This window comes from Streptomyces sp. NPDC050704 (genome assembly GCF_040654355.1).
In the GTDB taxonomy this organism is placed as follows: domain Bacteria; phylum Actinomycetota; class Actinomycetes; order Streptomycetales; family Streptomycetaceae; genus Streptomyces.
Genome location: NZ_JBFAHW010000063.1, coordinates 1 through 56,440 on the forward strand (window position 1 = coordinate 1; position 56,440 = coordinate 56,440).

General features: G+C 67.8%; 53 protein-coding genes and 7 pseudogenes (1 of these 60 cut by a window edge). 33 read left to right on the top strand and 27 right to left on the bottom strand.

The window, feature by feature from the left end:
* Positions 1-597, top strand: a pseudogene (locus AB0I18_RS31375) (hypothetical protein); the annotation flags it as partial.
* Positions 598-812: 215 nt separating this feature from the next.
* On the opposite strand, the gene AB0I18_RS31380 reads toward AB0I18_RS31375, so the two are convergent.
* The 3 genes from AB0I18_RS31380 to AB0I18_RS31390 all read right to left on the bottom strand — a co-directional run bounded on the left by AB0I18_RS31380 (position 813) and on the right by AB0I18_RS31390 (position 4,540).
* Complete coding sequence (locus AB0I18_RS31380) at positions 813-1,304, bottom strand: DUF4333 domain-containing protein (RefSeq protein WP_363109011.1); 492 nt, start codon at positions 1,302-1,304, stop codon at positions 813-815.
* Between the two features lie 624 nt (positions 1,305-1,928).
* Entirely contained in the window at positions 1,929-3,173 is a 1,245-nt protein-coding gene (locus AB0I18_RS31385) for a PQQ-binding-like beta-propeller repeat protein (protein WP_363109012.1), read from the bottom strand.
* 632 nt (positions 3,174-3,805) lie between these two features.
* Entirely contained in the window at positions 3,806-4,540 is a 735-nt protein-coding gene (locus AB0I18_RS31390) for an SDR family oxidoreductase (RefSeq protein WP_363109013.1), read from the bottom strand.
* Positions 4,541-4,628: 88 nt separating this feature from the next.
* Between AB0I18_RS31390 and AB0I18_RS31395 the strand changes: the two genes are divergently transcribed.
* The 5 genes from AB0I18_RS31395 to AB0I18_RS31415 all read left to right on the top strand — a co-directional run bounded on the left by AB0I18_RS31395 (position 4,629) and on the right by AB0I18_RS31415 (position 8,511).
* Positions 4,629-5,072 (top strand): MarR family transcriptional regulator, encoded by a 444-nt coding sequence (locus AB0I18_RS31395; RefSeq protein ID WP_363109014.1) that lies wholly within the window; start codon positions 4,629-4,631, stop codon positions 5,070-5,072.
* Between the two features lie 29 nt (positions 5,073-5,101).
* Entirely contained in the window at positions 5,102-5,830 is a 729-nt protein-coding gene (locus tag AB0I18_RS31400; RefSeq protein WP_363109064.1) for a DUF3962 domain-containing protein, read from the top strand.
* Between the two features lie 92 nt (positions 5,831-5,922).
* Complete coding sequence (locus AB0I18_RS31405) at positions 5,923-6,471, top strand: DUF4262 domain-containing protein (protein ID WP_363109015.1); 549 nt, start codon at positions 5,923-5,925, stop codon at positions 6,469-6,471.
* 688 nt (positions 6,472-7,159) lie between these two features.
* On the top strand, positions 7,160-7,828 hold the full coding sequence (locus AB0I18_RS31410) for a glycoside hydrolase family 11 protein (RefSeq protein WP_363109016.1): 669 nt from the start codon (positions 7,160-7,162) through the stop codon (positions 7,826-7,828).
* Positions 7,825-8,511 (top strand): polysaccharide deacetylase family protein, encoded by a 687-nt coding sequence (locus AB0I18_RS31415; RefSeq protein WP_363109017.1) that lies wholly within the window; start codon positions 7,825-7,827, stop codon positions 8,509-8,511. Before AB0I18_RS31410 ends, AB0I18_RS31415 begins: the two co-directional genes overlap by 4 nt.
* 266 nt (positions 8,512-8,777) lie before the next feature.
* Here AB0I18_RS31415 and AB0I18_RS31420 read toward each other — a convergent pair whose 3' ends face one another.
* Genes AB0I18_RS31420 through AB0I18_RS31460 form a run of 9 tightly spaced genes read right to left on the bottom strand, consistent with a single transcriptional unit; the run spans position 8,778 to position 16,376 of the window.
* Positions 8,778-9,437 carry an HAD-IA family hydrolase gene (locus AB0I18_RS31420; protein WP_363109018.1) on the bottom strand — a complete coding sequence of 220 codons (660 nt, stop codon included), beginning with the start codon at positions 9,435-9,437 and terminating at the stop codon, positions 8,778-8,780.
* Between the two features lie 45 nt (positions 9,438-9,482).
* A complete protein-coding gene (locus AB0I18_RS31425) occupies positions 9,483-10,259 on the bottom strand; it encodes a glucose 1-dehydrogenase (RefSeq protein ID WP_363109019.1) in 777 nt (258 codons plus the stop codon).
* Between the two features lie 27 nt (positions 10,260-10,286).
* Positions 10,287-11,171, bottom strand: coding sequence for a TIGR03619 family F420-dependent LLM class oxidoreductase (locus AB0I18_RS31430; protein ID WP_363109020.1), 885 nt, complete (start codon positions 11,169-11,171; stop codon positions 10,287-10,289).
* 17 nt (positions 11,172-11,188) lie between these two features.
* Complete coding sequence (locus AB0I18_RS31435) at positions 11,189-11,800, bottom strand: VOC family protein (RefSeq protein ID WP_363109021.1); 612 nt, start codon at positions 11,798-11,800, stop codon at positions 11,189-11,191.
* A gap of 20 nt (positions 11,801-11,820) precedes the next feature.
* Positions 11,821-12,243, bottom strand: coding sequence for a hypothetical protein (locus AB0I18_RS31440; protein ID WP_363109022.1), 423 nt, complete (start codon positions 12,241-12,243; stop codon positions 11,821-11,823).
* Between the two features lie 2 nt (positions 12,244-12,245).
* Positions 12,246-12,995 carry a cupin domain-containing protein gene (locus AB0I18_RS31445; protein WP_363109023.1) on the bottom strand — a complete coding sequence of 250 codons (750 nt, stop codon included), beginning with the start codon at positions 12,993-12,995 and terminating at the stop codon, positions 12,246-12,248.
* Positions 12,985-14,196, bottom strand: a complete 1,212-nt coding sequence (locus AB0I18_RS31450) for a sedoheptulose 7-phosphate cyclase (RefSeq protein ID WP_363109024.1) — start codon at positions 14,194-14,196, stop codon at positions 12,985-12,987. Before AB0I18_RS31450 ends, AB0I18_RS31445 begins: the two co-directional genes overlap by 11 nt.
* 56 nt (positions 14,197-14,252) lie before the next feature.
* Positions 14,253-14,957 carry an SDR family oxidoreductase gene (locus AB0I18_RS31455; RefSeq protein WP_363109025.1) on the bottom strand — a complete coding sequence of 235 codons (705 nt, stop codon included), beginning with the start codon at positions 14,955-14,957 and terminating at the stop codon, positions 14,253-14,255.
* 48 nt (positions 14,958-15,005) lie between these two features.
* Entirely contained in the window at positions 15,006-16,376 is a 1,371-nt protein-coding gene (locus AB0I18_RS31460; protein WP_363109026.1) for a glycosyltransferase, read from the bottom strand.
* Positions 16,377-16,878: 502 nt separating this feature from the next.
* On the opposite strand from AB0I18_RS31460, the gene AB0I18_RS31465 reads away from it, so the two are divergent.
* Positions 16,879-17,877, top strand: a complete 999-nt coding sequence (locus AB0I18_RS31465) for an NAD-dependent epimerase/dehydratase family protein (RefSeq protein ID WP_363109027.1) — start codon at positions 16,879-16,881, stop codon at positions 17,875-17,877.
* Between the two features lie 17 nt (positions 17,878-17,894).
* On the top strand, positions 17,895-19,610 hold the full coding sequence (locus AB0I18_RS31470; RefSeq protein WP_363109028.1) for an alpha-amylase family glycosyl hydrolase: 1,716 nt from the start codon (positions 17,895-17,897) through the stop codon (positions 19,608-19,610).
* Here AB0I18_RS31470 and AB0I18_RS31475 read toward each other — a convergent pair.
* Positions 19,560-20,402 (bottom strand): hypothetical protein, encoded by an 843-nt coding sequence (locus AB0I18_RS31475; protein WP_363109029.1) that lies wholly within the window; start codon positions 20,400-20,402, stop codon positions 19,560-19,562. The genes AB0I18_RS31470 and AB0I18_RS31475 overlap by 51 nt on opposite strands.
* Before the next feature lie 24 nt (positions 20,403-20,426).
* A complete protein-coding gene (locus AB0I18_RS31480) occupies positions 20,427-21,173 on the bottom strand; it encodes a GntR family transcriptional regulator (protein ID WP_363109030.1) in 747 nt (248 codons plus the stop codon).
* Positions 21,174-21,590: 417 nt separating this feature from the next.
* Between AB0I18_RS31480 and AB0I18_RS31485 the strand changes: the two genes are divergently transcribed.
* The 10 genes from AB0I18_RS31485 (at position 21,591) to AB0I18_RS31530 (ending at position 30,394) form a co-directional block, all read left to right on the top strand.
* Positions 21,591-22,754, top strand: a complete 1,164-nt coding sequence (locus tag AB0I18_RS31485) for a medium chain dehydrogenase/reductase family protein (RefSeq protein ID WP_363109065.1) — start codon at positions 21,591-21,593, stop codon at positions 22,752-22,754.
* Between the two features lie 108 nt (positions 22,755-22,862).
* Positions 22,863-23,984: a glycosyltransferase family 4 protein gene (locus AB0I18_RS31490; RefSeq protein ID WP_363109031.1), complete on the top strand. Its 1,122-nt coding sequence runs from the start codon at positions 22,863-22,865 to the stop codon at positions 23,982-23,984.
* Complete coding sequence (galE, locus tag AB0I18_RS31495) at positions 23,984-24,940, top strand: UDP-glucose 4-epimerase GalE (RefSeq protein WP_363109032.1); 957 nt, start codon at positions 23,984-23,986, stop codon at positions 24,938-24,940. The genes AB0I18_RS31490 and galE overlap by 1 nt, the downstream gene beginning before the upstream one ends.
* Positions 24,941-25,013: 73 nt before the next feature.
* Positions 25,014-26,309 (top strand): trehalase family glycosidase, encoded by a 1,296-nt coding sequence (locus AB0I18_RS31500; RefSeq protein WP_363109033.1) that lies wholly within the window; start codon positions 25,014-25,016, stop codon positions 26,307-26,309.
* Positions 26,306-27,325, top strand: a complete 1,020-nt coding sequence (locus AB0I18_RS31505) for a Gfo/Idh/MocA family oxidoreductase (protein WP_363109034.1) — start codon at positions 26,306-26,308, stop codon at positions 27,323-27,325. Before AB0I18_RS31500 ends, AB0I18_RS31505 begins: the two co-directional genes overlap by 4 nt.
* A gap of 2 nt (positions 27,326-27,327) precedes the next feature.
* Positions 27,328-28,221, top strand: a complete 894-nt coding sequence (locus AB0I18_RS31510; protein ID WP_363109035.1) for a UTP--glucose-1-phosphate uridylyltransferase — start codon at positions 27,328-27,330, stop codon at positions 28,219-28,221.
* 84 nt (positions 28,222-28,305) lie between these two features.
* Positions 28,306-28,677: a SemiSWEET family transporter gene (locus tag AB0I18_RS31515; protein WP_363109036.1), complete on the top strand. Its 372-nt coding sequence runs from the start codon at positions 28,306-28,308 to the stop codon at positions 28,675-28,677.
* A 70-nt stretch (positions 28,678-28,747) separates the two neighbouring features.
* Positions 28,748-29,776, top strand: a complete 1,029-nt coding sequence (locus tag AB0I18_RS31520; RefSeq protein WP_363109037.1) for an ROK family protein — start codon at positions 28,748-28,750, stop codon at positions 29,774-29,776.
* Positions 29,777-29,888: 112 nt separating this feature from the next.
* Positions 29,889-30,062 (top strand): hypothetical protein, encoded by a 174-nt coding sequence (locus AB0I18_RS31525; RefSeq protein WP_363109038.1) that lies wholly within the window; start codon positions 29,889-29,891, stop codon positions 30,060-30,062.
* An 86-nt stretch (positions 30,063-30,148) separates the two neighbouring features.
* A complete protein-coding gene (locus tag AB0I18_RS31530; RefSeq protein ID WP_363109039.1) occupies positions 30,149-30,394 on the top strand; it encodes a hypothetical protein in 246 nt (81 codons plus the stop codon).
* Between the two features lie 370 nt (positions 30,395-30,764).
* On the opposite strand, the gene AB0I18_RS31535 is transcribed toward AB0I18_RS31530, so the two are convergent.
* Positions 30,765-31,403 carry a helix-turn-helix domain-containing protein gene (locus tag AB0I18_RS31535; protein ID WP_363109040.1) on the bottom strand — a complete coding sequence of 213 codons (639 nt, stop codon included), beginning with the start codon at positions 31,401-31,403 and terminating at the stop codon, positions 30,765-30,767.
* 68 nt (positions 31,404-31,471) lie between these two features.
* Here AB0I18_RS31535 and AB0I18_RS31540 point away from each other — a divergent pair, with 68 nt between their 5' ends.
* Positions 31,472-32,407 carry a zinc-binding dehydrogenase gene (locus AB0I18_RS31540; RefSeq protein WP_363109041.1) on the top strand — a complete coding sequence of 312 codons (936 nt, stop codon included), beginning with the start codon at positions 31,472-31,474 and terminating at the stop codon, positions 32,405-32,407.
* Between the two features lie 305 nt (positions 32,408-32,712).
* On the opposite strand, the gene AB0I18_RS31545 is transcribed toward AB0I18_RS31540, so the two are convergent.
* A complete protein-coding gene (locus AB0I18_RS31545; protein ID WP_363109042.1) occupies positions 32,713-33,159 on the bottom strand; it encodes an EVE domain-containing protein in 447 nt (148 codons plus the stop codon).
* 74 nt (positions 33,160-33,233) lie between these two features.
* On the bottom strand, positions 33,234-35,036 hold the full coding sequence (locus AB0I18_RS31550) for a xanthine dehydrogenase family protein molybdopterin-binding subunit (RefSeq protein WP_363109043.1): 1,803 nt from the start codon (positions 35,034-35,036) through the stop codon (positions 33,234-33,236).
* Between the two features lie 368 nt (positions 35,037-35,404).
* Between AB0I18_RS31550 and AB0I18_RS31555 the strand changes: the two genes are divergently transcribed.
* Positions 35,405-36,097, top strand: a complete 693-nt coding sequence (locus AB0I18_RS31555; protein ID WP_363109044.1) for a DsbA family oxidoreductase — start codon at positions 35,405-35,407, stop codon at positions 36,095-36,097.
* A 229-nt stretch (positions 36,098-36,326) separates the two neighbouring features.
* Complete coding sequence (locus tag AB0I18_RS31560; RefSeq protein WP_363109045.1) at positions 36,327-36,974, top strand: TetR family transcriptional regulator; 648 nt, start codon at positions 36,327-36,329, stop codon at positions 36,972-36,974.
* A 130-nt stretch (positions 36,975-37,104) separates the two neighbouring features.
* Here the strand turns inward: AB0I18_RS31560 and AB0I18_RS31565 are convergent, their stop codons facing one another.
* A complete protein-coding gene (locus AB0I18_RS31565; RefSeq protein ID WP_363109046.1) occupies positions 37,105-38,319 on the bottom strand; it encodes a transposase in 1,215 nt (404 codons plus the stop codon).
* 49 nt (positions 38,320-38,368) lie between these two features.
* On the opposite strand from AB0I18_RS31565, the gene tnpA reads away from it, so the two are divergent.
* From tnpA to AB0I18_RS31585, 4 genes and pseudogenes are all read left to right on the top strand, one after another.
* Entirely contained in the window at positions 38,369-38,797 is a 429-nt protein-coding gene (gene tnpA, locus AB0I18_RS31570) for an IS200/IS605 family transposase (protein WP_363109047.1), read from the top strand.
* A gap of 96 nt (positions 38,798-38,893) precedes the next feature.
* Positions 38,894-40,067, top strand: a pseudogene (locus AB0I18_RS31575) (XdhC/CoxI family protein).
* Between the two features lie 3 nt (positions 40,068-40,070).
* Positions 40,071-41,093 (top strand): annotated as a pseudogene (locus AB0I18_RS31580) (MFS transporter); the annotation flags it as partial.
* Positions 41,094-41,115: 22 nt separating this feature from the next.
* Positions 41,116-41,331 carry a hypothetical protein gene (locus tag AB0I18_RS31585; RefSeq protein WP_363109048.1) on the top strand — a complete coding sequence of 72 codons (216 nt, stop codon included), beginning with the start codon at positions 41,116-41,118 and terminating at the stop codon, positions 41,329-41,331.
* A 33-nt stretch (positions 41,332-41,364) separates the two neighbouring features.
* On the opposite strand, the gene AB0I18_RS31590 is transcribed toward AB0I18_RS31585, so the two are convergent.
* The gene (locus AB0I18_RS31590) at positions 41,365-42,291 is read right to left on the bottom strand and encodes an AraC family transcriptional regulator (RefSeq protein WP_363109049.1); all 927 of its coding nucleotides are present in this window, start codon (positions 42,289-42,291) and stop codon (positions 41,365-41,367) included.
* A gap of 101 nt (positions 42,292-42,392) precedes the next feature.
* Here AB0I18_RS31590 and AB0I18_RS31595 point away from each other — a divergent pair, with 101 nt between their 5' ends.
* The 3 genes from AB0I18_RS31595 to AB0I18_RS31605 all read left to right on the top strand — a co-directional run bounded on the left by AB0I18_RS31595 (position 42,393) and on the right by AB0I18_RS31605 (position 44,880).
* Positions 42,393-43,391 (top strand): zinc-dependent alcohol dehydrogenase family protein, encoded by a 999-nt coding sequence (locus AB0I18_RS31595; RefSeq protein WP_363109050.1) that lies wholly within the window; start codon positions 42,393-42,395, stop codon positions 43,389-43,391.
* Positions 43,392-43,547: 156 nt separating this feature from the next.
* The gene (locus tag AB0I18_RS31600) at positions 43,548-43,895 is read left to right on the top strand and encodes a hypothetical protein (RefSeq protein ID WP_363109051.1); all 348 of its coding nucleotides are present in this window, start codon (positions 43,548-43,550) and stop codon (positions 43,893-43,895) included.
* A gap of 190 nt (positions 43,896-44,085) precedes the next feature.
* Positions 44,086-44,880, top strand: coding sequence for a hypothetical protein (locus tag AB0I18_RS31605; protein WP_363109052.1), 795 nt, complete (start codon positions 44,086-44,088; stop codon positions 44,878-44,880).
* A gap of 481 nt (positions 44,881-45,361) precedes the next feature.
* Here the strand turns inward: AB0I18_RS31605 and AB0I18_RS31610 are convergent, their stop codons facing one another.
* The 4 genes and pseudogenes from AB0I18_RS31610 to AB0I18_RS31625 all read right to left on the bottom strand — a co-directional run.
* Entirely contained in the window at positions 45,362-45,772 is a 411-nt protein-coding gene (locus tag AB0I18_RS31610; RefSeq protein WP_363109053.1) for an SUKH-3 domain-containing protein, read from the bottom strand.
* A gap of 163 nt (positions 45,773-45,935) precedes the next feature.
* A complete protein-coding gene (locus tag AB0I18_RS31615; RefSeq protein ID WP_363109054.1) occupies positions 45,936-46,430 on the bottom strand; it encodes an NUDIX domain-containing protein in 495 nt (164 codons plus the stop codon).
* 215 nt (positions 46,431-46,645) lie between these two features.
* Entirely contained in the window at positions 46,646-47,074 is a 429-nt protein-coding gene (locus tag AB0I18_RS31620; RefSeq protein ID WP_363109055.1) for a DUF1963 domain-containing protein, read from the bottom strand.
* 95 nt (positions 47,075-47,169) lie between these two features.
* Positions 47,170-47,397: pseudogene (locus tag AB0I18_RS31625) on the bottom strand (DUF1963 domain-containing protein); the annotation flags it as partial.
* On the opposite strand from AB0I18_RS31625, the gene AB0I18_RS31630 reads away from it, so the two are divergent.
* Together AB0I18_RS31630 and AB0I18_RS31635 are read left to right on the top strand one after the other, a co-directional pair.
* Complete coding sequence (locus tag AB0I18_RS31630) at positions 47,314-47,529, top strand: hypothetical protein (protein ID WP_363109056.1); 216 nt, start codon at positions 47,314-47,316, stop codon at positions 47,527-47,529. The pseudogene AB0I18_RS31625 and the gene AB0I18_RS31630 overlap by 84 nt on opposite strands.
* Before the next feature lie 83 nt (positions 47,530-47,612).
* Positions 47,613-48,950, top strand: a pseudogene (locus tag AB0I18_RS31635) (IS1380 family transposase); the annotation flags it as partial.
* Positions 48,951-49,104: 154 nt separating this feature from the next.
* Here AB0I18_RS31635 and AB0I18_RS31640 read toward each other — a convergent pair.
* A complete protein-coding gene (locus tag AB0I18_RS31640; RefSeq protein WP_363109057.1) occupies positions 49,105-50,268 on the bottom strand; it encodes an MFS transporter in 1,164 nt (387 codons plus the stop codon).
* Between the two features lie 898 nt (positions 50,269-51,166).
* Here AB0I18_RS31640 and AB0I18_RS31645 point away from each other — a divergent pair.
* The gene (locus tag AB0I18_RS31645) at positions 51,167-51,874 is read left to right on the top strand and encodes an SDR family NAD(P)-dependent oxidoreductase (RefSeq protein WP_363109058.1); all 708 of its coding nucleotides are present in this window, start codon (positions 51,167-51,169) and stop codon (positions 51,872-51,874) included.
* Positions 51,875-52,227: 353 nt separating this feature from the next.
* Positions 52,228-52,641 carry an SDR family oxidoreductase gene (locus AB0I18_RS31650; RefSeq protein ID WP_363109059.1) on the top strand — a complete coding sequence of 138 codons (414 nt, stop codon included), beginning with the start codon at positions 52,228-52,230 and terminating at the stop codon, positions 52,639-52,641.
* A 15-nt stretch (positions 52,642-52,656) separates the two neighbouring features.
* Here AB0I18_RS31650 and AB0I18_RS31655 read toward each other — a convergent pair.
* The 3 genes and pseudogenes from AB0I18_RS31655 to AB0I18_RS31665 all read right to left on the bottom strand — a co-directional run bounded on the left by AB0I18_RS31655 (position 52,657) and on the right by AB0I18_RS31665 (position 55,255).
* A pseudogene (locus tag AB0I18_RS31655) lies at positions 52,657-53,588 on the bottom strand (IS5 family transposase).
* Positions 53,589-53,644: 56 nt separating this feature from the next.
* Positions 53,645-54,118, bottom strand: coding sequence for a hypothetical protein (locus AB0I18_RS31660; RefSeq protein WP_363109060.1), 474 nt, complete (start codon positions 54,116-54,118; stop codon positions 53,645-53,647).
* A gap of 444 nt (positions 54,119-54,562) precedes the next feature.
* Positions 54,563-55,255: a TetR/AcrR family transcriptional regulator gene (locus tag AB0I18_RS31665; protein ID WP_363109061.1), complete on the bottom strand. Its 693-nt coding sequence runs from the start codon at positions 55,253-55,255 to the stop codon at positions 54,563-54,565.
* Positions 55,256-55,389: 134 nt separating this feature from the next.
* Here AB0I18_RS31665 and AB0I18_RS31670 point away from each other — a divergent pair.
* Positions 55,390-56,440, top strand: a pseudogene (locus AB0I18_RS31670) (integrase) (its annotated part continues 117 nt past the right edge of the window); the annotation flags it as partial.

The window sequence follows — 56,440 nt, forward strand, 5'->3', positions numbered from 1 at the left end:
ATCGAGGACCTCGACTTCACTGAGGGCACCAGCCGGGAGCGGCACGGCCGCAACAAACGCTTCCGCCGCCTGCTGTCCCGCTTCCCGACCGCGAAGCTCCGTGCCCGGCTGGTGTCGATGGCCGCCGAACAGAACATCGCCATCGTCGCAGTCGACCCGGCCCACACCCGCCGGTGGGGTGCCCAGCACTGACAGAAACCGCTGACCACCCTGGCCCGCAAGATTTCCCGGCACGATGCGGCGAGCTCCCCCACTCTCGGCTGCGCTCAAGCGGGGGCACCCCCATCGATCGGGCGACGCGCCCTCGGGCATCCGATCCGGCGACGGACGACACCGCCCCACCACGACCAGAGTGATCATCGTGGGCATCGGACCGTCCAGGCCCCACCGGAGACCCGCAGGCGTGAGGGACCCCGACCCCACCTGCCCGGACCGCGCACGCGAGGCGCGCCGCCCGGTGGTGGAGCGAACGCGGGGAACCAGGGCGCCCAACACCGTTCGGGGCACCCGACTGAGCAGCAGTCCTGGCAACAGGACGCACTCCCACTCAGTCTTCAGGAACGGTTCGGTATGGACACCCGCCGACGACCAGCATGAGTATCCCACCCACCCCTCACACCAGACCCGTGACCTGCGAACTCACGTTGCACAGTGCTCAGTCCTGCCCTTTCTCGCAGTTGGTCGCGGGCTCAACCAGGAGGGGGCCGTCTGATGGGGGCGCCAGTAAGAACTGTGGCACCAGCCCATAAACGACGTCCAACCTCTGATCTGCATCAAACCGCTCTGGCGCCCCCGTGCGTCCGCAGGAGCATTTACTCGACGCTGTCGTCGACCTTGAAGTTGTAATTGACCTGTTTACCGTTGACCGCGGTGGCAGTGACGATGACACCGAGGGTGTCGCTGCCGGCAGTGAGTTCGCAGCGGATCGTGGCGCCGACCCGGGCCGGGAGGTGCTCAGGACAGGTGACCCTGTCGGGACGCTTGCCGGTGTCCGCGGCGAGCTTGTCGGAGATCGTCAGCGCGACTCGGGCCTTGTGGACGGCCCCGCCCTCGTTGACGCCCGTGTTCTCGGGCTCTGCGGAGCCGTCGCCGACCGGCTTCTCCTCGGCCGTCGGCTGCTCCTCCGCCGTCGGCTGCTCCTCGACCGGGGCCTCCTCAACGGCGGCTGCGTCCTCGCTGGCCGTCGCCTCATTCTTCTTCTCCGCGTCGCCAATGCTGAAAGAGCATCCGGTGGCGAGAAGCACCGTCAGTGCGCCCATCGCCGCCGCGGCCGCAATCCTCTTGTTGCGCCCAGTGTGCTGCATTCTTTCCCCCGTTTATGGATGATGAGACAAAGATCAGGAGTGCAGATCGGCTGAACCGATTCTGCGTATAAGCGCTTTGAGTTGGACTGTTACATGATCAGCACCTTCTGCTCCGCCGAGCGGCCCCCTGCCGGCGCCACGCGAACACTCAGCGCAGCAGGGGCTGCTGCCGCGGGCGCGATGGGGTCAGCAGGACACCGAACGCGGAATCGCAGTCAGCTGCACTTCAAGGGCGGCAGGGCTCTCCGCATCGAAGGTCTGATCTTGTTGTTCAACGGGAAGGTCTGGCCCTCAGATGCGGGCGCTGCGGCAGCGGACGGCGCATGTTTCCTCCACGTCCTGCTCCACTAAATCTCCTAATTTTTCTGAGAGGGAGGCGGCAGGATTGCTCGCCTCGAATCTGATGCGCGCCCGCCACGGCCGGTGTCAGCCCTGTACGACGGGCACAGTAGCCCGGCCCGGTCGCTGAGTGTGCCGGTCGTTTGCCCCACAAGGAACGGCTGCCGCGCGCCACGGCACGTCAGGCGCAGGACAGGCCCGGCCTATGACGCCCTGTCCTGTCCTGCGGCCGACGCCGGGCGTGGTCAGACTCCCCCACCGCGCTACCCGCCCGCCTCCGTCGGCTCAGACGGCCGGCAGCGCGTACAGCCGCTTGGCGTGCATCGCGGCCAGCCGCTTGCCCGCCGGGACCACGTACCACTTCTGGTTCGCACCGGTGTTGTCGTTGTACGTCCAGCGCAGCTTCCCGGTCGCCGCATCGAAGGCGTGCACGCCACCGTTTTTGTCGTGCTCGGTCGCGCCGTACAGCGTGCCGCCCACCTTGGCGAACTGCCACGCCTCCGCAGCCGAGCCAACCAGGTCCTTGTTGTGCCAGATCTGCTTGCCCGTAGCGGGGTTCACCGCCCACATGCCGTACGCGCTGTCGGAGGCGTAGAGCACCCCGTCCAGGACCTGCGGATCGTTGAACCAGGTGAACTTCTCATTCGCCAGCGACCAGCGTTCCGTGCCCGCGGCCAGCGCGAACGCCCGCAGCCGCTGCCCGTCCGGCACGATCAACAGGTCCTCGTGCACGGCGAAGCGGTAGTAGTTGGACCTGCCGATCTTCTTCGTCCAGAGCTGCCGGCCCGTCGTCGTGTCGCGGACGGTCACGTTCTTCCGGAAATCGGTGTACGCGAGGCGCCCGCCGACGACCGCGGCGGTGATGCCGAACTCCTCGGTCCCCCTGTCGCGCTGCTCACGCCAGGCGATCTTGCCGGAGGTGGTGTCGATCGCGGCGATCACGTTGGTCGGCGACGAGGAGTCCTCCTCCAGGATCCCGGCGAGGACGTAGACGTGGCGGTCGTCGGCCGCGATGGGGCGCGGCTGCTCGTACTCCTTGCCCAGGCGGCTGCGCCAGGTCTCCTTGCCCGTGGCCGGATCGAGGCCCACCACGTCGCCGTCGTACTCGGCGCTGGCGAGAAAGAGCGTCCCGCCGCCGGTGATCAGCTTGGCGCCGGGAATGGTGACGCCCGGCCGTGACCACTTCTCCTTGCCGCTGACGGCGTCACGCCCCACCAGCGGGTCACCCGACACCACGACCGTGTTCCCGATGGCCGCGAGCGCGTGGATCCCGGCCAGGTCGTCGTTGGCTGTCTTCTGTTGCCACAGCGGCTTGGGCGCGGTGCCCGGGGGCGGGGTGGTGAAGGTGTCACCGCCCTTGTCGGTGTCACCGCCCTTGCCGCCGGGAGTTGTGCCGCCGCCCGACGCGCCCGTTTCCTCCTCGGGGGTGCACCCCCATGCGCCTGCCCCCAGCACGGCCAGGCCGAGGCCCGTCCCGGCCAGCCTGAGCGCCTGCCTGCGTGACACCGCGTGCCCGTCACGTCCACCCATGTCGGTTCCCCGTCCCCGTTTTCGCCCGGATGTTGCCGACGCCCCTCGGACGTCTTGATCGCGGTAAGGCTAGCCGTCAGATTTCGGCCAGTCGTCGGGCGGTACGCAACCGGGACGCGTCCGTGAAACTCCTGTCACACAAGATCAGCGACTCCTGATCGCCGAGCGGGTCCTGAACCGGCTGGCCGAGCAGGACCGGGCCACGGAGGAGGCCGCCGCGGCCGTTGCCCCGGCTCCTGCCCGGGTGGCGGGACGGGCGGTGCTGCTGATCCCGCACCGCGGCGAGAATCCCGACGAGGCCGCTCTGCCCGCTGACTATCGCACGATCCTGGCGATCGTGCGGGGGCCGCCGACGGCCCGGTGCAGGTCAGGGGTGTCGGCGAGGAACTGGGCCTGGAAGTGGCGGTGCGCGGCAAACTGGAGCCGCTGCGCGCGAAGATCGACTTCTGGTCCACCTGATGTTCCCTGAGCCGGATCGCCGGCATTTCCCTGCGTCTCCTGACGCCTGTCCGGCAGCGCTGCCGGCCGTTGTGTGCGGATGAGCGTATGCGGCCCGGAGACTGGCCGGCCGGTCCACGCCCGCCGAGTTCCTTATCGCGGGAAAGCCCGAACGGACACGGTTCTCCGACGGCTCAGCTGAGACCGCCGTCGACGGTGATGCTCTGGCCGGTGACCCACCGCGCGTCGTCGGAGGCCAGGAAGGCGACGACGTTTGCGATGTCCTCGGGCTCGCCGATCCGGCCGAGCGGCGTCCGTGCCACGAGCTGGTCCACGGGGGCGGACGACGTGGCGAAGGTCCGTGTATTGGTAGGGCCGGGCAACACGCTGTTGGCGGTGATCCCGCGCGCGCCGACCTCACGCGCGAACGTACGGACCAACTGCTCGCCGGCCGCCTTGGCCGCCGCGTACAGAGCCTGTCCGGCCGGGCTCACGCGGGTGGCCGCCGAGGAGATGTAGATGACGCGGCCGTGCTCGCGTACGTCTCGCGCGGCCGCGCGGAAGGCGGTGAAGGCGGCTCGGGCGTTGACGGCGAAAGCGCGTTCGTAGTCCTCGTCGGTGGCCTCGGCGAGGGTGCCCCCGACGTAGCCGCCCGCGTTGTGGACGAACGCGTCGACGCCGCCGTAGTGACGGTGGGCGGCGTCGAAGAGCGTGCGCAGCTGGGCGGGGTCGGCGGCGTCGGCCCGGACGGCGGTGGCCCGCCCGCCCGCGGCCTCCGCCGCGCGGACGACGTCGGACGCCGCCTGCGCGTCGGTGCGGTAGTTGACGACGACACCGAAACCGTCGGCGGCCAGGCGCAGCGCGACGGCCCGCCCGATGCCTCGCGAGCTCCCGGTGACGACTGCGGCTCTGCCCGGCGTGTACGGCATGACACTCCAAAAAAGTTGAGCATCTCTATAATCGACGCTCTCGACTAAATAGTAGAGACCATCAACTGTCAAGGTAGGATTCCGCCCCATGAGCCCCACACCAGAAGACCGAGAGCTCACAGACACGCTGGCCGGATTGAGCACCCAGCTCGAAGGCATCAAAGCGACCGAGAGCCGACGGCTCGGACTGACACCGCAACAAGCCCAGCTCCTCTGCGTCATCGAACCCGGCGAACGCACGCACGGCGAACTCGCGGCCCTCCTGCACTGCGACAAGACCAACATCACAGGCCTGGTCGGCCGCCTCGAACGCCGCGGGCTCGTACGACGCCAAACCGCCCCGAAAGACCGCCGCGCCACCCACGTCATACTCACCGACGAGGGCGCGGCCCTGATGACACGCTTCCGCGACGCGGTGACGACAACCGTCACAGAGCTGTTCACCACCTGGCCCCCGGCCGACCGCGCCGCGCTCACCCGCCTGGCACACACAGCCACCCATCTGCTCACCCACACACCGACAACCACCTGAGACCGCATTGACGACGAAACCCCGAGCCGCTGCCCTTCCTCCTCGACAGCGACGGCGACCTCCTTGCCTGGCAGTTCCCGCTCGCCCACGAGAAGACGTGGACGGACGAAGACAGCGGAAAGCGGCTATGGATCGTCGGCTACGCGATGGAACGCATCCACATCGAAGTCGAACCGGCACCCGGCGGGCGCACTCTCGTCGCCCACCTGTCGGCGCGCATCCCACGCGTCGCCAACCACTGGAACGGGATCCGCAACGCTCTTGTGCGGCATTCCGTCAATCCTGATGTGATCCTCAAGGCCCCGGTCCGGACCCGATGGGAGAAGGGACCGGACGGCTTCATGCACCCGAAGTCGGTCGACTACCACGGAGCCACCGCACAGATCGTCGAGGCATGCGACGTCGCCGGCCTACCGGAGCCACCCACCGATCTCGATGAGCTGAGCGAGGTACGGGGCGTGCACCGCACCGGCAAACACCCGATCGAGAAAGGTGCCAGCGCGATGTTCCTCGCCAAGCTCGAGGAACATGCAACCAGAGTGTGTGACCAAGCACCCGTCACCTACCAGGCCACCAGCGTCAGGAGCAGCAAACCCACCACGGACTTCCGGCCCTACGTACCGGCCGACAACATCGTTCCCGCCCCTGGCCGCACGGTAGAGACCACCGCACCCCACCCACACCCAAATCAGCAAAACCCCAGCTCAGCTACCCCCGGGAAGGAGCCGCACCCATCTCGGTTCTGGCACCGATCTTGAGGAGCGGTCGCAGGGGGCGACATGTCGTTCGGTGAAAGGGTGGATGCGAGCCCGGCTGCCCAACTCAAACGCCCGCCTCGTAGCCTCCGCACATGACTGATGATCCGTTCCAGTGTCGCTGCGTTCTCTGTCATGAGTACGGCGACCGAGACGAAGCGGACCGCATGGATCTGACGATCATCGAGAATGTGCAGCAGCACGGATGGCACGTCGTGATGGTTCCTGAGGACGAGATCGGTCCTGGATTCGCCTACACGATCGGCCTCCTGCACGCTCACGGCGCACCTGAACTCGCCATGTTCGGGCTCGATGTCCACGCCATGCACCGCATGCTCAACAGGCTCGGAGCAAAGTCCGCCGCGGGCGCTGCACTGGCTGACGGCCAGAAGCACCCCGACGTTGCCGACGGACACCAACTCGCGCTCAGACAGGTGGATCTCCGCTGGTACCGGACCTTCTTCGGACGGGCCGTCGGGTTCTACCGGCGGCCTCCTTTCCCCGTGCTGCAAGTTGCGTGGCCCGACGTGGATGGCCGATTCCACTGGGAAGAACAGGGCGAGGAGAGGCATCGGGAGTCACAACCTCAGTTGTGGCTGCCGCCGGGTGAGCACCCTGTCGGGATCTGGACGACCGAACTCTGACCGCGAAGGCACCGGCCACCGACAGACCACCGCCGTCGCGAGGAGCTACTGAAGCGAGATCATTTTGCGGAGCAGTTCGAATCCGGCTCGACCGTAGAGCTGTCTCTTTATCTTCTTGATGCGGTTCACGGCGCCCTCGATACTGCCCGAGCTCCAGCCCGGGGTGAGCCCTACCGCACCGTCGGAGGCCGGGGCAATGCCGCGGACGGAGTCCCGCGAACCATGGCGATGTGGGCGCGGACCATGGCCTACGCGACGGGAGCGTGCTCGGCAACCAGCTCGCTGTGCGGTCGGGTGACGCTCGTGCATCCCGCGGCGAATCGCCGCTCCAGGTAGGGCTTGCAGGGATCCAGCCTGCTGGGACGGGGCCGGTTCTCGCGGAAGCCGTCCTGCCAGCGTGCGGTGGTCGCGTTGCGTGAACGGCCATCGAGTCCTGTCCATATTCCGGAAATTCTTCGAAACATTCGAAGCTATAGCCTCGCCAATTTGATCTTAAATGCGTGAACATCACTTTCATGGCAGCACCCGCAAACCCAAATATGGCTACAGCCAGGCCTTATGGCACTCGCGGACATCGCATCCCCAAGCGAATGTTTCGCAATCAAGGACGAAACTCTTGACGCTTGACGGATGCAGGTCAACACTGTTCGACCAAACCCCGCCCATGGAAGACGGAGGAAACCCGCACATGAACCTCACACCTGCACAGCCAAGCCGCAGGCAGGCCTGCGCCGTACTGCTGGGCGCCGCGACCGCACTGGCCCTGCCCAGCACGGCCCGTGCCGACACCGTCATCACCACGAACCAGACCGGCACCAACAACGGCTACTACTACTCGTTCTGGACCGACGCACAGGGCACGGTCTCCATGAACCTGGGCTCCGGTGGCAACTACGGCACCACCTGGCGGAACACCGGGAATTTCGTCGCCGGCAAGGGCTGGAGCAACGGCAGCCGCAGGACCGTGTCCTACTCGGGCTCCTTCAGCCCGTCCGGCAACGCCTACCTGTGCCTCTACGGGTGGACGTCCAACCCGTTGGTCGAGTATTACGTCGTCGACAACTGGGGCACCTACCGGCCCACGGGAACGTACAAGGGCACCGTCACCAGTGACGGCGGCACGTACGACCTCTACCAGACGACGCGGTACAACGCCCCGTCCGTCGAAGGCACGAAGACCTTCAACCAGTACTGGAGTGTCCGGCAGTCGAAGAGGACCGGCGGCACCATCACCACCGGCAACCACTTCGACGCCTGGGCACGAGCCGGAATGCGCCTCGGCAACTTCAGCTACTACATGATCCTCGCGACCGAGGGCTACCAGAGCAGCGGCAGCTCCAACATCAGGCTGTCATGAGCACCCGAAGGCGTCTCGCGTTACGTCCCCTGACGACGACGCTCGCCGCCGTCGCACTGGTCGCCGCGGGCACTCTCACCGTCCACGCCGCCCCAGCGCAGGCCGCCGCCTGCAACGGATACGTCGGGCTCACCTTCGACGACGGCCCGTCCGGCAGCACACCGGCCCTGCTCAACGCCCTCACCCAGAACGGACTGCGGGCCACGATGTTCAACCAGGGCCAGTACGCCGCCACCAACCCGTCCCAGGTACAGGCGCAGGTCAACGCCGGCATGTGGGTCGGCAACCACAGTTACACCCACCCGCATCTGACCCAGCTCGGCCAGTCACAGATCGACTCGGAGATCTCCCGGACCCAGCAGGCGATCGCGGCCGCCGGCGGCGGTACGCCGAAGCTGTTCCGGCCGCCGTACGGCGAGACCAACTCGACGGTCAAGGCAGTCGAGGCCAAGTACGGTCTGACCGAGATCATCTGGGACGTGGACTCACAGGACTGGAACGGCGCCAGCGCGGATGCCATCGTGCAGGCCGCCGGGCGGCTCGGCAACGGCCAGATCATCCTCATGCACGACTGGTCGGCCAACTCGCGGGCCGCGATCCCCCGTATCGCACAGCAGTTGACAACCCGCGGCTTGTGCGCCGGCCGGATCTCTCCGCAGACCGGCCGCGCCGTGGCCCCCTGACACATCGGCCCGGCATCCCCTGCACGACCTCTGCGCACGATCCAAGAGGCGTCGCCTCGGCGACATGCCCGCAGCGACGGCCGGCCTCGCGTCGGCCGTCGCCTTTATGTCTGCTTCGCATCTCCTTAGGCGTTTGATCCTTTGATTCGTTTCTATGCCCGCCGGGTCAGGTCGCGCCGGTTGAGAGTGGCTTGGCCGGTGAGGCGGGCGGGGGCGGCCTCGGCCAGTTCCTCCACCAGGAGCGGCTGGACTTCACCGACCGACCTTCAGCGGCGCCCCGTAAGGAGACGTGCGGCAAGGTCTTCCGGTGCCTTCAGCACGAAGTCTGCATGCGCCGATGGGTCATAGAGGTGTCCCCACCCCGCGGCGGCCGCATGGGCGCCCGCACGCCGGGCCGCCTCCAGGTCCGTGGGCGCGTCCCCCACGTACACACACGCGTGCGCGGGCACGCGGAGGAGAGCGCAGGCCCTGAGGATCCCCTCGGGATCAGGTTTGGGCCGCTCGATCTCGTCGCCTCCGACGACGACCGAGAAATGGTCCCGCAGTCCGACGGCGGCCAGCAGGATGTCGGCGGCGCGTCGGCTGGCCCCGGTGAAGACCGCCATGGGCACCAGGTGTCGGAGCTGGTCGAGCGTAGCCCGCACTCCCGCGCAGGGAGTCACCCGCGCAGCGCACTGGGTGAGTGCCTCGTGGTAGAGATCGACCTCCTGGCCGCTGCACGGACGCTCCAACATGCGACTCAGCATGGCGTGCGGCGGCCCGAGCGAGTAGAGGGCGACAACCTCCGCGCGGCTGTGGACAGTCCCTCCGAGTGCCGTGACCGTCTCGATGAAGGCGTCCGGCACCGCCGACGAGGAGTCGATCAGCGTGCCGTCCATGTCCCACACGACGGCGGACGGATTCCTGGCATCCAATGGTCCTCGCACTCGGCAGCGTCCTTTCAGCGACAGTGAGCGTTGTCTGCGTCGACGTTAGGAGGTGGTCATCCCGCCGTTGACGTGGACGACCTGACCTGTGATCTCCCTGGCCTCGTTCGAGGCTAGGAAGGCCACCGCGTCGGCCACCGCCCCCGCGTCCTGGAAGCGCCCGAGAGGGATCCTGGCAAGGGTCCGTTGCCGGACATCGGCTGCTGTGACTCCCAACAGACCTGCCTGCCGGGAGAAGTCACGTTCGATCATCTCCGTCTCGATGATGCCCGGGCAGACCGCGTTCACGCGGACGTTCGGAGCGAGCTCAAGAGCCATGCACTTGGTGAGTCCGATGAGCGCTGCCTTGGACGTGGCGTAGTGGGAGACCAGCGCCTGCCCCTGGTGGCCGGCCTGGCTGGAGATGTTGATGACGGCACCGCCACGGCTGGTCATACTCCTGGCGATGTGCTGGGACAACAGGAACGGGCCACGGACGTTGACCGCCAGGACGTCGTCGAGGTCCGACACGGGCACGTCGAGGAAACGGTGGAGCGTTGCGATCCCCGCGTTGTTCACCAGTACGTCCACCTCGCCGAGCAACTCCTCCATGCGCGATGCGGCGGCGTTCACCTCCTCGACGGACCCCATGTCGCACCCCAGGCCGTAGGCTTTTCCCGGCCCCTCCTCGGAGAGTGCTTGTGCCGTGGTGTGCGCGGACTCGTCGATCTTCCCCGTCAGGACGACCATGGCCCCCTCGGAGACCAGCCGACGGCAGATCGCCTCGCCGATGCCCCGGGTCCCCCCGGTGACCACACATTTCATGCCAGAGAGACGATGCATGTCTCCTCCTCGTCTGATTGAGCGAACTCAAGAAACGACCTTCACGGTGTGCCGCAGACATCGCAGTGCATCCTCGGGAACCGACCAGGGAAGGTCGAGTACGGCCTCGTCGAACCCCGCCTGTCGCGCGGCGACTACGGCGGCCACCACCTCGTCGTCCGAGGCACGCGAACAGTTGATCTTCAGGATTCCGGTGAACGGACCCGACCGGGAGTGAGCCTCCCGCAGCTCTGCGATCTCCGCCAGGCGGGATCGGAAGGCGTTCACCGAGAGGCCGTCGGCGTCGGTGACCGCCAGCCAACCATCACCCACCCGTGCGGCCCGCCTCCGCGCCGCAACGCTCATCCCGCCCACGAGGATTGGTGGGCCACACTCCTGCAGGGGCCGGGGCTCCATGACCACACCGGGCGGTACGGTGAAATGTGTGCCGTCAAACGCGTTGACCTTGCCCCTCCAGCAGGCTCGCAGAAGACGGACGCACTCCTCCAACCGTGCCCCCCGGTCCTGGAAGCTGTAGCCGAGTGCGTGCATCTCCTCGGCAAACCAGCCGGCACCGACCCCGAGCGTCAGCCGCCCTTCTGACAGAACGTCGATGGTCGCCACGGTCTTGGCCACTTCGACGGGGTGACGCTGCGGCAGCACCAGCACCGCCGTGCCCAGCCGCGCGGTGGTGGTGATGGCAGCGACGTGGGCGAGGGAGGCCAAGGCCTCCAGCTGAGGCTCGCCGACGTCCCAGGTGATGTGCCCGTCGGCACTGTACGGATACGTCGACCGGGCGTCAGCCACCATAGCCAGGTGGTCGTTGACCCACAGGGACGCGGCGCCGTCGTCCTCCGCCTGCCGGGCCAGGGACGCCAGCCCCGGACTGAACGCCCTGCGTGATGCCGTCGGCAGGGAGATGCCGATCTTCATGCCGATAACTCCTTCCGTCATCGCTCCGGGGCCCACGCCGCACAGGGCCCGAATCGGCGGTTCGCTGTCGTGGCCTCGTAAGGGAGCTGGGAGGGTAGGCTGATCAGTTCCATCTGCATGCCCCACGGCGTGAGGAAGTACAGCCAGCGGTCGCCCGCGATGGGCCCGTCCAGGACCGTCCGGGGCGCTCCGAGCAGCCGCACACCGGGCTGCCGGCGCAGGTAGTCGGCGGCGGCGTCGATGTCCCGCACGTAGAAGGCGATGTGATGCCCGCCGTAGTCGCTGTTGCGAGGCACACGACGGTTCTGGTCGGGGGCCGAGTATTGGAACAGCTCGATGTTCGTGACCGGCCCGAGCCGGAGCATCGCGATGTCGGCGGTCGCCCGGGGGTGCACGTTGAGCGCCTCCAGCATCCACTCGTCGTCCGACCGGATGGTCTCCTCCCGGTAGAGCAGGTCCGCTCCGAGGACATCGACGAAGAAGCGCACCGCTTCGTCCAAGTCGGGCACGGTGTACGCGACATGGTCGACGTTGGTCGCGGTGGGGATGCCACGGGCGGGCGCCGCCTGCTGTGTGAGATCCCCGGCGGAGTAGATCGGTGAGGCAGCGGAAGCGTGCGAATCCTGCACGTGGATTCTCCTCATCAAACTCAGCGGGACCGGTACGCGTTGGCGCCCGGCACATCGGCCGTGGGAGCGTCCAGCGACGGGGCACGTTGCGGCAGACGACGCGCCACTGAGTCCGGCACACACGTCATGACGATGACCTCGCAGGTCCCGGTCGACGACAAAAGGCCCGGAACACCGGCCGGCACGAGGACGGCGTGCTCCTCGGACACCGGATGCGCGGTGCCGCCCGGGCCGCCCTGGAAACGCGCCTGACCGCTGACGACGTACCAGAGGGCTTCGGTGCTGTCCTCCGGGTCAGCGCTCAGCGTCCCGCCGTCCTTCAAGACGACGTGGTCGATCGACTCGCACTCGCTGAACAGCATTCCGCGTCGGGCGACGGACCGCCATTGCCGCACGGCTCCGTCGTGACTGATCACAGTGGTGGCGGCCCCCCGCTCGGTCACGATCATCGCATTCCACCGCCTTCCAGGGGCGGAAGGGAGATCGCGAAGCTGGCGCAGACGACGCGCAGCCCTTCCGCGTCCGCGACGAGTCGCAGATCCTCCCCACCGGAGGTAGTGACCGCCGTGCCCTGCCGAACAGGTACGGTCACGGACTGGGAGAGGGCCGACCCCCGGCCGTCCAACACGAAGACGGTGTGTTCGAAATCTCGGCCGGTCAGATCCAATGAGGTACCGGGCGCCACCTGCAGCATGCGGATGCGGCGCAGGGGGCCTTGAAGGACGGGCCTTGGATCCACGTCGAGCTCGTGGCCGAGGTCGACGACCTTCGCCATGCCGTCGGGCACCTGCATGGACATACTCTCCTTTCGCTGGGAACGGGTGAGGGCGACGATCCTGGGCGCGGGAATCTCCAGCGTCAGCCAGCTCAAGGGCTCGCTTCCGACGTTGCGCAGGCCGTGTGTGGCACCCAGCCCGGTCAGAATCAGCTCGCCCGCCCGCACAGGCTGCGGCCTGCCGTTGAGGATGGCCTCCCCCTCGCCGGCGAGTAGGACGTAGACCTCCTCCGTCCTGCTGTGCAGATGCTCACCGCTCAGCCCGCCAGGAGGGATGCAGGCCCACTCGACCGCCTCATACGGGCCGCGCAGCCCTTTGCCGCCGGCGAGAGACCTCCAGCGGGTCAGGCCGGCAGCGCCGTGCACGCCGTAGACGCTGGAGGGCATGTCGAGGTCCGCGACCAGCAGTTCACCCGGCATCGAGACCGCCTGCGGCCAGGGTGTCCACGGCGTGAGTGATCTCCTCCGGCGTCACGTCGTTGACGAAGCGGGCGTCGCCGATGCCGACCGGCAGCGGCAGCCGCTGGTAGCCGTCACGGTGGCGAACGGTGTCTTCCAAGGCCGTCACCAGGCTCGTTGCGTCACACACCGGGTGGTGGCGAGGCAGGCACAGCCGATGCATGACACGGCCGATCCGGGACCTGTCCTCGTCGGTCACCAGACCGCGGCCGTGAGCGATGACCGTCGTCAACGCCATGTCCACGTTGACCGCCTCCCCGTGGAGCAGGTCGGGAAGGGCCCGCATTTCGATGCTCGGGCTGAAGGTGTGGCCGTAGTCGACCAGGCGCTGCAACTCGTGCTCCCAGAGGTTGGGCTGCAGTTCCTGCAGCATGCCGTGGATCGCCCGTTCCAGCACCTGCTGCCCCGCGTCGCCGGAGGCCGACGTCGGTTGTAGCCGCGATTCCACCAACTCGGTGCCGTGCGCCTCGAGCAGCTTGAACAACTCCTCGTCCTTGATGAGCGCGATCTTCAGGATTTCGGCGAGCCCGTTGCAGACATGACGCTCGTCCAACGTCCCTAGGAACGTCTTGTCCAGGAGGGCCAGGGTGGGAGCGAAGTAGGTGCCCAACCGGTTCTTGTGACTCTCGAAGTTGACGCCCGTCTTGACGCCCACTCCGGCATCCACGATGCCGATGAGAGTCGTGGGCACGCGTACATAGGGCGTGCTGCGCCGGTAGAGGCTGGCCGCGAAGCCGACGACGTCCAGCAGCACGCCGCCGCCGATGGCGATGATGGGATCGTGCCGGCGTGATATCCCGAACTTGTCGAGCTCCTTGACGACCTGGGTGACACTGTCCATGGTCTTGCTCCGCTCCTCGACGGCGAGGGTGCAGAACCACGGCTCCAGACGGTGCGCCTTCATGTAGGCCCGTAAGCGGTGGCCGTAGTGGGCCTCGACCCGTGCGTCGATCACGACGAACCTGCGGTTGTCGGTGCGTTTCGTGGCGCCCGCTTCGGCCAGGTCGTCGCGGGAGGGGTCCAGCAGATCGTTGGCCATGCGGATCTCGTAGTGGACGGGTTTCTCCGCCTGGACGAGCCACTTCGGTTCGTGCTCGCCCTGGCGGACGAGTCCGGTGGTGCTTTGCTGAGGTACCCGCAGGGCACGGGGGACCGGGCGCACGGCACTTTCCATGTTGCTGTGTCCAATCTGGTGTCGGCGGTGACTTACTCGTGCGGTCACGTCCATGCGGGTGGACGAGCGTCCAGCACCTGTCCGGAGACGTGCCGGGACTCGGGGCTGAGGAGGAAGCGGGCAAAGGGAGTGTTGTCGCGGACGTCGGGCAGCGGAGGATAGCTGGCGTCCCGCCCCAGGGCCTTCTGCTTTCGCAGCAGATGTTCCCGTGCGAGCGGTGTCTCGGCGGCGATGCCCAGAGCATTCACCCGGACACCGCTGTCGGCGAGTTCCTCCGCCAGGCATCGCACGTGTTGTTCGAGCGCGGCCTTCGCCGCGCAGTAGGCGGCGAGCATCTCCACGGGGACCCGGGCGCCGCGCGATCCGATGGCGAGTACGCTGCCGCGGCCCGATTCGACCATGGCAGGGATCACCTGGCGGACGCACCGTACGAACCCGAGGAAACTGACGTCCACAACCCGTTCCACCTCGCTGACCGGGACTTCCCAGCCATACCCGACTGCTGACGTGTCGGAAGGGCAGTACACGAGTCCGTAAGGGGCCGGGTAGTCGCTCCTCAGACAGGCGAAGAACTCGGCCACGCTGTCGTCCGAGGTGACGTCGATCTGGCGGTACTCCACCTCTCCCCCGAAATCCGTGGGCGTGCGGGCGCCGGCCAGCACGGGGATGCCGTCGGCGGCCAGGTCCTGGGCGAGCGCGGCGCCGAAGCCACTGCTCGCGCCGATGACGACGATGGGCGGTGTGCTCACGGTCAGTCCTCGAAGTGAGTGGTGTGGGTGGTGTCGTGCCGGATGGGGTCAAGGGCGCTGTAGCAACTCGGCGTACAGCGAGCAGTAGCCCCGAAACTCGTGCCCGGCGAGGAAGCGCTCGGCGCAACGGTCGTGGGCGGCGGTTCCGAGTCGTCGGCGCAGGTCGGCGTCGAGCAGCAGCCGGACCACCGCGTCGCCGAACTTTTCGAGGTCCCGTGGATCACTGACCAGCAGACCCTCGCGGCCGTCCCGGATCTGGGTGGGAATGCCACCGACGGCGCTGGCCACGATGGCCTTGCCCTTCCACATGGCTTCGGTGACGGTGAGGCCGAACCCCTCCTTCAGGCTCTTCTGAATGACGACGTCGGCACGTGTCTGAAGGGCGTTCACGACGTGCGCGTTGGCTTCGGCATCCTTCAAGGACAGGTTCACCAGATGGACTCGCCCGCGCACCTGCGGGGGCAGTGTCCGCCAGGTGTCGGCCACGGAGCCGTGGATGGCGGCTCCCTCCGGGTCGTCGGGAATGTCCGCGGGTTCCGGTCCGGCGAGCACGAGATGGGCATCGGGGCGGGCCGGCGCCACGTGGTGGACGAAAGTGCGCAGGACACCGTTCATGTCCTTGAGCGGATCCCACCGGGACACCTGCAGGACCACCGGGGCTTCGGGGGGCAGCTGCCGGTCCTGCAGGACGTGTGCCGAGCGGGCGACCCGATCGTCCCCGCCGCTCGTGGGCCCGGCCTGCAGGCTGATGGCGCTCAAGAAGCTCTGCACGGTGGCGTCCGTCAGTCGGCGGTTCTTCGGGGCCGAGGGGTCGATCGACGGAGGGAGGATGACGACCGTGTCGCGCTCCATCCAGGGCGGGGCGTAACCGTCCACAGAGAATCCGCAGCGTACGGGTGCGCGCAGGTACGGCTCCAGGAACCGCCAGGTGTCCCGGGTGGTTTCGGCATGCGCGGTGGTCCCGATGTGGCACCGCCATGCCACTCGCAGCCCGGCGTCGGCGAGATAGGGGGCGAGGCCGAGGGTCTGCGGATCGTGGAGTACGCACAGGTCGCCGGGCGCCAGCCGGCCGAGAACCTGCTCGGCTTGGCTCCGTGCTGTCGTCTCGTAGGTCTTCCGTTCAGCCGGACCGAGCTCGCCGACCGGGTCCGGGCTGCCGTGGAGCCGATGGTGCAGACGTTTCGTCACCGCGAAGAAGTCCGGCTCGCCCGTGAGCACAAGCCATCTGGTGCGCAGTCCATGGCGGTTGTGAAATCTGACGGACCGGTGCAGCAGCTCTGCCACACCGCCGCCGGTGGCGGTGCTGTTCAGGTGCCAGACCGTACGGTCCCCGACGAGGCCGGCCAACTCCGGGGGAAGGGCCTCGGTCGCTGTGCGAATATCCCCAGAAAGGGCCGAGTCGACTTCGTCGACCAACATGTGCAAAACCATCACCTTTTCGGTGGGGTGGTCAATGGAGGCCGACCGGAAAGGTCTGCGCCAAAGGAGACATGTTCCTGATTCGATAGCGAGTGCATGTAGCTAGAAAACATGCATCCAGGAACGCTCGTTTCGACGATAGATGGCAATTTCTTCGAGTGTCAAGCACCTCTTATCGGTCAGAACTCGGTCGGGCGTTGTGTGGCATTTTGGCGAATGCTTCGAAAATTGTTCGCGATCTCGAACAATGCTCTCTTCGCCTTCCTCACCTGCGATGATAACGCTTTGTGGTTGCTCTTTAAGGGTGGTCTATTTGATTAAAGCGGACAGATGGCGGCGGGTTTCAGTTGATGAGACGGTCCACTCTGGCGAGCGATACAAGCCAAAGCCGGGCGCTCGCCCTGATTTCCCGTCTGGTTACCTCCGGCAGCGGGGAGCTAGCCTTGCCAGGTGCCGTTCCGTATCCAATTCCGAAAGATAGTCCACAGTTAGGGGAGTCTCCATGGTTGACCTCTCTGTAGGCCGGGTAATAGCTGTCACTGGCGGCCTAGGGTTCGTGGGAAAGAATCTCGTGCAAAAACTTGCCGCCGCCGGCCACCAGGTCCGCGTGCTCGACATCGAGAACGAGGACCGGGTGGGCGAGCTGCCTGCCCGGGTGCTCTACCGGCAGGCCGACCTCCGTGACGGACCGCAGACCCGGGAGGCGCTGGCAGACGTCGATCTCGTCTTCCACCTCGCCGGAAACTCCAGCGGTACCGTCTCGGTGGAGAACCCCCGGCTGGACTTTGAGACCAACGCCCTTGGGACCTTCAACGTCTGCGATGCCCTGCGCGAGAAGGCGGACAGCCGCCTCGTCTACCTGTCGTCGGCCATGGCCTACGGGCAGCCTCAGCGCTTTCCCATTGCCGAGGACCACCCCGTCGCCCCTTACTACCCGTACGGAGCCTCGAAGCTCTCGGGCGAGTTCACCGTGAAGGCCTTCGTCGAGACCTACGAGCTCTCGGCGGTGATCGGGCGTGCCTTCGTCATCTACGGACCGGGAGAGGACCCCCGACGGGCCGGCGCAGAGGTGGGCCAGTACCTGCGCTGGCATCTGAACGGCCTGCCCATTGAGGTCACCGGTGACCCCGACCGCAAGACAAGGGACTTCGTCCACGTCAGCGACATCATTGCCGGACTGACACTGATCGCCGCCGCTGGAGAGTCCGGCGAGGTCTACAACCTCGGCTCCGGGGAGGAGACCTCGCTGCGTGAACTCGTGGCGGCCATCGGACGCGTATCCGGGAGCGTGCCCGAAACGGTCATCAACGACGTCATCGCCGATGACACCTACCGACTCGTCGCCGACGTTTCCAAACTTCGCGGGTTGGGCTACGCACCGTCCGTTCCACTCGACAAGGGGCTGACGGACCTGATCCAGCATCTCGGGGATCATCCCGCGCCACCCATGCTCGACACCATCTTCCGGCCCTCGCAGCGCGGTGCCGCGGGCTCGTTGTGAAAGGTGAGGACCATACGGTGCATACCGACTGGTGGCGGACAGCCGTCATCTACCAGATCTATCCGCGTAGCTTCGCTGATTCCGATGGAGACGGCGTCGGCGACATCCCCGGCATCACCGGGCACCTGGACCATCTCGTCCGACTCGGGGTCGACGCTGTGTGGATCTCGCCGTTCTATCGATCGCCGATGCGGGACTTCGGCTATGACATCAGCGACCACCGTGCGGTCGACCCGCTCTTCGGCGACCTGGACGACGTCCGGCGGCTGCTGGAGGAGGCCCACCGACGCAACCTCCGCGTCCTGGTGGACTACGTGCCCAACCACACGTCCAGCGACCACCCGTGGTTCCGGGAGTCCGCCGAGGGCAGGGACAGCGCGCGCCGCGACTGGTACGTATGGCGCGATCCGGCCCCGGGCGGTGGCCCTCCCAACAACTGGCTCAGCGTCTTCGGCGGTGGCCCGGCCTGGACCTTCGACGAACGTTCGGGCCAGTACTACCTGCATTCCTTCCTGCCCAGCATGCCGGACCTCAACTGGCGCCACCCCCAAGTCGAACAGGCCATGTTCGACGTGGTCCGGTTCTGGCTCGACACGGGCGTGGACGGGTTCCGCGTCGACTGCGCCCATTTCCTCATGAAGGACCCGCAGCTGCGCGACAATCCGCCCGCGGTGCCGGGCGCCCTCGCGATGCACCGGCCCTACGGCGCGTATGACGAGCAGGACCACCTGCACGACAAGGGCCACGAGGACGTGCACGGGATCTACCGTCGGCTCCGCGTCCTGCTCGACTCGTACGCCGGCACGGACAGTCGCATAGCCATCGGGGAGGTCCATGTCTTCGACTGGGACGAGTGGGCCGGCTATTACGGTCCGGAGCTCGACGAACTGCACATGCCCTTCAACTTCGGCCTCCTCCAGACGAAATGGGACGCCGCGAACGTGACCGAGCTCGTCCGCGCGGTCGAACTCGCCCTGCCACCGGGTGCCTGGCCGAACTGGGTCCTGGGCAACCACGACGAACCCCGTATCACCTCCCGGCTCGGAGCGGACCAGGCACGTGTCGCGATGCTCTTGGCATTCACCCTGCGCGGCACACCCACCCTGTACTACGGCGACGAACTCGGTCTGCCGGACGCCCATGTCCCACCGCACCTCGCCCAGGACCCCTGGGCGAGGACGGGGGCCGGCCTCGGACTGGGACGCGATCCGCAGCGCTCGCCCATGCTCTGGCAGGACGCACCGAACGCCGGCTTCACAGCGAGCGATACGACCCCCTGGTTGCCCCTCGCCGCCGACCCTGCGACGCACAGCGCCGCGGCGCAGTGGGACCACCCGGACTCCACGCTGCGCCTCACCCAGTCGGTACTGCGCCTGCGTCGTTCTCTGCCCGCACTGCACAGCGGGGGCCAGCGACTGCTGGGCGGCCTCCCGGATGGAGTGATCGGCTACGTGAGGTACGCCGGTCAGGAAGGGGCGGTGGTTCTGCTGAATCTCATGGAAACCGAGGTGAGCGTCTCCCGGAAGGTGCTTGACGGCCTTCTCGGAAGCCAGAAACTGCACGAGCACGAGATGCACACCGTCCTCTCGACTGTCGGCCGACCGGCAACCCACGTCGAGTGGCCCCTGCTTCTCCACGGGAACGAGGGCTTGGTGCTGATACCGACCACGGCTGCAGGCGGTTCAAAGACCGGCGGATTCGGGGCTGTCGAGGCGGCAGAAGACGGCGGTTGAGTCGTCACAGGCCTTGTACCGAGGCCAGCGCTCGCCGCTCGGATCGGTCAACTCCGCTCGCCGGACACGGGAGATGAGCTCGTCCGGACCCTCTGTCTCAAGGATGTCCAGTAGGCCCGCCCAGTCGGTGAGTCCGTAGTCCTCGGCGAGACAGGAGGCCCCGTCGCTCAGGACAGCCGCGCGGCTGACCTCCGCACGTGGTACGGAGCCCGTCACGGCGTTGTAGGCCGCGGTGGGGTTCGCCGCAGCCACCCAGTAGCCGTCGGGGACGTTCCGGTGCGGGCGCTGCGCCGCGACCAGTCGGCTGACGGCCTGCTGATGCTCGGCGGTTCCGATTCGATGGCGGGTGGTCTCCTTGTGTTCCTGCTGGGCGTAACCGTCCACGCGCAGGTCCGAGAGAGCATGCAGACCCTGGGGGCCGTCGAGCAGGATCACCGAGTCGAAGATCGACAGATGGTCGATGGTGTGTGCCCCTTCGCGTACCAGGGCCACCGAACATGAGGGAGTTCCGAGGTGGGACAGGTCGCAGGTGTCGCGGTGGAGGTCGGCGACTTGACTGATGGCCTCGGCCACGCAGTCGGCCAGCTGAACCTCCGGTCGGCAGGTCGCCTCGCGCAGCAGATGCGTACCCAGCTGACCGACGAACCAGGGAGTGCCATGGACACAGCCGGATCCCAGCTCGGGCGGCGAGGTCAGTCCGTCCAGGACAAGAGCGACCCTGGGGCTGACGGCGACGAAGTCCTCGTTGGGCTTGTGTTCGGAACCCGCGGCGGAGGCGAACGATACACGCATGATCGGTTTCCCTTCTGGTCGGCTTCAGGACTGAGCCGGCCCTTCGCTGTGCTGTACGTCGAACGTCACGTCAAGTGCGTATCGGTTGCCGATGTACCGCGACTCCGTGCACTCGAGTGGGTTTCCGTGCTGGTCGAGGATGAGGCGCTGTTCGACGAGGAGTGCCACGCCCGGGTCGAGCCCGAGCAACTCGGCTTCCAGCGCACTGGCGTTGTCGGCGGACAGCGAGGCGTGGCCGATGGTGGGGATGTAGCCCAGGTCCTGCAACGCCTCGTGGAGCGACTCGTTGACCAGGTCGCGGTCCAGCAGGCCCGCGACGGACGGGGGGAAGGCGGAGCGTTCAAGGGCGATAGGCACCGTGTCCGCCAGCCGCACCCGCGTGATGGCCACGATTTGAGAGCCCTCTTTGAGCCTGAGTCTGGAAAGCTCGGTGTCCCGGCCCGCTCGTTTCTGGCCGGTCACGACCCTGGAGGAGGGGCGCTTGCCCTGTGCCCGCATCTCCTGGCTGAACCTGATCAGGCTGTCGGCGCGGCGGCGGGTGGGCGGCGTGGCCACGAAGGTGCCTCGTCCGGACTCGCGGTAGACGAGGCCGTCGGCGACCAGTCGCATGACGGCCGCTCGAGCCGTCATACGACTGACCTGGAACTCCTTCGCAAGCTCCGCCTCGGAGGGCAGTGCGTCGTGCGGCTGGAGATCGGCGATCCGGGCTCTCAGGGTCTGCTCGATCGTGTAGTAGCGGGGTGCGAAATCCGGGTGAGCTTGATTGGTCACACAGGCAGTCTATACAGCTATCCTGCCTGTGGGCCAGCGTCGCTTATGCTCGCCTGTCCCGCCCGGGGCCGCGCCCGGCGGGCCTGGCGCGCCGCACTGGTACGTCTACCGGTGCACGGCTGGAACTGTTTGGTGCGCTTGACACGTGTATGCCGTCGGCATATAACTCAGGGCCTGATTGGATCGCCTGTGCCCGATCAGGTGGCTTCTCGGTCCGTTTCCTCCAGCGCGGCGGTTTCAGACGTTGCGCAATCCAAGTCCCGGGCAGCTGATCCAGCATCGCCGGGCCCGTCATAGGCGCTGTGAAACCTCAAGGCGTTCTGCCCGTTCCTCTTTGATGCCGTGTCCCTCCGGCGCAGCCCGCCTTGCGGGCCGCCACCGTCCCAAGGGAGTCAGGTTCAGATGTACGCCTACACGATGAGTCAGCCGGGACACCTGCGCCTGGGCTCCACCGCAGACCCCGTTTGCCGGCCGGACGAGGTGGTGCTCCACACGGAAGCAGTGTCGATCTGCTCGACAGACGTCTCCTACTTCCGGGGACATCTCTCGTCGCCCACCTGGCCTTTGATACCGGGTCACGAATACGTCGGCAGGGTCGTCGACGTGGGCAGTCGCCTCGCGGACGTACTGCGGCCGGGCGACCGGCTGTGCTACTGGGGACAGACGGACTTCGGCGGCATGGCGGAGTACCGTGCCGTGCGCCCCCTGCTCCCTGGTCACGCCGAGCGTGAGACCACGTGGTTCACGGAGCGGGGCTTCACCGACGCCGACCAGGCGGCCGCTGTGATCGTCCCCCCGGACCTACCCTCGGGACTGGCGACGGCCCTGGAGCCGCTCACCTCGGTCCTGCGCTCACTGCTGGTGAACCCCCCGCGCCCGGGAGACACGTGCGCGGTGCTCGGCTGCGGCCCGAGTTCGGTGCTCGCGGTTCAGGTTCTCCGCCGTCACCTGGGCGTTGATGTGATCGTCCTCGACCAGGACGATCAGCGGCTGCGCACGGCCTTGAACTGTGGTGCCGGCCGCGGTTTCAATCCCGTCCGGCAGGCCGACGAGATCACGCAACTCATCGGCGACAGCCGAGGGCAGGTCGTGGACTATGTCTTTGACGCCCTTCCCCACATCAACCCGGGAGAAGGGGGCGACGTCCGGGAGCTGGCCATGGGCATGCTGCGTCCGGGCGGCACCTATGTGATGTACGGCGCCAGCGCCCTGCCGCAGCAGATCAGCACCTGGATGATCCTCGCCAAGGGACTCAAGCTGCGCGCGACCCCCTTCGACGTGGACGCCTTCCCCATGGCCCGGTCCGCGCGCGTGCTCGAATTGGCCGTCGGACTGGTGACCAGCGGACTTGTCGATGTGCGACCGGTGTTCACGAGAACGGTCGACCTGCACGACGAGGAGGGCGTCGCCGAGGCGTTCGTACGCTACGGATCGGGCGGGTCCATGAAAACGTCCATGGTCACCCACGCGAAGGAGGCCGCGCGCATGCCCCAGCCTGCCGTCGTCGACCGGCACGAGCCACTGGTCGACACCCTCGGTCAGACAACGGTGCGGCCGGACGTCCTCGCGCCCCAGGGGTGACCCGCAGGGCGGGCGACCGTGGCGACTCGCGGTGTTGACGGTATATACAACCATCCCGATATTATGAAAGGGCGCGCCGGAGTCACCGATGCCGCCCGGGGGGCTTTCATGAACCAACCCGAAATCTGCCTCATCGTGCGCCGGTTCACCGTAGGGGGGCTGGAGAGGGTCGTGCTGCTGCTGGCGAACGAGCTCTCCGCCCGGGGGCGGCGGGTGCACGTGATCATCCTCGACCCTGTGGGCCTCAGGGCCATGATCACTGAGGTGCATCCACAGGTGACGATCCATGTCCTGAGCGGTAGTTGGGCCACCCGGCTCAACCGCCTCCGCGAACTCACCCGAGGACGCATCGCGCACTTCCACCCAGCCGAGGGGAAGATCCACCCCACTGTCCGCTGGGCCCTGCGCGGGCACCCGGGCGTCTTCGTCACCTATCACAGCGACTACACGCCGGTCCGCAACAGGATGGCGAACCTGCTGGACCGGTCGCTCACCGGCCGCAGCCGCGGAGTTGTGGCCGTCTCCAGGGCTGTCCAGGAGTTCTGCCTGAAGGAGGTGCGCCTCCCAGCGGGCCTCGTCACGGTCATCGAGAACGCGGTGGCTGTGCCGTCGGCCGGCCGCATCCGCATCGAACGCGACGGCGCGTTCACCCTGGTGGCGCTGGCCACGGTGAACCCCCACAAGAACTACGTGGGACTGCTCAGGGGTTTCGCCCTGGCCAGACAGCGCGGAAACGACGTCCGGCTGCGGATCATCGGTGACGGCCCCGCGATCGCCGAGGCCTTCGGCACCGCCGGCGAACTGGGTGTCAGCTCGATCGTCGAGTGGTACGGAGCCCTGTGGCAAAGCTCAGTCGTCGGCGCCCTGTTGGGCACCAGCGACGCCTTCGTCTCGGCAAGCCGGAACGAAGGGTTGCCCATGTCCGTGCTCGAGGCGCTCCAGCACGGCCTGCCGATGGTCCTCTCGGACATCCCCCCGCACCGCGAGGCGGCCGCCGACGCTGCCGTCTACTTCGACCCCGACGATCCGGCGCAACTCGCCGACCGGCTGACCGAACTGCTGGACGCGGACACCTGCCGACGACACGCCGACGTGGCCCGCCGCAGGTCCGCCCTGTTCACCGCGGACGAATTCGCGGAGCGCCACTTGCAGCTGTACGACGCCGTCCGGTTTCCCGAAGGAACCGGTCATCCCTCCGACCGGCGTCTGATGTCAAGTCAGGAGCTTTGATGAAGTTACTGGTTACCGGCGGCGCCGGCTACGTAGGGAGTGTCGTCGCCGCCCACCTCGTGGCGGCCGGGCACGCTGTCGTGGTCCTCGACGATCTGTCCACGGGGCACGCCGACGCGGTGCCGGCCGGGAGCGAGCTGGTAGTGGCCACCCTGCGCAAGGGCGCGGCCGAAGTCCTCGCCGATGGCTCCTTCGACGCCGTGCTGCACTTCGCGGCGAAGTCGGTCACCGGCGAGTCGGTGGCGAAACCCGGCTACTACTGGGACCAGAACCTCGGCGAGTCACTCGCGTTGCTCGACGCGATGAGGCAGTCAGGAGTCCGCCGGATCGTCTTCTCCTCCACTGCCGCGACCTACGGCAATCCCGAGAACACCCCGATCAGGGAGTCGGACCCGACCCGGCCCGTCAGCCCTTACGGCGCCACCAAGCTGGCCATCGACACCTCTCTCGCCTCCTATGCGCAACTCCACGGTTTCGGCGCGGTGAGCTTGCGCTACTTCAACGTGGCGGGCGCCCACGACGGACTGGGCGAACGGCACGAACCCGAGACCCATCTCATCGCCAACGTCCTCGCCGTCGCCCTGGGCCATGGCAGCGAGGTGTCACTGTTCGGAACCGACTACCCCACCCAGGACGGCACCTGCGTCCGCGACTACATCCATGTGTCCGACCTGGCCGCGGCCCACCTGCTCGCACTGGACGCCTGCGAGTCGGGCCGGCACCACGTCTACAACCTTGGAAGCGGATCGGGGCACTCGGTTGCGGAGGTGATCGAGGTGTGCCAGGAGATCACCGGACATCCGATCCCGATCAGGAAGTGCCCCCGACGGGACGGCGACCCGTCCGTTCTCGTGGCCTCCTCCGAGAAGATCTTCCGGGAACTCGGCTGGACCGCGAAACGGGACCTGCACACCATGATCTCCGATGCCTGGGCGTTCGCCCGGAAGGCACCCTGACCCGGCGTGAGCTGTCCGTTCACGTTCAGAGGCCCTGCACGTGCGAGACGAAACGGAAGGGAGGCAATCCAGCATGCCGCGGTCACGAGGCCAGGACGCCGCCGCCACGGAACTCGCGCTCAAGACCCTGGCGCACAACCGGCGTACCGGAACCAAGGACGGCTTCGCGTACGACTTCACCTGTCCCTCCCCGAGCAGCTATCCGTTCCAGTGGGCCTGGGACAGCTGCTTTCACGCGATCGCACTCGCTCGGACGGACATCTCCCGAGCACGAGCCGAACTGGAGTCTCTCCTGCACGGAGTTGACGCCGAGGGGTTCCTGCCACACATGCTGCTGTGGCAGGACGACCTGCGCGTCCGCGCGTCCCAAGACTTCCGGATGGCCGTCTGGGACGGCTGGAAGTCCGTCTCCGTGGCCCCGCCGGTGCTGGCCAGAGCGATCGAGCGGGTGCACGCGGCCGATGAGGACGAGCAGTGGCTGCGCCGGGTACTCCCCGCCGCCTGCCGCTTCTACGACTGGTTACACAGGACCCGACGCACCAGTACCGCGCTACTGGCCATACACCACCCGGATGAGTCGGGGCTGGACATGAGCCCCAAATACGACGCAGCTCTCGGACTTGTGGCCGGCACCGGGCCCGAAGTGTCGCGCGCCTGGCACGCCAGAATGAGCGAACTCCTCGCCGCCTACCGCCCCGGTCGCAGACCGGACAGCGACCTGCGCCGGCATGGCCGGTTCCACTGGGCCGACGTCCTTTTCAACTCGATCTATGCCGACGGCCTGGTGCGACTGGCCCGGATGGTTTCCCGAGCGGGGCTACCCGCCGAAGGAGGCAGGCGGTTCGCCGAACGGGCCGAACAGGTGTCAGCCGCGCTGATGCGAGAGTGCTGGGACGCGGAGCAGGGCTGCTTCCATGATCTAGACCTGCTCACCACCCGCCGCGAGCACACCCTCACCATCAGCTCCCTGTTCCCCCTCATCGTGGAGCACGTGCCCGGACCCGTCGCCCGGAGGGTCATCGACGATCACCTGACCAACCCCGAAGAGTTCTGGCTCCCCTACCCGCTGCCGAGCGTGGCCGCGAACGAGCCCGCCTTTGATCCCGACTTCACCACCGAAGCGATCTTCCGGGGCTCCAGCTGGGTCAACCTCAACTGGTACCTCTACTGGGGCTTGCGTGAACGGGGTGCACGAGAAGCCGCGAGTGTCCTCGCCACCCGGACCGTCGCGGCCGCCGCCTCGGCCGGCATGCGGGAGTGCTACGGACCGTACGACGGGGAAGGGCACGGTGCCGTCTCGTTCGGATGGAGCAGCCTCGTCCTCGACCTCATCGACGCCGAGTCCCCCGCACCAGGCGGTGCCCAGTGATCAACTGGGGCTTCCTGGGAGCCGGCTCCATCGCCCGCACCAGCCTTGCCCCGGCGGTGCACCGTCACGAAGCCGCGGCGTTATACGCCGTTGCCGCCCACAGCCCGGACAGGGCGGCAGCTCTTGGCCCGGAGATCATTTCCCAGAACTACGCCCGTGTCGTCGAGGACCCCAGGGTCGACGTGGTCTACATATGCCTGCACAACAGCGCACACCTGGAGTGGACACTGCGCGCGCTCGAAGCAGGCAAACATGTTCTGTGCGAGAAACCCCTTGGTTTGACTGCCGAGGAGACACACGAGATGACCCAGGCAGCGGCCCGGTATGGGCGGCTCCTGGTGGAGGCGGTGTGGAACCGCTGGCACCCCAGGACCAGAGCCATAGAACGGTTCCTGGACACGGGTCTGATCGGCGAGGTGCGCGAGGTGATCGCCGAGTTCCACGGTGCCGTGCCCGCAGAGGACAACTACCGCTGGAATACGGCCTTGGGCGGAGGGGCCCTGCTTGACATCGGGTGCTACGCCGTGAGTGCCGCGCTCGGCGCCTACTCCTGGCAGCCACCACGCTCCATTCACGCCGTACTGTCCACCAACCGGCCAGGCCAGGCTGATGCACGTGCGGACACCGTCCTCACATTCCATGACGGCGCAGCCCGGATCAGCGCCGCCTTCGCACGCCAAGAGCGGCAGCGCCTGGAGATCCGGGGCACCGAGGGGTGGATCCGGGCAAGCGAAGCCGCCTTCACCGCCGGTGTCCGGCCAGTGGATCTGCGGGTGAACTCCTCAGGCGTGACCGAGAACCACACCTACCCTGCCATTGATCCTTACCAACTCATGGTCGCAGAGATCTCGTCGGCCGCAGCGGGCAATCCGGCTCACCTCGTGCCCCTGGAACAGTCCCTCGCGGTTGCCGTGACCCTTGAAGCCATACGCCAGTCCGCCACCGCACAGGCGCTCCCACCAGAGCAGCGACGCTCGACCAGCGACGCAAGCCCCTACACGTCGAAGGGAAGTTGAGCATGAGCCCGAGCCAGGAGTTCCACACCGCCATCGTTCCTGCCGCAGGGCTGGGGACCCGTTTCCTGCCCGCCACCAAGTCCGTGCCCAAGGAACTGCTGCCAGTGCTGGACACGCCAGGCATCGAACTCGTGGCCGCTGAAGCGTCCGACGCGGGCGCCGAACGGCTGATCATTGTCACAGCGCCGGGAAAGGAAGCCGTCGCCCGCCACTTCGAGCGCGACTACGAGCTGGAGCGGGTGCTCACCGCGCGGAACAAGCCCGCGATGTCGGCCAGGGTTCAACGGGCGTCGAACCTGCTCAGCATCGAGACCGCTCTGCAGCCCGAACCCCTGGGCCTGGGTCACGCCATCGCCTGTGCCGAACCGCACCTCACCGGACGCGACGAGGCAGTGGCTGTGCTCCTGCCGGACGACATCGTGCTCCCCAGCGGCGTCCTGACGCGCATGGCAGCCGTCCGTCGGCGCTACGGCGGCACCGTCCTGTGTTCCTTCACCGCACCGCGGGAACAGCTGCCGGCCTATGGGGTCTTCGACCTGACCGACACCGATGACGCCCAGGTGAAACGAGTGCGCGCCATGGTGGAGAAGCCCGCCCCCCGGGACGCTCCCTCCACCTTTGCCTGCGCCGGCCGCTACCTCCTGGACCGGGCAGTATTCGACCCCCTCAAACGCGTGCTCCCCGGTGCCCGAGGTGAGATCGACCTCACCGACGCCATCAACCAACTCATTGACGAAGGACACCCGGTGCACGTCGTCGTGCACACCGGCAGGCGCCACGACATCGGAAACCCCGCAGGGATGGTGCGCGCTGCTGTCGAGTTTCTCCTTGAGGACCAGGACCGCGGACCGGACTTCCGTGACTGGCTGCGCATGCACTTGGACGACGCCCGATAGCCCATCGGTCCGCGTCCGCACGGCACGGACCGGTCGTGGATCGCTCACAGGCCACGACCGGTCACGCCACCAGAAAGGACAAGCATGATCGTTCTCGGACTCATCGCGGGTGCCCTGACCACCGGCTGCTGGCTGCCGCAGCTGTTCAAATCGTGGCGTACCCGCTCGACCACGGATTTCTCCTGGCTCTATCTCGCGGTCTTCGGCACCGGCATCACTCTCTGGATGATTTACGGGGCCATGGAACAGGACCTCGCCATCATGGTGACCAACGCCCTGACCCTGACACTCACTCTCGCAGTGGTCGGGCTCAAATGCTGGCTTGATGTCCTCGGGCCTCGTGCCCGGCCGCGTGCAGAAATCCTGACCGGCCGGTCTTCGCGGCCGAGCGCACAGCCGATCGACGTACGAGTCGTCCCGGACGGAACGACCAACTCGGTGGGACCCGAGGTGTGACCTGGACCGTCAAGCCAGCGGGGTGCTCGTCATCACACCGCCGCGCCCGGCAGAGAAGGGAAGAAAACCCATGCCGGTGGACACACCACCTGCGTTCACAGACAACTCCCGGCAAGCACCGGGCGGAAGGCACTCAGTGGCGGCACTCGATGTCGGCGGCACCAAGATCGCTGGAGCGCTCGTCGCACCCGATGGACGGATCCTCAAACGGGCACTGCGCCCGACCCCGGCCGAGGAAGACGAGACAGTGCTCCTGGCCACCCTCGCCGACGTGCTCGGCGAGCTCCAGAACACAGCTGTCTGGCCCCAGGTCCGCGCGGTGGGTGTCGGCAGCACGGGCCCTGTGGACACGGCAGCCGGGACCGTCAGCCCAGTGAACATCCCCGGATGGAGATCGTTCCCGATCACCAAGGAAGTCGGCCGCCTCACCGGAGGACTTCCCGTACGTCTGGTGGGCGACGCGGTGGCGATGGCCATGGGAGAGCAGTGGTGCGGTGCCGCACGCGAGGCCAGCAACGCCCTGTGCATGGTGGTGTCCACCGGGGTGGGCGGTGGATTACTCATCGACGGTCGAGTCCACTCAGGGCCGACGGGAAACGCCGGCCACATCGGCCACATCAGCGTCGAGATCAGCGACACCCTCTGCGTCTGCGGGGCCCGGGGATGCGTCGAGCAGGCCGCCAGCGGACCAGCCATCACGCGCAGGGCGCTGGCCCTGGGTTGGAGGCCTCCGCAGGGCGAGGAAGCCACCGCCCAAGCAGTGGCCTCATCGGCCGGGCAGAAAGACGCGGCGGCAATCGCCGCCTTCGACAGAGCCGCCCGGGCACTTGCCGCAGGGGTAGCGGCGACTGCCCATCTGCTGGAGATCAATCTCGCCATTGTCGGCGGAGGTGTGGCGGAGGCCGGGATCGTGCTCTTCGATCCGCTACGTGCCTACTTGCGGGAGTACGCCACCCTCCCCTTTGCGACCGCCTGTCAGGTCAAGCCAGCAGCTCTGAGCCGGGATGCCGGCCTGGTCGGTGCCGCCGCCGCAGCACTCGCCATCGGCCAGGAGCGGCTCTCGTCAGTTCCACCGGCACGGGAGGCTGCAACTCGTTGAACACAGCTGTGGCACCGACCTTCGACACGCTGCCAGAGGGGCCGCTCGGGGTCATGCCCCAACGCAGTGTTCGTCGGCGCGCCGGTACGAGCGTAGCGCCGCCAGACGGTGAGTGGCTGAGCAGGTCAACGGCACGTTGCCGCTACACCGGCGCCCGGCCCGCGCATACGACCACCGCCCCGACACCTCTGCCTCGCACGTCTGCCGGGCCTCCGCCCCGAACATGACCCGCCGCCTCACCACACCCGCCCCGGCCTGGCGCGACACCCTCCGGGCGGCCGAGTGAACATCACCGAGTTCGTCACGGATCTCCAGACCCGCCACGCCGAAGCCGTCGGCCGGGCTGGTGAACTCCGGGGTCAGACAAAGGACTTGACCGGCGACAGAGGCGAACTCGATCCGCCCGAGCAGGCCACCGCCTACCAGGCCATCGTGAACGCCTCCAACCAGCACCCCGACCAGACGTTCCGAGTCCGTGAACTGCACGAACTCCTCGGCATGCCCACCGACGACCCGTGTATGAACGTCACGCACAGCCGCCTCGGACGCCTCGCCCGCCAAGGCTTCCTCACCCAACCCGGCCGAGGCCGCTACCAGAAGCCGACGGCTACCGTCTGACTACCAGCCTGCTGGACGCCCGAAGGTATCCGGCCCGGCAGCAGACGGGCCAGATCGGTGCGCGAGCTGATGCCGAACATCACCCCTCTCGGCACCGCCTGACGAGGCGGGCCGAGAGAGAGCCGAGCAGGTGTCACCGGCGTCCGGGGGGCAGCCCGGCCGCCCGCTTGTCGAGCGGCCCGGCCGTGACGCCCCATCAAGGACGCCTTCGGCGTCGCAACGCGATGAGCTGCGCTCACCCCGGACAGCTCGCCCCGCCCTGAAACCGGCTGAGGCGGATGACGCGAAGTCGACTGCTGGTCTTTGGCCCTGACGGCTTCATGGTCAGCAGGATCGTCACGGAACCAGCGGCGGACGTCATCTTGTCCGCTCAGCTGTCCTGTGCTGCCAGTGCCGCGACCGCGGGGATCGCCGCGAAGGCTTCGTACGTGTGCCGGGTGAGTGCCGCACGGTCCTGCGGTAGGCCGTGCGAGGAGGTCCAGGTCTCCAGTGCGCGGTGCCAGGCGGCCAGCATGAGGTCGAGCAGCAGGCGCAGTTCGGTGCGGCCGGGGGACTGTCCGGCCAGCCGGTCTGTCACGATCCGAACGACGTTCGCGGAGACCTCCGAGCAGTGGCGCAGGCTGTGTGCGGTGAGCGCGGGGGTGCGGTCGGCCAGGCTGCGGCTGGCGAGGAAGCGCTGCTCCCAGCCGTCCGTCATCTGCTCCAGCGCCGCGAACAGGGCGTCTCTGTAGGCGCCGAACAGGTGCTCGCTGGTCAGGGGCCGGTTCTCGATGTGGTTGAGGTAGGTGGCCCACAGTTCCTTCTCCGGGGCCAGGGCCACGTCTTCCTTCGAGGCGAACGTGCGGAAGAAGGTGCGCTTGGAGACGTCCACCGCCTCGACGATCTCGTCCAGTGTTACCGCGGCGAAGTCCCGCGCGGTGAACAGCTCGAGGGCCGTATCGACCAGAGCCTGACGGGTCCGCAGCTTCTTGCGCTCACGCAGCGGCAGTTCTTTCGGGTCCTTCTGCACAGGTCGAAGCCTACCAGCCGCTTTTGCCACTTGTGAGCTTATGCCACTCAGTGGCACTATCGTTTGCCATGAAAGCACTGACCATTGATCACTCAGCTCCAGGACACCTCGCGCTCACCGCGGTCGCCGACCCTGAACCCGCTGCCCACCAGGCCCTGGTGCGGGTCCACTCCTTCTCCCTCAACTCCGGCGAGGTCCATCATGTGGTCCCCGAGGGCGAAGCCGGCACGGTGCCTGGCTGGGACGCCGCGGGCGTGGTGGTCCAGGCAGCCGCCGACGGCTCCGGTCCCGCAGTCGGCACCCCCGTCGTCACCGTGGGAGCCGAAGGCGCCTGGGCCGAACTGCGCGCCGTGGACACCGATCAGATCGGCACCGCGCCCGAGGGCGCCGACCTTGGCCCGATCAGCACGCTGCCGGTCGCGGCGGGTACGGCCCTGCGCGTCCTGCACCGCATCGGCCCGATTCTGGGACGGCGCGTCCTGGTGACCGGCGCGGGCGGCGGCGTGGGCCGCTTCGCCCTGCAGCTCGCGGCCCGCGGCGGCGCCCATGTCACGGCGGTGACCAGCGACCCGGCGAAGGCGGACGCACTGCGGGCACTCGGCGCCCACGAGATCGTCACCGATCTGGCCACGCTCCAGCACCTTCAACCGGTGCACGGCGTGGTCGAACTGGTCGGCGGCGCCCACATGGTCGCCGCACACGGCGCGCTGGCTGAGCACGGCGTGCTGGTGGCCGCAGGTCACATATCCGGCGACGGCGAGCAGTTCCCCTACGGAGCCCTCTTCGGCGACGGCCACCGCCACAACCGTCAGATCGCCACCTACTTCCTCCTGGACGACTCCATAGGGCTGGGCGCGGACCTCACCTGGCTCGCCGCGCTCACTGCCCGTGGTGAGCTGGACCCGCAAGTCGCCCTGCGCACCGACTGGACGCAGGTGGCGCGGGCGGCCGCCGAACTGGCCGCCCGCCGCGTGCCGGGCAAAGCCGTCATCGACGTCTGCTAAGCGGACAGGATGATGTCCGCTGCTGATCCCGTGACCGATCCTGCTGGCTGAAGCGCTCCGGGTCGGATGGAGGCTCCAGACTGTCCCGACTTGGGTGGAGTCGAGTTGCTTGATTTCAGGTTACTGGTGGGGGGCGAAGTTCGTACTCCACCGGGCTGAATATGCCCAGCGCGGAGTGTCTGCGCTGGCTCGCTGGGCCTCAACTGGGCGGCCAGAGCAGAGTGGTGAGGTCCGGGAAAGCCAGCAAGAGGGCCCGGTTTCCGGCGGATTTCCGACTGCGCTGGGGTCGGCGGAACTCGTCCTGGTCAGCGAGTCATGGCTGCGTGGAGGTGTACGAAGTCCTCGGGCGGAAGCGGGGCGAGCCCGAAACGCATCCGATATCCCCAGTTGCGGTCCTGGGTGAGGTGCAGGTCGTCGGTGACGCTGCTCAGCGCGAGAGGATGGGCATCGAGGTAGTCGATCCGGCGTCGCCAGGGTGCGATGACGCCCCTGGGTCCCATGTTCATCGGCTCGGCCTGGTATGGCTGTTCGTCGGCGATGAGGCCGAGGGCGGTGAACGCTCTGAGTGGTTTCTTGTCGCGGAATCGGTCGGTGGGAGAGTAGAGGACGATCCCGTCGCCACGGCTGAGTCGGGTGAGGTTGCCGCGTCGGCCGTCGTTGATCTGGATCATCTGTTGTTCGACGGCGTGGCCGGCGTGCTCGGCGGATACGACCACCAGCCACGCCCGCTCGGGCATCAAGGTGTCTGTCATTCGTCTTCCTGCTGTCCGGTGGGGTGTCGGTGAGGCGGACGGCCCCACCGGCACCGTTGACGGTGGGTGAACGCTCAGAGGAGCTTGTCGAGGGTGATGGGCAGGTCGCGGATCCGCTTGCCGGTGGCGTGGTGGACGGCATTGGCGATCGCCCCGGCGACGCCGGTCATGCCGACCTCGCCGAGGCCGACCAGGCCCAGCGGCATGGTGGGGTCCGGGTCGTCGAGCCAGTCGACCTCGATGCGAGGGATGTCGGCGTGTGCGGGGACTAGGTAGCCGTCGAGGCCCGCGTTCATGACGCGTCCGGTGCGCGGGTCGACGAGGGTCTGCTCGGACAGGGCCATGCCGATCCCCATCACCACGGCGCCGCGCAGTTGGCTCGCGGCGGTTTTGGGGTTGATGACCTTGCCGACGTCGAACATGCCCAGCCGGCGCGCGATCCGGATCTCTCCGGTGTCCGGGTCGATGCGTACCTCGCAGAACTGTGCGCCGGAGGCGCCCTTGGCCCACTTCTGGTCCCGGATCAACCGGGAGAAGAACCTGGCCTGGTTGGTCAGCCGGCCGAGCCGGGAGTTCGAGCCGACGGCGGCTTCCACGGCCGGCAGTGCCGCTTTGGCCAGCGTGGACCGGTGGCTCCGGCCGACGGTGCGGTTGCGGCGGGCGAGGCTGTCGAGTCTGCGCTTCAGCTTGTCGCAGGCGGCCAGGACGCTGCTGGCGACGGTGGCGGTCTGGAGGGAATTCATGGCCATCGGCGCCATGGGCAGGTCGGAGTCGCCGTACTCGACCCGGACCGTATCGAAGGGCACGCCGAGGGCGTCGGCGGCGATCTGCGCCTGTGCGGTGGCGCCACCCATGCCCATCTCCTGGAAACCGCACCGCACCAGCACACGGCCGTCGGCCGAGAGCCGCACCGTGACGTCGGCGACGAACTGAAGCGCCGGCTGGTAAGCCGCCGCGACCCCCATGCCGACCAGCCGGCGCCCGTCACGCATCGACCCGGGCTCGGGCGTGCGGCCGGACCAGCCGAACCTCTCCGCGCCGCGTGCGTAGACCTCGCGCAACAGGCGGCGCGAGGACGGCTTGCCCTCCACCGGATCGGCATCGGGCTCGTTGCGCATACGCAGCTCGATCGGGTCCATGCCCAGCCGGTGGGCGAGTTCGTCGACCGTCGACTCCAGCGCGAAGCTGCCGATGCCCTCGCCCGGTGCGCGCATCCACGCGTTCGGGAGCAGGTCCAACTCGGACCGGTCCTGGCGCAGAAGGATGCTGCTCGCCGCGTACAGGTGCCGCGACGGTGAGGTCACTTGCTCGATGTTGGCGCCCACGCGTCCGATACGCGTGTAGCTGGTGTGGATGAGAGCGGTCAGCTTCCCGTCCGTGCCGGCTCCGAGCGCCACCCGTTGCCGGGAGGGGGTGCGGCCGCCGACGACATGGTTGACCCCCTGCCGGGTGAGCACCAGCCGCACCGGCCGGCCGGTGGCGCGGGCCGCCGTCACCGCGATGATCGTGCCCGCCCGGACGGTGCCCTTGCCGCCGAAGCCCCCACCGACGAACGGGGCGATCACCCGCACGTTCTCGCGAGGGACCGAGAAGCGATGCGCCAGGTGCCCCCGCATCCAGTGGACCGACTGTGACGCGTCGTGGACCGTGAGCCGGTCGCCGTCCCAGGCCGCCGTGGTGGCATGCGGTTCGATCGCGTTGTGCTGGTGCGGCGGAGTGGTGAAGCGCAGATCGACCGAAACGGGCGCGGCGGCCAGGGCCACCACCGCGTCGCCCTTCGTCGCGCTTGGCGGCAGGAACCGGTTGCGCAGGTCCTTCTCCGGCGTGGCGCTGTGTTCCTCGGCCTCGAAGTCCGTCGCGGCGGGCGCCCTGGTCACAGCCCTTCTTCGTGCCGGTCATCTCCAAGTACTCACGCAGCGCGTCGAGCAGGCTGACCTGCGGTGGGATGTCGAGTACCCGGTCGACCCCGTTGACCTGCATCCGCACCTCGACCACGTCGTTCCCTCCGGTCCGGTTCCAGTGACGAGGAAGTTAACAGGACGGCATCCACTTAACAAGTGAACGCCGTTCTGTTAACGTGCTTGACCATGGAGCCGAACACCCGTGCGCCGGCGAGCACACCAGAAGTCGCCGCCGAGCCCTGCTCGCAGTCAGTGCAAGAGGAGCCGTCGGCCGTGATGCCCGGCCTCGTCGCCCTGGACAGCCCCGAGGACGGGGCCGTCTGCACGATTGAAGGAGTCTGTGGATGATGGACGGAACGGACACCGCCCGCGGGGTCGCCGGTCGCGTGCGAGTGGATGTGTGGAGTGATATCGCCTGCCCGTTCTGCTACTTGGGCACGGCGGCGCTGCAGGAGGCGCTGGGCCTGTTCCCGCACGGCGAGAGCGTGGACGTGCTGTATCACAGCTACGAACTGACCCCCGATCTTGCGGAGCGGTTCGACGGCGGGGCGAACGAATTCCTCGCCCACGAGCAGGGCATGCCGGTCGCCCAGGCGGCGGCGATCAACGCACAGCTCGCCGCGCGCGCGGCCACGCTGGGTCTGGACTTCCAGATCGACAGGATGGTCATCGGCAGCACCCGCACGGCACACCGGCTCGCCCACTTCGCCCTGGAACACGGCAGGCAGCGCGAGATGGTCGAGCGGTTGTTCCGCGCGCACTACACCGAGGGCGCCTTCATCGGGGACCATCAGGTACTCGCGGACCTTGCGGAGCAGGTGGGACTGGACCGTGCGGCGGCGCTCAAGGCCCTGGAGGCGGGCGCATACGAGGACGACGTGGCCGCCGACATCCGTCGCGCCCGCGAACTGGGGGTGCGGGGCGTCCCCTTCTTCGTCCTCGACAACAAGTACGCGGCCTCGGGCGCGCAGTCGGCGGAGGCGCTGCTGCAGGCCCTGACCCGAGTGTGGGACGAGCGCGCGGTGAGCAAGCCCTGAGCGGCGCAGCGGGCGCCTCACGCATCCCGACTCCGTGCCGCACCACTGAAGGTGGAAGAACCGGCGAGCCTGGCCCTCCGCGACGCGATGCACCTCATCGAGTCGATGACCGCGATCACCGCCCTTGATCGCTCCGCCTTCGCAGAGCAGATGGCGAGAGTTAAGAGAACAGTGCACACTTAACAAGTGAACGCCGTTCCGTTAACCTGCTCCGTATGATGACGGGAACATGGCTGAGACATCCTTCGTGCGGGCCAGGCGCCCCGAGCACAAGCAGCAGCGCCGTGAGGCGATCCTCACGGCCGCCCGCGAACTGGCCACGGAGTCCGGCGTGCGCCACGTCAGCCTCGGCAATGTGGCCGCGGCGGTCGGACTCGCGAAGTCCAACCTGGCCCGCTACTTCGCTACACGCGAGGAGATCTTCCTCGTCCTCATCACCCAGCAGTGGCGGGACTGGGCCGACGAGGTCCTTCAGCGGCTCCGGCAGGGTGAGAACGTGGTCGATGCGCTGGCCGAGCCCTTCGCCTCCCGCCCCCTGTTCTGCGACCTGCTGAGCGAGCTCGCCACAACCCTGCAGCACAACGTCTCCGTCTCCGCCGCGCGCGACTGGAACCAGGTCCTGCTGGATCTCACCCACGAACTCGCCGCCGCCATCACCGAATCGCACCCGGCCCTCACCAAGGGCGAGGCGTTCGAGCTGGTGACCACCACGGGATGGTCCGTCGGCGCGCTCTACCCCGCGTCCAACTCGCCGGCCACGCTGGCCGAGCTCTACGCGCAAACACCCGAACTCGCCGCGACCTGCCCCGACTTCCTGCCCTCGCTGAAGCGCACCCTGGCCGCGCTGGTGGCCGGCCTTCCCACACTGCGGTCGTAGATCCCTCCCGGGCGCGGCGGGAGTCGGCCATCTTCCTCGCCACTCCCCCGCCCTGGAGACTCCGCATGCTCGAGCTCGCCGATGAACTGAGCCGGTGACTCCTCCCCCGGCTGAAGCCGGGGGCTTCTCGCTATGCCGGGTTGGCGTCGCGATGGACCAGCCCGGCCCGTAGAACATTGAGAGCGCCCACCGTGTCAGCGTGCGCATGGTGGCCGCACGAGACGCAGTGGAATTTTTCCTGGGTGGGCCGGTTCTCCTTCGCGGTGTGCCCGCATTGGGGGCAGGTGCGGGAGGTGTCGCGGGGGTCCACGGCGATCACTTCCCGTCCGGCGCTTTCAGCCTTGGCGTGCAGGATCGTCAGGAACACCCCCCAACCGGCATCGGTGATCGACGTGTTGAGCCCGGCCTTCGCCGCGGCCCCGTTGGGCAGGAACGCGCCCGGCTGGTCGGGGTCGGGCCTGGGTGCGGGGGCCTTGCTCATGTTGCGGATCCGGAGGTCTTCGTGCGCGATGACATCGTGCGCGCGGACCAGGCCGAGAGCGGTCTTGTGTGCGTGGTCCAGCCGCTGGCGCCGCACCTTGCCGTGCAGTTCGGCAACCTTGTCCACGGCCCGCTGGTGGTTGGCGGTGCGGTCTGTGGCCTTGCGGCGCGGGAACCGGGACAGGGCCTGCTGTGCGGCTGCGAGCTTCGCGGCGGCCTTACGCCCGTGGCGGGGGTTGGGGACGAACTCTCCGTGCGAGTCGGCGAGGAAGTTCGCGATGCCCAGGTCGATCCCGACCATACTGCCGGTCGCAGGCAGCGGCTCCGGCTGGTCCTGTTCGGCGGTCAGCACGACGAACCACCGACGACCCTCACGCTTGACCGACACGGTCTTGACCCGGCCGACCACAGCGCGGTGCTGGTTGACCCTGACGTGGCCGACGCCCTGGAAGCGGACCCGGGTGGCCGCATCGTGCGGGGTGGAGTCCCACCGGCAGCCGTCCCCGTCCTTGGGAAAGTCCACCGTGTCGAACCAGTTCACCCCGCGAAAGCGCGGATACCCGGGCGTCTCACCGAACTTGACCCGGCGGAAGAACGCAGCGAACGCCCTGTCGAGACGGCGCAGCGTCGCCTGCTGCGAGCTGAAGGACCAGCGGCCCTGACGGTCCGGGTCGAACGCCCGGATCTCCTTCAGCTGCGCCGACTGCATCCCGTACCTGACGGTGGTCTTCGCGACGTGCCGGTAGGCATCACGCCGCTCCTGCAGAGCCCCGTTGTAGAGGGAGCAGTGATCCCGCAGCATCTCGGCCAGCGCCTGGGCCTGCCGGACGGTGGGCCGCAGGAGGAACTTGTACGCACGGATCATCCAGCCCACCTCCTCCGATCGAGTTGCTCGATCCTACTACACTTGGTGTATGTCACCGCGCTGGGAACCAGATCTCGATGTCCGAAGAGGAAATCATGTCGTTTTCAACCTCCACGCCCACTTGGTGTTTGTCACGAAGTTGCGGCGGGAGGTCTTCAACGACGAGATGCTGACGCGCTGCGAGGAGATCATGCGCGACGTGTGCCAGTCCTTCGAGGCCGAGCTGCGCGAGTTCAACGGCGAAGGCGATCACGTCCACCTGCTCGTGCACTACCCGCCGAAAATCGCCCTGTCCAAGCTCGTCAACTCCCTCAAGGGCGTCAGCTCCCGTTACCTGCGCGCGGAGTACACCGGCCGGATCAACCGGATCGGCATCGGGTCCGTCTTCTGGTCCCCGTCTTACTTCGCGGGATCCTGCGGCGGCGCACCGCTGAGCACCGTCAAGGACTACATCGACAACCAGAAGCGGCCGGCCTGACCGTCACCCGGCAGACGCAGAGAACTCCGGCGCTTCGCGCCTCCAGACCGAGGATCGCATTCCCGCCCGGCCTGAAGACCGGGATTCCCTGCGAAGATCAGAGGATGGACCGCTGAGGGGCGCGCCGTCGCCGTCGCCACCGTGGTGGCCGTCAGCGGCAGCGCGCCTCGCCCGCCCGGCGCCGCGATGGCCGTGGACGCACGGGGGCACGGTGATCGGCTCGGTCTCCGGCGGGTGCGTCGAGGGCGCGGTGTACGAACTGTGCCGGCACGCCGTGGCGGACGGGGTGCCGGTGCTGGAGCGCTTCGGGTACAGCGACGACGACGCCTTCGCGGTCGGTCTGACCTGCGGCGGTGTCATCGACGTCCTGGTCGCTCCGATGCGTCCGGACAGCGAGACGTACGAGGTTTTCGCGGGCACCCTGGCTGCCCTGGCGGCGAAGGAGATGCTGGCGCTGGTCCGCGTCGTCGACGGACCCGCCGGCCCATCGTCCCGCCCGCTGGTCGTACGGCCCGACGGCTCGTACGAGGGCTCCCTCGGCAGGCATCCCGGGCTGGACGCCACCGCCGCGGCCGAAGCCCGGGCCCTCCTGGACGCCGGACGCACCGAGACCGTCACCATCCAGCAGCCCGGACCGCTCACCCTCCTGGTCGAGTCCGGCATGCCGCCCCCGCGCATGCTCGTGTTCGGGGTGATCGACTTCGCCGCCGCGCTGGTCCGGACAGGGAAACTCCTCGGCTACCACGTGACGGTGTGCGACGCCCGCCCGGTGTTTGCCACCGCCGCGCGCTTCCCCGAAGCGGACGAGGTGGTGGTCGACTGGCCGCACCGCTACCTGGAGGCCACCGAGATCGATGCCCGCACGGTCGTGTGCGTGCTGACCCACGACGCCAAGTTCGACATCCCCCTGCTGAAGCGGGCGCTTCGCCTCCCCGTCGCCTATCTCGGCGCGATGGGCTCCCGCCGCACCCACGCCGACCGCGAACGTCGGCTGCGCGAAACGGGGCTGAGCGAGCGGGAGTTGGCGCGGCTCAGGTCCCCCATCGGGCTCGACCTGGGGGCCCGCACGCCGGCGGAGACCGCCCTGTCCATCGCCGCGGAGATCGTCGCCGTACGGCACGGCGGCAGCGGCGCGCCACTGAGGGACACGCGTAAGCCCATTCATCACGAGGCGGCCCCGGCGGGCAGTGTCCGAAATCCCCCGGAACCAGGGGCCTCGTGGCGGATCTTCAAAGGTCCCGCACCTGTGGCCGGGACCGCTCGGAGTTGAGGGACCGACTCGCGTGCCCCCGGCTCGCGCCGCCTGGACTGGCCCGGTCAGATCACCGCCACAGTGACCATCACCACGCTGGTCTACGGAGTCATCGAGGGCGGCGCGAAGTCCTTCACCGAAGGCCCGGTGATCGGCGCTCTGGCGCTGGCGGCCGTGGGCACCGCCGCTTTCGTTGCTGTGGAGCGTCGCAGCGGCAGCCCCATGCTGGACCTGTCGCTGTTCCGCAGCCCGGCGTTCGCCGCCACGACGCTCGTCGCCATGATCAGCTTCTTGGGTCTGATCGGGGTCTTCTTCGCCCTCAGCCTGTACTTCGGCATGGTGCAGCAGCTCAGCACTCTTGAGGCAGCCGCCCGCATGGTCCTCGTCACCCTGGTGTCGATCCTCGTGTCGCAGCCCGCCGCCCGGCTGATGCTTCGCTGGTCCCCGCGCGTCCTGATCACCGGTGGACTGCTCGCGACGTCCGCCGCTCTGCTGACTCTGACCAGCATCGACGCGCACACCTCCTACGCCTCCTTGTCCTGGCGGCTGGTACTGCTGGGCCTCGGACTCGGCCCCGTCATCACCCCGATGACGGCCACCGCCGTCGCCTCCGTGCCGCACCACCTGGCCGGCATGGCGGCGGCCGGCAACAACGCCTTCCGCCAGGTCGGCGCCGCACTCGGCCCGGCCGTTCTCGGCACCGTACTCAGCACGAAGGCCGTGAACGCCTTGCCCGGCCACCTCACCGACGCCGGGCTTTCGGCGGCGACGGTACGGCGCATCGGCGCGGCGGCCGACGGGGGCGGCCTGAACGCGGTCGCCCGCATGGACCTCGGGTCGGATCAGGGACGCGCTCTCGGGGCCGTGTCCGAAGCCTTCCTCGACGGACTCCACCTCTGCCTGGTCATCGCCGCCGTGCTGACGCTGATCGCCGCCGTGGCCTGCGCGGTGCTGCTGCACGCCCCGCGCCGCGGGAGCACCCCGGTCGCCGGATCCGGCGCGAGCGAGCCCGGGCCGGCGGGAATCCCGGCCGGGAGCAGTTGACCCGCATCACGGACTGCGAAGAGTGTGCCGGCCAGGCAACCGGACGGCGGACCAGGAGAAGCAGCGCGCCTGGAGCGCCTTCAGCGGTGTCGGCGTGCTGCTGGAGGACGCCATGAGCGAGCCGGACCAGCTCTGGGGCCGTGGAAAGGAACACCACGACCGAGTAGTAAAGGTGGCTGAGGCCCGCCTCGTCCCGCAGTTGATGGTCGCGCTTTCCCCCGTACGGACAGCCATCTGAGCGTTCACACCGGATTCCACCCTGAAGCCGCCGTCAGACGCTGGTCAGTGCGGCTTTCCGGTATCGGCCGGGCGGTGTCCCGTATGCCCGGGTGAAGGCTCTGACGAAGGTGAATTCCGATGAGTAGCCGCATTGTTGGGCGATGGCGCGCAGTGGCGCTTCGGTGGTGGTGAGCAGCCGGCCGGCCAGGGTCATGCGCCACCAGGTCAGGTATGTCAGGGGCGGTTGGCCCACGGTCGTGCTGAATCGGCGTGCGAAGGCCGCCCGGGACAGGCCGGCCCCGGCGCCGAGTTCTTCCACCGTCCAGGGGTGGGCGGGGCGGTCGTGGATGGCGTGCACGGCGGAGGCGACGGCGGGATCGGCGAGTGCCGCGGCCCAGCCGGTGGCCGCTCCTTCGGCCTGGTCGTGCAGGCAGGCCCGCAGGATGTAGAGCAGCAGGGTGTCGAGCAGGGCAGGCACCACTGCGTCCGTGCCGGGACCGGGGTGCTCCAGTTCGCCGCCCAACAGGTCGACGGCCGCGCGTAGTTCGCGGTGTGCGCCGATGCGGGCCGGCAGATGCACGAGGCCGGGCAGCGCGGTCAGCAGCGGGTGTGCCCGGGTGCGGCTGAGCCGGTAGGCACCACACAGGACGACCGTGGTCGGGCCCGTGTTCCGGGGCAGTTCGCCCCGGATGATCCAGCTGCCGTCCGGTTCCTGGACGACGTCGGTCAGGGGCGTTGCCGGGTCGTCGGCGATGCCGTGCCCGCGTCCGTCCGGCCGGAAGACCACATCGCCCGGACCGAGCATGAAGGGCGCTGAGCCGTCGCCCGGCAAGAGCCAGCACGAGCCCTGCAGGATGATGTGGAAGCCCGCCCCGTCGGAGGCGGCGAAGCGCAGACCCCAGGGCGCGGACACGGCAGTGAGAAAGGACTCCGGGCGCCCGGCGCGCATGGCGGTGATCGCATCGCTGAGTACATCCACACACTGACTTTAGCCCTTACTCCGATCGACGAGACGATGGGCAAAGAATGGTGGACTTTGAGGCATGGTTCGGCTCGTTCCTGCCGCATAGCGTCGCTTCCATGACTTCTACGCAGACACGAGCTGTGCTCTTTCACGAACTCGGCGGACCCGACGTCCTCACGGTCGAGCAGGTGCGCCTGGACGGCCCTCGTCCCGGCGAGGTTCTCCTCCGTGTGGAGGCGTTGGGCCTGAACCGTGCCGAGGCCGACTTCCGTGCGGGTACCTACTTCTTCCCGCCGACCCTGCCGGGCTCGCGGCTCGGCTACGAGGCGGCAGGAGTCGTCGAAGCCGTTGGCGACGGCGTGACCGAGTTCGCCCACGGCGACCCGGTCATGACCGGCCCGCTGATCGAGATGAGCGCACAGGGTGTCTACGGCGACCACATCGTGCTCCCTGTGGCATCAGTGGTGGCGCGCCCGGACACGACCGACGCGGTGACCGCCGCGGCCACCTGGATGTCCTACTCCACTGCCTACGGCGGTCTGCTGGAGGCCGGCCGGCTCACCTCCGGCGACCACGTCCTGATCACCGCCGCCTCCGGAGGCGTGGGCACCGCGGCCATCCAGATCGCCGCCCGCGCCGGGGCCGTCCCCATCGCCGTCACCCGCACCGACGCCAAGCGAGAGGCACTGCTCGCCGCCGGCGCCGCGCACGTCATCACCACACAAAACGAGGACGTCACCAAGGAGGTCAAACAACTGACCGACGACAGGGGCGTCGAGCTGATCTTCGACCCGATCGGCGGTCCCGGCCTGCCCGCACTGGCCGAGGCTGCGGCGCCCGCGGGCACAATCGTCCTCTATGGAGCGATGAACGGCCCGGCCGTCATGCCCTTCACCTGGCCGCTCACTGTGCACGGCTACGCCCACGGGCACCTGACCGCCACCGAAGCGGGACGTCGGCGGGTCAACGCCTTCATCGACGCCGGTCTGCGCGACGGCACCATACGCCCGGTGATCGGCGAGGTGTTCCACGGACTGGACCGCATCGTGGACGCCCACCGTCTTCTCGAATCCGGCCAGTACACCGGCAAGATCGTCGTGACGGTCGAGCACTGATCAGCGTCGAGCACCGATCAGCCCATCCGCTGGAGATCGGTGCGCACCCTCGACTCATTGGCACAGAAAGCGACGACGGTCCGCGCCGACATGCCCACTACGGACCTCTCGTATCCTCTCCTCTCGTCAGAGCTACGCACCATGAAGGAACCATCCATGTCCACAGCCATCCACGTCATCGTTCGGTACACGATCAAGGACGGTCAGCACGATCGTTACGAGGCGTGGAAACAGGGGCAGACCGACGCCGCGTCCGAACCCGGATCCGGCGTACTCGCCTACGAGTTCTACCGCGACGAGACCGGGGTGTGCGTCCATCGCGACTCCTACGTGGACGAAGCGTCGGCGTTTGAATTCCTGAAGAACAAAGCGGCGATCGAGGAATGGCTGCAGATCGCCGACCCGATCGACACGCTGCTTCTCGGCGACGTGAGAGACGAGGCGCGCGCCGGTCTTCCTCGGACGACGACGGCGTACTCCACGGTCCAGGGGTTCACCCGCTGACAACCGTGCCGGTGGGATGAACTGCGGCTGGTCGGGGTGCGAGGAAATCGGCCGTCCGGGCCCCGGCCTGCCCCGGCACGCGGCTGCCCTTTGCCCGACGGCGTACACCGGCGCAAGTAACCTGTGGCCGTGTCCATGCCGGGCGGCATCGGCGACCAGGTCGCGAAAACTGAGCGATGTGGCCGGCTGAGTGGCCTCGGTCGCCTTGCGCGGCCTGAACCGCGGTCCCGGTGAGACGGGCAAGGCCCTGTTCAGCCGGGAGCCGGTGGTGCCCCAGCCGAACGTCACCGAGCACATGGGGTGCGCCTCCACCCGACTCCGAGGCCGGTCCGTGCCGACGTGCGTGCTGCACCTGCCGACCGGCGCCTTCAACAACGTGCCGGACGGCGCCGGGCTGGACTCCTTCTACGGCCCCAACGGCGGCACCGGCCTCTTCCACGACGTCGACGAAACCGATCGGGTCCACTGCCCGGCGGCCCGCACCTCCGAATCAAGCTGCCGGACCGGCAAGGTCACGATCCCGACCCTCATCAACCCGCGCAAGCTGGACGACGTCTTCCTCAACGACCAGTTCACCGACGTACCCGGGGACGCGACCACCACCGAGATCTCCGACCGTGTGCCGCTGCGCGGCTGGGCGTCCCTCCTGCCTGGCTCCGGCGGAGAGGGCGGCAGCTCCGGGCCAGGAGGACCGGCGAGCGCGCGGAGCATCCGCACGGACCCGACGGGCCTGCCCTGCCCTACGACGTTCCTGGCGCGCCGCCGCCAGTCCTGCATGGCAGGCATCACCGTTACGGAATGGGCCAGTTGCTGGACGCCGAGCATCGTCTCCCACAGCGGGTCCAGTCTCGTCGCGACGGTGACTCTTGCCAGATCCTCGGCGGTGAAGTGGACACGTAGCAACGCGTGTTCCCCCTGGCAGCGTCTCGTGTGTCGGTGGTGTGTGAGACTTCCAGAGACACCCGATAAGTTGTACGAAATTTAGGTACAAGCTGCAACTGGAGTACTGGCCTCGCACTTTCGCGAGTTGCCTCGTCCAGGCCGTAGACCAGGCCCTCGATGCGGTAAACGCGCCCACTCGAAGATCCGGTGCCTCAGCCTGTCCCTGGGTGAGCGGAAGCCCGACCTGGCTGATGGTCACCGACTCGATCCCCTCGACCGTGCGCGCCTGAAGGCCCACATCCGTCACGGTCAGGTCGAAGCGCCCGCCCCGGTTCAGGTGCAGCCGCATGTCCGCGGCGAACGACTCGCCTGGCCTTGGCGGGCCGCTCCGGAGCCCGGCTGGCGGACCGCTTGGGCATCACAACGAGCCGGAGTTCCCTGATCCGGCTGGTCCTGGCGATGCCAGTGCCGTCAGCCAGCACCCCCAGGGTCTTGGGCGTTGACGAGTTCGCGCTCCGTCGCGGGCAGATCCCGGCCGCGCGCTTTGCTCTCCTGCGTCGGCGGTTCTGCTTTGCGATTGATGATCAGTCAGCGAGACGTCGCGGCATGACCCCCAGGACCAGGTTCTCCATGGCCTTCGGCATTCGGCCGAAACTGCCCACCCACATTTCAACGAGGTAGATCTCGCTGGACTCGTCGATGCCGAGAAAGTGCCGCCCCTCGTCCAGTTCACCCAGCGGAAAGAGGTGGCGCCCGATGGTCTCGCCCCACCCGCTGAACCGGTCCTCCTCCCCCACCGCCAGCTCAGGGTCGAACTCGAACGGCGTCCGAGCACAGCTGATACCGGGCCCGTGCACGCTTACGTACAGCCCGCCGAACTCCGCGAGAAACACCTCGGCAGCCTCGTGCATGGGCAGCCCCACCTCTGCAAACTGCGCGCGCCAGTGCCCTGTGTCGACCTTCCGGCCCGGCGCCCAACCAGCCGCCTCCAGCACCTCGCAGACTTCTGGTGTCCAACTGCCCACAACGAACCACCCCCAGAGTTTGAGAGACGATCCTCTCAACCGGATCAAGATGCTGAAGCGGCAGATCTTCGGTCACGCGGGATGCCCGCTTCTGCGGAAGCGCGTACTCCTCGCCTCCTGACGTCTTCACTGTTCACAGACCGAGCGGCACCGGTCTGGCGGGGATGCCTGACGTGATCAATGCCGTCAATGGCGTGGCAAGGTCGCGGGGCGAGAACAGGTCGGAGCCGTCAAAGCCGGAGATGTCCTTTGCACACCACCACTCCAGACCATGGATGTTCTCCGCGGCCAGCTCGTCGTCTGACAGAGCACCGCGAGGTTCGAACCACGCTGTGCGCACGAGGAAGTAGTCGTTGACCACGCCGTCGTAACCCGCTGCGTGCCCCGGTGCCACTACTTCCTGATGCCACACATGTGGCGGGTCGGCCTCAAGAATCAGTCCTACCTCCTCACACAGCTCGCGACGCAGCGCGGCAAGCGGGGTTTCGTCCTGCTCGATCCCACCGCCGGGAGTCGCCCACACAACCGTCCCGGCAGGCTCCGGAATCTCGAATCGGCAGAGCAGGATGCGGTCATCTTCATCGAGAATGATCGCGCGAACTGAGTGGCGCAGGTTCACCGATGGCATGGGCACACGCTAGCCTCGCGCTTTCGCATGGGGTGACGTCTGGAGAGAACAATGACGCGAAGAGTGCCGCTGACCTGGGACAACAGGCTTGATTAGGGTCCTCTTCGCTGCCAGGAAGACTGCACCCCCGCAGGTGAAGAGGCGTGGTGGGTACTGCCCGCGGGCAAACGGTCCGCCGGAAGTGTCGACGAACCGTCACGTGCGGTCAAAACCGGCTAGCACTGCACGGTCAACCGGACCTGGCCGAAGCGGTGGGCTACGAGGTCCTCAGGGCGGATGAGCCAGTAAAGGGCGCCCACGTCGCCCCACTCCATCTTCGCGTCGCTGTCGCTGTCGAACTGGGCGAGCAGTACCCATCGTTCGGCTTCCTGGTCGTGGGACTGGTCGCCCCACGCGTGCATGCTGCCGAGCGCCCCGTTCGCGATCTCGTACTCCACCGGGCCCTGGATGGGTACGGCGTGGCCGCCGATCTGGTGGCCGACGCGGGTGCGCAGGCGGCCGAAGGCACGGAGGAACGGCTTGAGCTCGGCTGGGGTTTCACGGAGGTGGTGCGGCCAGTGCCGGCCGTCGCCGAGCAGTACTTGGCGGGTCTGTGGGAGCCACAGGTCGGGGGCGCTTTGCTCCATCTCGGCGGTGAGGTCCACGCGGGGGAACGGTTCCAGGTCCGGGGTACGAGTGTCGGGAAGACCGGGGTGCTCTCCGGGACGTACAGCACCTGGGCACCGACCCAGGTGTCGGGGTCATCAGCGGAAACAAAGGCGTCGGCGTCGGTCTGACCGTCGAAGTAGAAGAAGAGCAGGGTTCCGTCCTGTGGGAACTGCTCGGCAAGCCCCTCGCGTGGCAGCTCGTTGCACCGCACTGAAGCGATGAAGGACAGTGGCCCGTGCCCGGGCCACTCGGGCCAGTCGATCCCTTCCGGAAGCTGCGGGTTCCCACCAAGGGCGGCCACGGCCTGCTCGCCGTCCACGGCCCGACGAAGGCGGACGCACGGGCGCAGGAGCGCTGTCCAGCGCTGGGCGAAATCGCCGGGAAGGTGCTCGGCAGCAAGCCGGGAGTATCGCTCATCAATCATGAAGGCCACTATCCCCGGCACCACTGACACTGCGGACATCAGCCTCCTGACCTGGGGCGATGGGACTTTTCTGGGGTCTTTTTCGTCGTCAGGAAAGCGGCACTCCTCAAGTGAAGAAGAATACCGGGTCATACCCTTGTGCCCGTGGCGGTGGCCGCCGAGCGGTTTCGCAGGCCGGCGCCGTGCTGTTGGTGGAACCGGTCCGCAAGAGCGGGCTGGATACGACGCAATCGTCAGCCTTGGCGCCGTGGTGCAAGGTGCGGGCGGTGCACGATCCCGGCAAGGTGTTGCTCGACGTGGCGCTCACAGTGACGCTGGGCGGGGACTGCCTGTCCGATGTCGCCAGGCTGCGGGCTGAGCCGACGGCGTTCGGGCCGGTGGCATCCGACCCGACGGTCTCACGCCTGGTCGACACGCTCGCCACCAGCGGGGAGCATGCGCTGACCGCGATCCGCCGGGCCCGTGCCCAGGTCCGCGAACAGGTCTGGGCGTTGGCCGGGGAGGCTGCCCCTGACCAGAACGGTCAGGTGATCGGGGACCTGGACGGGGTGCTGGTGATCGCGCAATCGGACAAGTGGGACGCCACGGCGACCTGGAAGGGAACATTCGGCCACCATCCGATCGCGGGGTTTCGACCACGGGACGGCAGGATCCGGCGAGCCCGTCGCGGGCCTGCTCAGAGCGGGCAACGCGGGCAGCAACACCGCCGCCGACCACATCACCGCCACCCGACTGGCCCTGGCCCAGTTCCCCAAAAGATTCCGGCGCGGGCGCCGCACCCCGATCCGCACCGATTCCGGGGGCGGCACCCACCAGTTCGTCAACTGGCTCACCACCCGGGGCCGCTGGCTGTCGTGCTCGGTTCGGCATGACCATCACCGATGCCATCCACCAGGCTGTGCTGAAGGTCCCGGCATCGGCCTGGACGCCGACCGTCGAGCCCCGGCGACGGGATCCGCGACGGTGCCTGGGTCGCTGAACTCGCTGGGGACTGCCTGAGCGAGTAGCCGAAAGGGATGCGGCTGATCGTCCGCAAGGAACCGCCCCCACCCCGGCGCCCAGCTCCGCGTCACCGACGCCGACGGCATGTGCCCGACCTGACTCGCCGCCAACACCCCCGGCACCGCGATCGCCGGGCTCGAACTGTGCCACCGCCAGTGCACCCGCTGCGAGGACCGCATCCGGGACGCCCGCCCCACCGGCCTGCGCAACCTCCCCTTCCACGGTTTCGCACAGAACCAGATCTGGCTGGAGATCGCCCAGCTCGCCCTGGACCTGCTCGCCTGGATGCGATGCTCGCCCTGACCGGCAAGGCCTGCCGCTGGGAACCGAAGCGACTCCGCCTCCGCCTGTTCTCCGCCGCCGCACAAACTGTCACCACCGGCCGCCGCAGCTACCTACGCTTCGCGGAGCACTGGCCCTGGACCGATGTGGCTACGGCGGCGCTAACTGGGCTCTGGCACAGATCTTGGGGAGCTGTGACGAAGGGTCATCGCAGTGTTCGACCGTGCTTCAGGGGTTCCGCTCTCTCAGCTCAGCCTCTGTGGTGCCTTCGGCACGAATGGTCGTCGGCTGGATCTTCCTTGCGTCCGGACAACACGCTTACCGGAAGCCGCGGATGGCGTTCCCGACACTGTTCCGTTCGGCTATTGCGCTGACAGCGGTGATGAGCACAGTGATGGCGACACCACCGAGAATCGCGGCCGAAGGGCTCGCCAGGTTTAACGCCATGGCGGAGAAGGATGCGGCGAGGCTGTAGCCCAAGCCCCCGACGGCGTACATAACGGAGTACGCGGCGGCGTGAGCGCGCGCGGGCAGGCGTTCGCGGAGGCTGAGGTTGCGGGTGACCATCACACCGGACTGGAAGATGCCCGCCAGGAGAAGTCCAGCGGCGATGCCCGGCATGCCGGGCAAGACGGTGACCAGAACGAGGCACCCGGCCATGGCGGTCAGGAACACCAGACTCTGTGCCTGCACGGAGCCGGGCCAAGTCCGCAGTCCGTAGCAGACCGCACCAGCGGCACTGGCAAGCGCGAAGCCCGCGAGGAGCGGCGCCGACCATCCGACTGCGACCTGCCGCTCCTCCAAGAGCGCAGGCAGGACCAGTTCCGCGGTGGCCAACATGGCCATGGAGGCCGCGCTGGTGAGGTAGACGGGCCAGCCGGAGAACAAGGTTCGCGTCATTGAAGCGACGGCGCTGGTAGCGGATTCGAGTTCCGGGGGTTCTGGGAGCCGCAGGACCAGGATCGAAGCTGCGGCCGCGAGCAGGGCACCCAGCATCAGCGGGGCACCGGCGTGGACTTGGAGAGCCAGGAGGACGACCAGACCGGGTGCCGCGGCCCAGGTGATCTGAGTCAAGGTGGTCTCGGCGCTCAGTGCGCGGGGCACCGATTCGTCGGTCACCAGTCGGGTCAGGATGGCGCGGATGCCACCGGGGGAAGCAGCCGGTGCCGCGCCGGCCAGGAAGGCGAGGCCGATCAATACAGGGGCGGGGGCCGATCTGACGAATGGCAGGGCGCCGAAGGCAAGTGCCCCCGCCAGGAGACCGACCGACAGTTGCGGCTTCATCCGGCTGCGGCTCAAACGGGACCCGAGCAGTGGCGCGCCTACCACCTCTCCCACGACGTAGGCGGAGGCCAAGCTCGCACCGAGGCTGTAGCCGGCCGGGCTCTGCCGACTTGAGAACACCAGGGCCAGCGGCGCCATGGCTACCGGAGCCTTGCTGGTGAAGGCGACCAGAGCCCAAAGCAGCAGCTTACGAGACATCAGGTCTTTGTAAGGGGCCTTGGCTGCGGGCAACTGGATCAACCTTCCACGCAGACGGAGAGCGAGTGGATTTATACAACCTCAGTGGGACTCCTCTGGGTGGGACTCCTGTGGTGAGCGGCGTTCGGGACCTGCACCACGAGGAGGATGCAGCAGCGTCACTGAGGCAGGACCATCTTGCGGAGTAGTTCGAATCCGGCACGACCGTAGAACTGTCTCTTGATCTCTTTCACGCGCGTCACGGCGCCCTCGGTGCCTCCCTGCAGCGCAAGGTCAGTCCGGCGATCACGGCTTCCAGATCGAAGGTCAGCCCGCGGGCGAAGCCTGTGATCCCAGGCAGCTGTGAGTCGCGGGCGGTGTTGATCCAGTCCGGTAGTGCAGCACCAGCGCGCTGGACGAGCATCTGGGCGAGGTCCCGGACGAGTTGATGCGCCTGCTCCAGGCTCTGGGCAGACGGCCAGAACGGCTTTGAACTGCTGGATTTCGTCTTCGGCGAGAGTCTCTGGATGCCGGGTGATCCAGCCGACGACGGCGCGAACGGACGGCGCCGCGGCGGTCGGGACGGGTCCGTCCGGCCACTGCAGGCGGCGGGACCAGTCCCTCAGACTGCTGTAGGGCACCGGCCAGCCGCGGTCGGCAAGTCCGGCAAGCCGATGCCAGCAGCTCACGCCCGAGCCAAAGCCCCGTTCCGCGAGCAGCCTCTCCCGCAATGGCTGCGGGATCATCGCGATGGCGGGCGCCAGGACTCACACCACAGACAAGCAATCGGATGACCCTATCCAGTTCCGTGGTACGGTGATGACAGTGAACCGGAAAGGCCTATCCGCATCACCGATGCGGATAGATCTATCCAGATCTTGGGCCTTCCAGTGCCATCTCTTCCCGAAAGGATCTTGCTGTGACCAGCATCGCCATCGTCGGAGCCGGCCCCCAGATGGGCCTGGCCATCGCCCGCACCTTCGGCTCCCAGGGCTTCGACGTCGCCCTGATCTCCCGCGACCGCGACAAGCTCGACGGTCTCGTCGGCACGCTCGGCGCCGAGGGCATCACCGCCGCCGCGTTCCCCGCGGACGTCCTCGACCGCGACGGGCTCGCCCGGGCACTCAAGGACGCGTCCGCCAAGTTCGGCGGGATCGACGTCCTGGAGTACTCCCCGGTGGGAACGTTCGGCGTCACCATACTGACCGCTCCGGCCACCACCGAACCCTCGGACGTGGAGTTCGAGATGAACTTCCAGCTGTACGGCGCCATCGCCGCCACCCAGGCGGTACTGCCCGCGATGCGCGAGGCGGGCGCAGGCACCCTGCTCTACACCACCGGCGCCGGCTCGATCTGGCCCGACCCGCGGGTCGCCAACGTGAACGCCGCCGCCGCGGCGCTGCGCAACTGGGTGATGAGCCTGCACAAGGAACTGGCCGACGCCGGCACCGGCATCCAGGCCGCCCACGTCGGCATCGACTCGTCCATCGGCGTCTCCGTCATCCCCGGAGTGGAGACGGCCCGGCCCGAGCAGATCAGCCCCCTCTACTGGGAGCTGCACACCACCAAGCGAGATGAGGCAGAGCTCGTCTTCAAGCTCGACGACGACGGCTTCCCCCGCGGCTGACAGACACCGAGCCGTACCCGTCCCCTCATCGACCCCTGATCACGCCGCGGTGTTCCGGTCCGCGGCGCGATCAGGGAGGAAGGTTCCGTTCCGCTGGACGTTGCCGGCGGCCCCCGTTCGCGGTCTGCGGCGTCATGACGGCCATCAAGTCCGGTAAGCGGCTCATGCCTTGACACCCTCGGCCTGCTGATGCGCCCCTCGCCCCCCGATCCCCCACTTTTTCGAGGAGCAGGCCCTCATGACCACGACCACCGACCCGTCCTACGTCGACCCGGCACTCTTGGTGAACAACGCCGGCGAGACGTCGACCGGGGCTGCGCCGAAGGAGGGTCTCCGCCGAGGCGTTCGACAAGATGTTCGCGGTCAACGCCAAGGCCCCCTTCCTCATCGCCCAGCGCGCCCTCGAACTGATCCCCGACGGCGGACGCGTCATCAATATCTCCTCCGGCCTGACCCACGTCGCCAACCCCTCGCAGACCGTCTACTCGGTGACCAAGGGCGGGATCGAACAACTCACGCTGGACTGCGCACGGCACCTCGCCTCCCGGGGGATCAATGTCAACACCGTGATCCCCGACGTCACCGACAACGGGCACGCAATTTTCAAGATCCCCGAGGTCCGGGAGCAGATGTCCCAGCTGTCGGCGTTCAAACGCCTCGGCGAGCCGGATGAGGTCGCCGACGCGATCGTCTTCCTCGCCACCGACGAAGCGCGCTCGATCACCGGCGCGGCCCTCGATGCCAGCGGCGGCAGCCTCCTCGGCTAGGACTTGTCCGGCCGATCATGTTCGGAGCCAGATAACGAGGGCTGCGGCGGTGGCGGTGCCGAGGTAGACGTAGCGGCGTTTGTCGTAGCGGGTGGCCACTGCCCGGTGCTGCTTGAGCCGGTTGATGGCCCGTTCGACGGTGTTGCGTTTCTTGTACCGCTCTTCGTCGAAGCTGGGTGGCCGGCCGCCGCGTGAGCCTTTCCGCAGGCGAGCGGTCTGGCTGTCGATCTTCTCCGGGATCGTGTGCCGGATGCCCCGACGCCGCAGATAGTCGCGGTAAGGCCCGTTGCTGTAGGCCTTGTCGGCGGCGATGCTGTCGGGGTTCTTGCGAGGCCTGCCGGGTCCGAGCTTGGGGACACGGATCTTCTCTAGGACCGGTTTGAACTGGGTGCAGTCCGCCCGCTGACCTGGAGTGACGACCAAGGAGAGCGGGCGGCAGCGGCCGTCGGCGCTCAGGTGGAGCTTGGTGGTGAACCCGCCGCGCGAGCGGCCCAGGCCCTCACCTCCCGCACCACCTCCACAAGGCGAGCGTGCAGGCTCTGCCACGCAGTTTCGCCCTGGTGTTCTGGAACTTCGTCCCCCTTTGAGGGAAGGGCCGGCGGCGGGTCAGTCCGGGCGCCGGCCGCGTGCTGATGAGCCCGCACGATGGTGGAGTCGACCGAGATCTCCCAGTCGATTTCACCCGCCGCGTCGGCGGCGGCTTGGACTTGCTGGAGTAGACGCTCCCACGTCCCGTCGGCCGACCACAGTCGGTGTCGTTCGTAGACGGTCTTCCACGGCCCGAACCGTTCGGGCAGGTCACGCCACTGAACGCCGGTCCGAACCCGGTGCAAAATCCCGTCGATCACCTGCCGGTGGTCCCGCCACCGGCCACAACGCCTGTTACTGACCGGCAGGAACGGCCGCAGCCTTTCCCACTCGGCATCACTCAGATCACCCCGCCCCATGGCGGGAAGAACGCCCCAGACACACATCGGTCACAAGATCACACGAACGCTGATCCCTAGTCCGTGACGAAGGGCGCGTATCCGACCGGGGCCTCGCTCACCTGAAGGTCGGAGAAGAGCAAGCTCAAGTTGTGCGCGTTGGTCTCAATGCGTACCTCATGGAAGTCGATCCCGACGGCCGTCGACCAGCGGCGAGTCGCCTCCGACTCGGGGAGAAGCTTGGCTCCCGGGTACAGGCAGTGCCACTTCACGCCCCAGACGTAACCGTCGAGGTCGACACCGGTTTCGTGGTCGATGAGCCGGTCGTCCAAAGAGATACGCCAGGTCTCCACGGGCACTGACGTCTCACATCGGGCCTCGACGCAGTACCGGAACAGATACCGCAGGTACGACGGCGTGACGCCGGTGCGGGGATCAGCCGTCGCATAGACGATGACCTCGTAGTCACGCATGTAGTTGGTGTATCCGTGATGCACGACAGCGTGATCGAAGGTCTCGTCCAGCATCTGTTCAAGTACGGCGGTATCCATGCCGCCCTTCTACCTCACCCGACGAGACGTTCGACAATGAGATTCACGGGTGTCATACGCCGTTGCCTCAAAGATCGACCGGACAAGTCGTAGTACTCGAGTTGGACCTCGCTGTTGGCATTGGTTCAGACCCGGGAGCCGCCGGGCCTTCGAGGTACACCGCGCGCAGGCCTACGCCGACTTCCAGAAGATCATTGAACGCGCCCCGGGTACCGGACATCGGCAGGCAGGCTTCGCGCCCCCAGACCTGGCGCTCCTGCCCACAGCCAATGCCAGGGTGGTCGCCGCGACCTCGGACGCCGCGCCCGACAGCATGGCTTTGTTACGGAGCCGGTCGGCGAGCGGATCGGGCAGGAGCGTGGACGCGGGTCAAGGACGCAGTTCAGGGCGCGGTCGGTCGCGCGAGCGGGCGGGGCGGCCCAGCTCGGCCCACTCTCGGCGAGGTCAGCTGCTCTTGCCCGGCGGCGGTGCAGCGGTGCCCTGACCGGCGCGGACCATGGCCTTGTAAAGGGGCTCGTGCCCGGGCGAGGCGGGCAGGGGGCCGCGCGCCGGGGCCTCAAGGGACTGGACGAACAGGGCGACAACGCGCCGCCAGGCATCCGGGGCGGCATCGCCGGTGACATTGACGACACCGGCGTTCGCCATGTGGATCAGTACCAGGTCCGAGGGGTCGAAGTCCTCGCGCAGGCGGCCGGTGTCCTTGGCGCGGTCGATGAGGCGCAGCATTGCCTGGTACGCCTCGTTGCGGCGTTGCTCCAGGACCTTGGCGGTAGGGAAGGACATGGTCAGGACGTCGGCGAAGCCGCTGTCCGCGGCCTGCATCGCACAGGCGGTCTCGATGTAGCCGACGAAGCCGTTCCAGGGGTCGGGGTCGTCCAGGGCGACGGTGACCGCGTCGGCGTAGGCGCCCATGCGGTCGGAGAAGACGGCGTCGACCAGTTCCTCCTTGGTGGGGAAGCGACGGAACATGGTGGCGATGCCCACGCCCGCCTCGCGGGCCACGGAGGCCATGGAGGCGCTCAGGCCGTCGCGCGCGAACACCGTGCGTGCGGCGGCGACGATCCGCTCCCGATTGCGCTCGGCGTCACTGCGCAGCGGCTGAGCGGGACCGTCGGAGTGCTGGGCGTCAGGGGTCATACCAACCAGTCTAGCAATCGGATTGACCTATCCACTTTTGCTACGCCGGCCACGGCGGACCGGAGGGCGCTGCCCGAATCCGGAAACGGATAGAAGACTCCAGTCTTCGGGCGGCCACTCACAAGGAGTCCGGGTCGATCGCTGCGGCGGTGTTGCGGCCGACGACGAAGGCGGCCGACGCCTCCGCCCTCCTGGCCCGCAGCATCACACCAGAGACGATGCGGCCAGGCTGGCCAGAGGCCCTGCGGATGTCCCGGTCGGCGCTGCCGCACCGGCGGATGCCGGCCCTGGACGAACGACTGGAGCACGCGGCGGCGAGGCCGGTGATCATTCCGGAGGCGATCGTCTGCGACCAGGGCAAAGTCTTCATCTCCCACAGCTTCCGTGCCTCCTGCCGCTTCTTGAGCGTCACGCTGCAGCCGACGCACAAGGCGTCGCCCTTCGAGAAGGGCGTGATCGAGAAGACCCTGAGTTCGGTGGCGACGCTGTTCGCGCAGTTTGTCGCGGGTTACACCGGCCGGCCGGTGGACCGTCGCGGCCGGCACTTGGAGGACGGGCCGTTGTGGTCTCTGCCCGAGTTGCAGGAACTGCTGGATGAGTGGATTGTCGCTGCCTGGCAGACCCGGCCGCATGACGCTCTCCGAGATCCGGACGCGCCGAAGCGGGCCTTCTCGCCGAATGAGAAGTACGCGATGTTGCTGGAGTCGTGCGGCTACGTTCCGGCCCCGTTGAGCGGTGAGGACTACGTCGAGTTGCTGCCGGAACGGTGGCATGCGATCAACGCTTACGGCATTCGGATCAACCGCCGCACTTGCGACAGCCCGGAGTTGAACCCGCTGCGCCGTCAGCGCTCCGGTGTCACGGAGAAGAAGGGCTTGTGGGAGATCCACCACGACCCCTACGACGTCTCCCGGATCTGGGTACGTGACCGCCGCGACGAGAGGGACCGGTGGATCACCGTGTTCTGGAAGCACCTGCACCGTGTCGGCGTCCCGTTCGGCGAAATGGCCTGGGACCACGCCCGTCAACAGGTCCCGAAGAATGGGAGCGCGGCACAGATCGCGGATGTGGCCGCCGCCCTGCTCAAACGCGCCCACGACGGCCCCCTGCATGAGAAGGATCCTCCGGCCAAACGGTGTCGGCGGGATCGCCGCCCGCACCCGGGCGACCCTCCCAGGGCGGGAG

Excerpts from the sequence above, each read along its gene's own strand:
- AB0I18_RS31380 (WP_363109011.1), bottom strand. The coding sequence starts at position 1,304 with ATGCAGCACACTGGGCGCAACAAGAGGATTGCGGCCGCGGCGGCGATG.
- AB0I18_RS31385 (WP_363109012.1), bottom strand. The coding sequence starts at position 3,173 with ATGGGTGGACGTGACGGGCACGCGGTGTCACGCAGGCAGGCGCTCAGG.
- AB0I18_RS31390 (WP_363109013.1), bottom strand. The coding sequence starts at position 4,540 with ATGCCGTACACGCCGGGCAGAGCCGCAGTCGTCACCGGGAGCTCGCGA.
- AB0I18_RS31395 (WP_363109014.1), top strand. The coding sequence starts at position 4,629 with ATGAGCCCCACACCAGAAGACCGAGAGCTCACAGACACGCTGGCCGGA.
- AB0I18_RS31405 (WP_363109015.1), top strand. The coding sequence starts at position 5,923 with ATGACTGATGATCCGTTCCAGTGTCGCTGCGTTCTCTGTCATGAGTAC.
- AB0I18_RS31410 (WP_363109016.1), top strand. The coding sequence starts at position 7,160 with ATGAACCTCACACCTGCACAGCCAAGCCGCAGGCAGGCCTGCGCCGTA.
- AB0I18_RS31415 (WP_363109017.1), top strand. The coding sequence starts at position 7,825 with ATGAGCACCCGAAGGCGTCTCGCGTTACGTCCCCTGACGACGACGCTC.
- AB0I18_RS31425 (WP_363109019.1), bottom strand. The coding sequence starts at position 10,259 with ATGCATCGTCTCTCTGGCATGAAATGTGTGGTCACCGGGGGGACCCGG.
- AB0I18_RS31430 (WP_363109020.1), bottom strand. The coding sequence starts at position 11,171 with ATGAAGATCGGCATCTCCCTGCCGACGGCATCACGCAGGGCGTTCAGT.
- AB0I18_RS31445 (WP_363109023.1), bottom strand. The coding sequence starts at position 12,995 with ATGCCGGGTGAACTGCTGGTCGCGGACCTCGACATGCCCTCCAGCGTC.
- AB0I18_RS31460 (WP_363109026.1), bottom strand. The coding sequence starts at position 16,376 with ATGTTGGTCGACGAAGTCGACTCGGCCCTTTCTGGGGATATTCGCACA.
- AB0I18_RS31465 (WP_363109027.1), top strand. The coding sequence starts at position 16,879 with ATGGTTGACCTCTCTGTAGGCCGGGTAATAGCTGTCACTGGCGGCCTA.
- AB0I18_RS31475 (WP_363109029.1), bottom strand. The coding sequence starts at position 20,402 with ATGCGTGTATCGTTCGCCTCCGCCGCGGGTTCCGAACACAAGCCCAAC.
- AB0I18_RS31485 (WP_363109065.1), top strand. The coding sequence starts at position 21,591 with ATGAGTCAGCCGGGACACCTGCGCCTGGGCTCCACCGCAGACCCCGTT.
- AB0I18_RS31490 (WP_363109031.1), top strand. The coding sequence starts at position 22,863 with ATGAACCAACCCGAAATCTGCCTCATCGTGCGCCGGTTCACCGTAGGG.
- galE (WP_363109032.1), top strand. The coding sequence starts at position 23,984 with ATGAAGTTACTGGTTACCGGCGGCGCCGGCTACGTAGGGAGTGTCGTC.
- AB0I18_RS31500 (WP_363109033.1), top strand. The coding sequence starts at position 25,014 with ATGCCGCGGTCACGAGGCCAGGACGCCGCCGCCACGGAACTCGCGCTC.
- AB0I18_RS31510 (WP_363109035.1), top strand. The coding sequence starts at position 27,328 with ATGAGCCCGAGCCAGGAGTTCCACACCGCCATCGTTCCTGCCGCAGGG.
- AB0I18_RS31515 (WP_363109036.1), top strand. The coding sequence starts at position 28,306 with ATGATCGTTCTCGGACTCATCGCGGGTGCCCTGACCACCGGCTGCTGG.
- AB0I18_RS31520 (WP_363109037.1), top strand. The coding sequence starts at position 28,748 with ATGCCGGTGGACACACCACCTGCGTTCACAGACAACTCCCGGCAAGCA.
- AB0I18_RS31540 (WP_363109041.1), top strand. The coding sequence starts at position 31,472 with ATGAAAGCACTGACCATTGATCACTCAGCTCCAGGACACCTCGCGCTC.
- AB0I18_RS31545 (WP_363109042.1), bottom strand. The coding sequence starts at position 33,159 with ATGACAGACACCTTGATGCCCGAGCGGGCGTGGCTGGTGGTCGTATCC.
- AB0I18_RS31555 (WP_363109044.1), top strand. The coding sequence starts at position 35,405 with ATGATGGACGGAACGGACACCGCCCGCGGGGTCGCCGGTCGCGTGCGA.
- AB0I18_RS31560 (WP_363109045.1), top strand. The coding sequence starts at position 36,327 with ATGGCTGAGACATCCTTCGTGCGGGCCAGGCGCCCCGAGCACAAGCAG.
- AB0I18_RS31565 (WP_363109046.1), bottom strand. The coding sequence starts at position 38,319 with ATGATCCGTGCGTACAAGTTCCTCCTGCGGCCCACCGTCCGGCAGGCC.
- tnpA (WP_363109047.1), top strand. The coding sequence starts at position 38,369 with ATGTCACCGCGCTGGGAACCAGATCTCGATGTCCGAAGAGGAAATCAT.
- AB0I18_RS31595 (WP_363109050.1), top strand. The coding sequence starts at position 42,393 with ATGACTTCTACGCAGACACGAGCTGTGCTCTTTCACGAACTCGGCGGA.
- AB0I18_RS31600 (WP_363109051.1), top strand. The coding sequence starts at position 43,548 with ATGTCCACAGCCATCCACGTCATCGTTCGGTACACGATCAAGGACGGT.
- AB0I18_RS31615 (WP_363109054.1), bottom strand. The coding sequence starts at position 46,430 with ATGCCATCGGTGAACCTGCGCCACTCAGTTCGCGCGATCATTCTCGAT.
- AB0I18_RS31640 (WP_363109057.1), bottom strand. The coding sequence starts at position 50,268 with ATGTCTCGTAAGCTGCTGCTTTGGGCTCTGGTCGCCTTCACCAGCAAG.
- AB0I18_RS31650 (WP_363109059.1), top strand. The coding sequence starts at position 52,228 with ATGTTCGCGGTCAACGCCAAGGCCCCCTTCCTCATCGCCCAGCGCGCC.
- AB0I18_RS31660 (WP_363109060.1), bottom strand. The coding sequence starts at position 54,118 with ATGGATACCGCCGTACTTGAACAGATGCTGGACGAGACCTTCGATCAC.
- AB0I18_RS31665 (WP_363109061.1), bottom strand. The coding sequence starts at position 55,255 with ATGACCCCTGACGCCCAGCACTCCGACGGTCCCGCTCAGCCGCTGCGC.